Source organism: Dysgonomonas sp. ZJ279, assembly GCF_011039205.1.
In the GTDB taxonomy this organism is placed as follows: Bacteria; Bacteroidota; Bacteroidia; order Bacteroidales; family Dysgonomonadaceae; genus Dysgonomonas.
In genome coordinates this window covers 173,015-230,685 of record NZ_JAAKEL010000006.1, presented here as the reverse complement: position 1 = coordinate 230,685, position 57,671 = coordinate 173,015, and the positions used below count along the sequence as shown (strand labels likewise).

Annotated in this window: 39 protein-coding genes, 1 tRNA gene and 1 pseudogene; 6 read left to right on the top strand and 35 right to left on the bottom strand. The window is 37.6% G+C overall.

Features of this window, described 5'->3' with window-relative positions; genetic code table 11:
• Window positions 1-118: 118 nt before the first annotated feature.
• The 11 genes from nikR to G7Y57_RS09975 all read right to left on the bottom strand — a co-directional run bounded on the left by nikR (window position 119) and on the right by G7Y57_RS09975 (window position 11,748).
• Window positions 119-520 (bottom strand): nickel-responsive transcriptional regulator NikR, encoded by a 402-nt coding sequence (gene nikR, locus G7Y57_RS10025; protein ID WP_165023234.1) that lies wholly within the window; start codon window positions 518-520, stop codon window positions 119-121.
• An 86-nt stretch (window positions 521-606) separates the two neighbouring features.
• On the bottom strand, window positions 607-1,380 hold the full coding sequence (locus G7Y57_RS10020) for an ABC transporter ATP-binding protein (RefSeq protein WP_221412124.1): 774 nt from the start codon (window positions 1,378-1,380) through the stop codon (window positions 607-609).
• Window positions 1,377-2,390: a FecCD family ABC transporter permease gene (locus G7Y57_RS10015; RefSeq protein WP_221412123.1), complete on the bottom strand. Its 1,014-nt coding sequence runs from the start codon at window positions 2,388-2,390 to the stop codon at window positions 1,377-1,379. The genes G7Y57_RS10020 and G7Y57_RS10015 overlap by 4 nt, the downstream gene beginning before the upstream one ends.
• A 28-nt stretch (window positions 2,391-2,418) precedes the next feature.
• A complete protein-coding gene (locus tag G7Y57_RS10010) occupies window positions 2,419-3,111 on the bottom strand; it encodes a class I SAM-dependent methyltransferase (RefSeq protein ID WP_165023231.1) in 693 nt (230 codons plus the stop codon).
• On the bottom strand, window positions 3,111-4,130 hold the full coding sequence (locus G7Y57_RS10005) for an ABC transporter substrate-binding protein (protein ID WP_165023228.1): 1,020 nt from the start codon (window positions 4,128-4,130) through the stop codon (window positions 3,111-3,113). Before G7Y57_RS10005 ends, G7Y57_RS10010 begins: the two co-directional genes overlap by 1 nt.
• A 10-nt stretch (window positions 4,131-4,140) precedes the next feature.
• Window positions 4,141-6,321, bottom strand: a complete 2,181-nt coding sequence (locus G7Y57_RS10000) for a TonB-dependent siderophore receptor (protein WP_165023225.1) — start codon at window positions 6,319-6,321, stop codon at window positions 4,141-4,143.
• A 482-nt stretch (window positions 6,322-6,803) separates the two neighbouring features.
• Complete coding sequence (locus G7Y57_RS09995) at window positions 6,804-7,769, bottom strand: ketopantoate reductase family protein (protein ID WP_165023222.1); 966 nt, start codon at window positions 7,767-7,769, stop codon at window positions 6,804-6,806.
• Window positions 7,770-7,788: 19 nt separating this feature from the next.
• Complete coding sequence (locus tag G7Y57_RS09990) at window positions 7,789-8,613, bottom strand: helix-turn-helix domain-containing protein (RefSeq protein WP_165023219.1); 825 nt, start codon at window positions 8,611-8,613, stop codon at window positions 7,789-7,791.
• Between the two features lie 102 nt (window positions 8,614-8,715).
• The gene (locus G7Y57_RS09985; RefSeq protein ID WP_165023217.1) at window positions 8,716-9,753 is read right to left on the bottom strand and encodes an EFR1 family ferrodoxin; all 1,038 of its coding nucleotides are present in this window, start codon (window positions 9,751-9,753) and stop codon (window positions 8,716-8,718) included.
• Between the two features lie 125 nt (window positions 9,754-9,878).
• Window positions 9,879-11,144: a cation:proton antiporter gene (locus tag G7Y57_RS09980; protein ID WP_165023214.1), complete on the bottom strand. Its 1,266-nt coding sequence runs from the start codon at window positions 11,142-11,144 to the stop codon at window positions 9,879-9,881.
• Window positions 11,145-11,262: 118 nt separating this feature from the next.
• Complete coding sequence (locus G7Y57_RS09975) at window positions 11,263-11,748, bottom strand: GNAT family N-acetyltransferase (protein ID WP_165023211.1); 486 nt, start codon at window positions 11,746-11,748, stop codon at window positions 11,263-11,265.
• Between the two features lie 874 nt (window positions 11,749-12,622).
• Here G7Y57_RS09975 and G7Y57_RS09970 point away from each other — a divergent pair.
• The 3 genes from G7Y57_RS09970 (at window position 12,623) to G7Y57_RS09960 (ending at window position 20,115) form a co-directional block, all read left to right on the top strand.
• Window positions 12,623-15,772 (top strand): SusC/RagA family TonB-linked outer membrane protein, encoded by a 3,150-nt coding sequence (locus G7Y57_RS09970; RefSeq protein WP_255491400.1) that lies wholly within the window; start codon window positions 12,623-12,625, stop codon window positions 15,770-15,772.
• A gap of 12 nt (window positions 15,773-15,784) precedes the next feature.
• Window positions 15,785-17,350, top strand: coding sequence for a SusD/RagB family nutrient-binding outer membrane lipoprotein (locus G7Y57_RS09965; RefSeq protein ID WP_165023207.1), 1,566 nt, complete (start codon window positions 15,785-15,787; stop codon window positions 17,348-17,350).
• A gap of 98 nt (window positions 17,351-17,448) precedes the next feature.
• Window positions 17,449-20,115, top strand: coding sequence for a glycoside hydrolase family 3 C-terminal domain-containing protein (locus G7Y57_RS09960; RefSeq protein ID WP_165023204.1), 2,667 nt, complete (start codon window positions 17,449-17,451; stop codon window positions 20,113-20,115).
• Window positions 20,116-20,708: 593 nt separating this feature from the next.
• Here the strand turns inward: G7Y57_RS09960 and G7Y57_RS09955 are convergent.
• The 3 genes and pseudogenes from G7Y57_RS09955 to G7Y57_RS09950 all read right to left on the bottom strand — a co-directional run bounded on the left by G7Y57_RS09955 (window position 20,709) and on the right by G7Y57_RS09950 (window position 23,668).
• Window positions 20,709-23,063: a glycoside hydrolase family 3 N-terminal domain-containing protein gene (locus G7Y57_RS09955; protein ID WP_165023201.1), complete on the bottom strand. Its 2,355-nt coding sequence runs from the start codon at window positions 23,061-23,063 to the stop codon at window positions 20,709-20,711.
• Window positions 23,064-23,247: 184 nt separating this feature from the next.
• Window positions 23,248-23,337: pseudogene (locus tag G7Y57_RS18190) on the bottom strand (Arm DNA-binding domain-containing protein); the annotation flags it as partial.
• Window positions 23,338-23,595: 258 nt separating this feature from the next.
• Window positions 23,596-23,668, bottom strand: a tRNA-Lys gene (locus G7Y57_RS09950).
• Window positions 23,669-23,953: 285 nt separating this feature from the next.
• Between G7Y57_RS09950 and G7Y57_RS09945 the strand changes: the two genes are divergently transcribed.
• On the top strand, window positions 23,954-25,846 hold the full coding sequence (locus G7Y57_RS09945) for an amidophosphoribosyltransferase (RefSeq protein WP_165023198.1): 1,893 nt from the start codon (window positions 23,954-23,956) through the stop codon (window positions 25,844-25,846).
• A 55-nt stretch (window positions 25,847-25,901) separates the two neighbouring features.
• Here the strand turns inward: G7Y57_RS09945 and G7Y57_RS09940 are convergent, their stop codons facing one another.
• The 13 genes from G7Y57_RS09940 to fbp form a co-directional block, all read right to left on the bottom strand.
• The gene (locus G7Y57_RS09940; protein ID WP_165023195.1) at window positions 25,902-27,107 is read right to left on the bottom strand and encodes an ABC transporter permease; all 1,206 of its coding nucleotides are present in this window, start codon (window positions 27,105-27,107) and stop codon (window positions 25,902-25,904) included.
• A gap of 18 nt (window positions 27,108-27,125) precedes the next feature.
• Window positions 27,126-28,295, bottom strand: coding sequence for an ABC transporter permease (locus tag G7Y57_RS09935; RefSeq protein WP_165023192.1), 1,170 nt, complete (start codon window positions 28,293-28,295; stop codon window positions 27,126-27,128).
• A gap of 9 nt (window positions 28,296-28,304) precedes the next feature.
• A complete protein-coding gene (locus G7Y57_RS09930) occupies window positions 28,305-29,294 on the bottom strand; it encodes an HlyD family secretion protein (RefSeq protein WP_165023189.1) in 990 nt (329 codons plus the stop codon).
• A 23-nt stretch (window positions 29,295-29,317) separates the two neighbouring features.
• Complete coding sequence (locus tag G7Y57_RS09925) at window positions 29,318-30,721, bottom strand: TolC family protein (RefSeq protein WP_165023186.1); 1,404 nt, start codon at window positions 30,719-30,721, stop codon at window positions 29,318-29,320.
• 163 nt (window positions 30,722-30,884) lie between these two features.
• On the bottom strand, window positions 30,885-33,359 hold the full coding sequence (locus tag G7Y57_RS09920) for a bifunctional UDP-N-acetylmuramoyl-tripeptide:D-alanyl-D-alanine ligase/alanine racemase (RefSeq protein ID WP_165023183.1): 2,475 nt from the start codon (window positions 33,357-33,359) through the stop codon (window positions 30,885-30,887).
• 20 nt (window positions 33,360-33,379) lie between these two features.
• Complete coding sequence (locus tag G7Y57_RS09915; protein WP_165023180.1) at window positions 33,380-34,360, bottom strand: GSCFA domain-containing protein; 981 nt, start codon at window positions 34,358-34,360, stop codon at window positions 33,380-33,382.
• 111 nt (window positions 34,361-34,471) lie between these two features.
• On the bottom strand, window positions 34,472-35,245 hold the full coding sequence (locus tag G7Y57_RS09910; RefSeq protein WP_255491399.1) for a LytR/AlgR family response regulator transcription factor: 774 nt from the start codon (window positions 35,243-35,245) through the stop codon (window positions 34,472-34,474).
• Window positions 35,246-35,258: 13 nt separating this feature from the next.
• On the bottom strand, window positions 35,259-38,018 hold the full coding sequence (locus G7Y57_RS09905; protein ID WP_165023178.1) for a sensor histidine kinase: 2,760 nt from the start codon (window positions 38,016-38,018) through the stop codon (window positions 35,259-35,261).
• Window positions 38,019-38,516: 498 nt separating this feature from the next.
• Complete coding sequence (locus G7Y57_RS09900) at window positions 38,517-39,716, bottom strand: acetate kinase (RefSeq protein WP_165023176.1); 1,200 nt, start codon at window positions 39,714-39,716, stop codon at window positions 38,517-38,519.
• 4 nt (window positions 39,717-39,720) lie between these two features.
• Window positions 39,721-40,686 (bottom strand): 3-hydroxyacyl-CoA dehydrogenase family protein, encoded by a 966-nt coding sequence (locus G7Y57_RS09895; protein WP_165023173.1) that lies wholly within the window; start codon window positions 40,684-40,686, stop codon window positions 39,721-39,723.
• Between the two features lie 21 nt (window positions 40,687-40,707).
• Window positions 40,708-41,718 carry a phosphate acetyltransferase gene (pta, locus tag G7Y57_RS09890; protein ID WP_165023170.1) on the bottom strand — a complete coding sequence of 337 codons (1,011 nt, stop codon included), beginning with the start codon at window positions 41,716-41,718 and terminating at the stop codon, window positions 40,708-40,710.
• Window positions 41,719-41,873: 155 nt separating this feature from the next.
• The gene (locus G7Y57_RS09885) at window positions 41,874-42,419 is read right to left on the bottom strand and encodes a YcxB family protein (protein ID WP_165023167.1); all 546 of its coding nucleotides are present in this window, start codon (window positions 42,417-42,419) and stop codon (window positions 41,874-41,876) included.
• Window positions 42,420-42,484: 65 nt separating this feature from the next.
• Entirely contained in the window at window positions 42,485-43,510 is a 1,026-nt protein-coding gene (fbp, locus tag G7Y57_RS09880; RefSeq protein WP_165023164.1) for a class 1 fructose-bisphosphatase, read from the bottom strand.
• Window positions 43,511-43,677: 167 nt separating this feature from the next.
• Between fbp and G7Y57_RS09875 the strand changes: the two genes are divergently transcribed.
• The gene (locus G7Y57_RS09875; protein WP_165023161.1) at window positions 43,678-44,235 is read left to right on the top strand and encodes a phosphatase PAP2 family protein; all 558 of its coding nucleotides are present in this window, start codon (window positions 43,678-43,680) and stop codon (window positions 44,233-44,235) included.
• Here G7Y57_RS09875 and G7Y57_RS09870 read toward each other — a convergent pair.
• The 7 genes from G7Y57_RS09870 to G7Y57_RS09840 form a co-directional block, all read right to left on the bottom strand.
• Entirely contained in the window at window positions 44,230-44,994 is a 765-nt protein-coding gene (locus G7Y57_RS09870; protein WP_165023158.1) for an SDR family NAD(P)-dependent oxidoreductase, read from the bottom strand. The two genes, G7Y57_RS09875 and G7Y57_RS09870, sit on opposite strands and share 6 nt — an antisense overlap.
• Window positions 44,994-45,746 carry a DUF3667 domain-containing protein gene (locus G7Y57_RS09865; protein WP_165023156.1) on the bottom strand — a complete coding sequence of 251 codons (753 nt, stop codon included), beginning with the start codon at window positions 45,744-45,746 and terminating at the stop codon, window positions 44,994-44,996. Before G7Y57_RS09865 ends, G7Y57_RS09870 begins: the two co-directional genes overlap by 1 nt.
• Window positions 45,747-45,753: 7 nt before the next feature.
• Entirely contained in the window at window positions 45,754-46,617 is an 864-nt protein-coding gene (locus G7Y57_RS09860; RefSeq protein WP_165023153.1) for a YitT family protein, read from the bottom strand.
• 8 nt (window positions 46,618-46,625) lie between these two features.
• Window positions 46,626-49,427, bottom strand: a complete 2,802-nt coding sequence (gene leuS, locus G7Y57_RS09855; protein WP_165023150.1) for a leucine--tRNA ligase — start codon at window positions 49,425-49,427, stop codon at window positions 46,626-46,628.
• Window positions 49,428-49,556: 129 nt separating this feature from the next.
• Entirely contained in the window at window positions 49,557-50,378 is an 822-nt protein-coding gene (locus G7Y57_RS09850) for a hypothetical protein (protein WP_165023147.1), read from the bottom strand.
• Between the two features lie 26 nt (window positions 50,379-50,404).
• The gene (locus G7Y57_RS09845) at window positions 50,405-52,414 is read right to left on the bottom strand and encodes an SUMF1/EgtB/PvdO family nonheme iron enzyme (RefSeq protein ID WP_165023144.1); all 2,010 of its coding nucleotides are present in this window, start codon (window positions 52,412-52,414) and stop codon (window positions 50,405-50,407) included.
• Between the two features lie 86 nt (window positions 52,415-52,500).
• On the bottom strand, window positions 52,501-54,765 hold the full coding sequence (locus G7Y57_RS09840) for a GH92 family glycosyl hydrolase (RefSeq protein WP_165023128.1): 2,265 nt from the start codon (window positions 54,763-54,765) through the stop codon (window positions 52,501-52,503).
• Window positions 54,766-55,138: 373 nt separating this feature from the next.
• Between G7Y57_RS09840 and G7Y57_RS09835 the strand changes: the two genes are divergently transcribed.
• Window positions 55,139-55,708, top strand: coding sequence for an outer membrane beta-barrel protein (locus tag G7Y57_RS09835; protein WP_165023125.1), 570 nt, complete (start codon window positions 55,139-55,141; stop codon window positions 55,706-55,708).
• A gap of 97 nt (window positions 55,709-55,805) precedes the next feature.
• Here the strand turns inward: G7Y57_RS09835 and G7Y57_RS09830 are convergent, their stop codons facing one another.
• Complete coding sequence (locus G7Y57_RS09830; protein WP_165023122.1) at window positions 55,806-57,380, bottom strand: ribonuclease E/G; 1,575 nt, start codon at window positions 57,378-57,380, stop codon at window positions 55,806-55,808.
• Between the last annotated feature and the right edge of the window lie 291 nt (window positions 57,381-57,671).

Sequence of the window (57,671 nt, the reverse complement as noted above, 5' to 3'; positions counted from 1 at the left end):
AAGAAAATTTTAATTGCAGATTAACACTATAACGAATGGATCGAATGATTGTAAAAATGTTGCATGATCGGAAATAGTTGGTATCTCCAACATATCAGAGAAGAATGAGACAGATTTCTTATGACACCATCGTTATAGATAAGTCTCCATGTATAATACCTTTCACGGCAGTTAGTTGGTTGGCTAGCTCTCGCAATACAGAAGCTTGCCCTTTTAGTGCAATGATTTCCATGCAAACATCGTGATCAAGATGAATATGCTGAGAACATAGAATTACGTGATAAAATTGGTGTTGTATCTCTGTTATTTTATCCAATAATTCCCTTTTGTGGTGATCGAACGACAGGGTTATAGAACCACCTACAACTCCGTCGGAATTCCATTGGTTTTCTACTTCGGTCTTTTTTATCAAATATCGGATAGCCTGTGAACGGTTGGGGAATTTATTATCTTTCATGTAGTTATCTAATAAATCCAAAACTTCTTTTTCTACAGATACTCCAAATCGAACTACATTCATATTTTTTAATTTTAATAGTGAATTGATTTCTTTTAAGTCCAAATTTTATCTCTAAAATTTCTGTTTGCAATAATGATTAAATGAGTTTACACAATTTCACCAAAAGGTAGCATAAACTTTTTGCCATCTCGGGCAAATTCGACGAAACTCATGCTATATACTTTTTCAAGTAGTTCTACATTAGGTTCTGCAGGGTTACTTGGTGTATAGATGCTTCCATGATGCAGATAACAAAAATGATCTGCATACTGAAAAGCGAGAGTAGGATTATGCATAATGGCAATTACCGTAAAATCATTTTCTGAATACTCCTTTAATTTTTCCATCAGATAATGTTGGTAATAGACATCCAAATGGTTTGTAGGTTCATCCAAAAGTAGGATTTTCGGTCTTTGCATCAATAAGCGTCCGATCATTACAATTTGCTGTTCGCCGCCCGAAAGCTGTGTAAACGATTTATCTTTCAAACGAGTAATGGACAAATCTTTCAATATTTTATCGACTAATAGCCTGTCTTCTTTTTTTGGGTAAAAACCCGAAAAAGCCGTGCGACCGGTCAAAAGGATCTCTTCAACTGTAAATGAAAATACAGATTGGGTAAATTGTGGGAGAAAACCTATGAGTGACGCCCTGTCTTTGAATCGCAACTTACTCATTTCCTTACCACAGATGTTGATACCACCCTGATAATCTTTCAATAATCCGGCAATGATTTTGAATAATGTGGATTTTCCTCCCCCGTTGATACCAAGTAATACCGAGAACTTATTTTCCGGAAAAACAGCATTTACTTCTCTGAGTACAGATTTGTCTCCGTACGCATAGTGTAAGCTATCAATATGTATGGCATCGGTTGTCAATTCCAGTTCAATTTATTTTTTCGCATTAAGAAAACAAAAAACGCACCACCTAAAATGGTGGTGAAAATACCAATGGGTACTTCAAAAACAAATAAAGCACGAGATAAGTTGTCTATCAACAAAAGAAAACTTCCTCCCAGGAATATATTTCCGGGAATCGACTTGCTATTATCCGAGCCAAGCAGCATTCTGACAATATGTGGCAAAAACAAACCGTAAAAACTAATAATCCCGGCAACAGCAACTGTTGTCGTAGTCATCAGGGTGGCACAGGTTATTAAAATTAATTTATCGAAAGTAGGATTCACACCAACTGATTTGGCTGCTTCATCCCCAAGGGCCAGCAGATTTATTCGCCAGCGATAAAGATATACGATAGTTATAGTGATAATTATTGGAAGAAAAGCTTGTTTCAGTTCTACCCATGATGTGGCATGTAGATTGCCCATTGCCCATTGCACTATTGCCTGCAATTTATACGGATTGCTTATGTACTGAACTGCTGTGAGTAAAGCCATAAATACGCCCGAAATAATCATTCCCGAAAGAATAATCGATACAGTAGATGTTTGTTTATTAGAACCTGCAATTGAATAAGTAAGGATTACGGCCAAAGACCCCACTACAAAAGCGTAAGCATTTACAAAGCTCAACGAATAGAGAATTGCTAATGAAGCACCGAAAGCAGCGCCTGACGAAATCCCCAATATATACGAATCTACCAGTGGATTGCGAAATATGCCTTGTAATACAGCACCCGATGTGGATAAGGCCGCACCAACCAAAAAGGTGAGCAGGATTCGGGGCATCCGTACATTCAGAAGAATATTTGAAATCATTTGATAATGGGCTATCTCGTCTGTATTCAGATTGCCATCCATTATTTTTTTATACAGGAGTGTTATGTAATCAATAGCACTGACATGCCCCGATGAACCAATGAACAAGGAAATAATCAACATGGGCAGAGGCAGACCGAAGCATATAATATTTGCAATTTTTTTATTCAATGCATATAATGTTAAAGGATCGTTGACACTAAGAAATGGGCTTGATGGCTGTTAATTGGAAAAGGGATGAATTGTCATCCGACTCTTTTAGTATCCTATTTTGAGCCTTTTCATCGACCATAATTCCTTCAAATCCAACTTTGGTTAATAACTCGACATCCCTTTGAGGGCGGCTGTGCTTGCTGATATCCAACTTGCTTTTAATTACGTTGGCTTGCTCCATTATACCTGCGGGATACCTTTCGTGTCCTTCTTGTGAAAAGCATAGGTTTCCGAAGTCTCCGTCGAAGTTTAAAAACATTCCTCCTGCCCGCAGAACCTTGAAACTTTCAGCATAAAATTTCTCAACATCAGGTGTTGTCCATGTCATTAGTCTGGTGAATACTAAGTCAAATTGATTACTGGTGAATTGTAAATCTTGTGCATCCATCACGTGATAATCAATTGGAGAACCTAATTCGTTCGAAACGTTCTTAGCTTCTTCAATCATATTGTTTGACAGATCGACTGCTGTAACTTCATATCCGGCAAGATGTAAGATGTTGGCAAAGTATCCGGAGGCGGTACCTACTTCTAAAACCCGATTACCGGGTAAATTAGGTCGAAGAGTTTTAAAGTATTCCAACCAGTACGTGGTTTCGGGCAGAGTCCATGCTTCTTGTTTTTCTTCTCTCCAGATGGTACTTTGTTTATCCCAGTATTTTGCTATTTCTGTTATCATTATAAATATTTTATAAGTTTATCACTCGCTTCTTTTCCGTAAAGTACCGAAAGTATTTCTTTAATTTCTTCTGTATTATCCTTTTCATCGTTATCGTAAGCCCATTGATTAATTGCTACCGCTGCGCAAAGCGATTTGAAGGTGTGAGGATTGTAGTAAAACATCGGCATCAGATTGTGTATCTTCCTTTCCTTGATTGCTGTTATTCCGCCTAATTCTTTTTTGTTGTAAAACAAATCGGGGCTGTCGTTCCACATTACAATCATATCGGGATTCCATTCTATCAAAGTTTCGGGGTTGATATTCGGTTTGTCTATATCGAAAGGACAGGCATTTTCGACACCTGCCAGATCGAGGCAATCATTCATCATACTATTACGGCCGGCAGTCGAAAATACTTTGCCGTTAGCCCATGTGAAATAGACCGATTTGTGTTTCGATCCTTCTTGTGTGGCTGTGCGTTTCTGCAAATCCTTTATTTTATTTTCCGCATAAGAGATAAGCTGTTCACCTCTATCCTTCTTACCTGTAAGCAATGAGATGTCTTTCATCTCTTTCATCAAATCTTCATACCTAGCAGCAGCGGCGATGTAAACAGGTATGTTCATTCCTTGCAGAGTTTTGACAATACTTTCGGGAAGTTGCTGTGCAATTACCAAATCCGGATTTAATTGGATGATGCTTTCTAAATTTGCTAATTCGTTACTACCGGGTGTTGCCAGTTCTTTTTTTAAGATACGTGTGTCGATATGCTTGTAATAATCGTAGAGTTCACTGTCGAAATAGGTTTCGGCTGGTATTCCTATCAGTTTATCTTGTGCTTGGAGCATATAGATTACATCTACAGACGGATCGAACAGGCATACTATTCTTTCGGCTGCTTTAGATAAATGGATTTCATTGCCCTGAATGTCTGTAACGGATATTGTCGAAAGATTATCCTGCTTCTTGTCAAGCGTATTACTATTGCCACAGCCTACAAGAAATGCTAAACTGAAAAATATTATAAATATACGCATGGTGTTGAGATTAAAGGGTTACGGTGAATGAGCAGCGGTAGTTGACTGGAGGCAATTGTACCCAGTAATACATATCATTCTTTTTCCAGGCAGTTGAATATTGTTTACTATCCAGAATATTGTTTACTATCAGGTTGATACTAAACCTCTTTTTCGTGAAAGAAATACCTCCATCCATTCTGAAATAATCCTTTAATTCCTGAGGATCCATAGATGTAAATCGTTCTGCCCTTCCAGCCATATATTGATAGCCAAGAGAGAGGCTAAAATCTTTTAATGCTTTAAATGGTAATTCGTAATTTAACCAGCTATTTTGAATGTGTCTGATACGGTTGGGGGTAGCCATTCCTACCATTCCCGGATTTTTGTCATCTTTAGTGATTTTCGAATCGGTGTATGCGTAATTGATAATCACATCCAGCCCTTTCACTATTCTACCTCTAAGATCAAATTCTATCCCTTGTGATTCATTCTCTCCCGATTGGTAAAAATCATTGCTCACAGGGTCTTTTACTATATTCTGACTTCGGGTGATGTGATAAAACGATAGGGTTGTGCTCAAGGCTTTGTTGTTCCAATCCTTTTTCAATCCTGCTTCGAAGCTCACCCCTCTAATTGGTTTCAGAGGCGTTTTGTCGTATGCTATACCGGCTTGTGGAATAAATGAATTGTCGTATAAACCGTAAACACTGAATGAATTGGTAAGAAGATAGTTTGCGCCCAATCTCGGGGTAAGTACCCAGTCGCTAGCCTCTGTCTCTTCTCCATATTGGTTAAAATCAGCATCGGATTGAGTTAATCGTAAGCCTGCACTTATTTTTAGCTTATTATCTATCAACCCGATTTCGTCCATTACATAGGCAGAGGTATAGTACAATCTGCTGTCTGTAAGGTTCTCCACGGAGTTAATTCCATTTTCCGAATCGAAATCTCCTCCGATTCCATTATTGTTGATAACATTTGAATATATAGGATTCGAAATACTAAGAGGATAAATAGCGGTTGCTGTTCCCCAAGTGTCTTGTGTTTTATTTCTTTTATGATTGAAGTCGATCCCCGCAAGGAAAGAGTGTCTGATGTTTCCGGTCGAAAAGTTTCCTTGGGTAAAAGCCTGTGTAGAGAAAATATTATATTTCATCCCGTCATAAACATAATAACGATCTAGAATATCGGGATCTGTTTCGTTCTTGCCATAAACCCAGAATATGGTTCCGGCAGACTGGCTGTTAATATTAGAAACTTGTGTAGTGAAAGACCAGTTCTGATTAAATTTCTTCTGAAAATTGACAAAAGCACTGTGGTCGTTCGCCCGGTAAGGTCTCAGATTAGGATCGCTTATCGTGAAATCGGTGGGCAATGATCCGAAGCCGTAAGGCGAAATTTGCGCTTCACTCAAAAGCATATAATTTAAACGTTGATAGATATATTCAACAGTAAGTGAAGTGCTTTCATCAAATTTATACTTTAGCGAAGGGGCTATAAGGATACGTTCATTGTTGTCAAACTGGAGAAATCCTTTTTTATTCATTCCCATTATATTGAAACGATATAATAGCTTTCCATCTTCATCGAATTTTCCATCCAAATCGGCTTCAGCTCTTAATAACCCAAAGCTCCCTTGCATAACTTGAAAGGATTTTCTATTCGTTCCGGTTGGCTTTTTAGTAATGATATTGTAAGAACCTGCCGGATCTCCAAGTGAATTCAAAAAACCGGATGGACCTTTTACAAATTCGATATTTTCGATTATAGCGACATCATCTCCAATAGGTCCTTTTAGTAAAGGACGCAGATCCACACCATTGCGTTGAGCACTAATATATCCACCACGTAAATAAATGTCGGGAGAAACCCCATTGTGTAACTCTTCTCTGAATGCTCCACTAACGTTGCGCGTAACGCTTTCCGTTACGTTTAGAGACAACTGATCCCTTAATACTGAAGAATTGATTATTTGTATGTTTTGAGGGATTTCGAGCATCTGCCCCTGAATCCTTAAGCTGTTGGAAATATTTCCTAAGTTGTATTTTTTGTAGATCTTACTCTCTATGACTATATCGCCAAGAGTTACTGATTTTAGACTATCAAATTCATATTCCAGACTATCGGATTCAATAGGAGCTTTTTGAGCGAAAATATGAGATACTGATAATATAGATACTATAAGTAAAGTGATGGATATTTTTCTCATAAATGTTATTATATTAAAGTAAAACTTATTCGCCTAGACGGTAGCTATTCGGTTTTTCATGGTAACACGATTGTTGTATTCTTGCTATTATTAATTGAGAAACAAACCGACAATGATTTTGTTTACATGCGTTTTCTCTGTTTTATGTTTTTCTTTGGTATTTATGATTTGCATTGGTATTTGTGGTACAATTCTTATAATTAGTTGCATTTGAAACAATGTGCTGAATTCCAAGTATTAATATGTAATATTTTGATGTGAATAGTTCTGGTCTGTGCGGACTGAAAAGGCCAAAAAGAGCAAAAGTTAAATATTTGAGAGGGAATGTTAAAATAGCGAACTTATGTAAAAGAGTATCTTTTCGACCAAAGGTTTATGACCTTGTTTGAGCGAAAAAATACTCTTGTAGATAGTAAATAAATATAGATGTGGTTAAATCGTAAAGAGAATGCTTTTTGGTATAAATAGATAGTAGAATAGCTTCATTTTGTAGAGCCCATAACACTTTTCTGTAAACGCTTTAAGTATGGCATTTCGATATTATACATTTTACCATCTTCAAGTATATCTTCGAGCATTTTTTTGATTTCATTATTCGAATGTTTTAAATATCCGTCAAACATTAAACACATGGCTTCGTTACCGAATATCTTTTTAACTACTGGAACACTGATCCATAGTGGTAAGTAATATAGCTTGTTAACCTTTTCCATCTTAGGGTTTATTCCACTTTTTGAGCACACCAGAAATCCTTCCCTGACAGATCGTATTGCTTCTTTAATAATTTCTGAATTAGCCGTAAATGCTTTCATAGTACCTCCGGCCTTTATGACCCCAGCCGAAAATCCGGCAATGAATGCAAAATGAGGGATAAGCCATGTTATTATCTGATTTGAAATAAATGGTTTCAGACCAGCGCTTTCCATAGCTTTAGCTATTTTCTGTATGCGAGGTGTTGTCTCGCCATTGGCTTCGCCGAGCATTGTTTTAGAGTACTTAGAATCTGAAATAATAGCATTGAGACCCTTTTCATCCCTTCCTCCGCCTACCATAAAAGGAAATCCGAAGAAATACTGATCGGAAGAAAGATATTTTGCTATTTCATCGAAATCGTTCCACATATTTTGGAAAAAGAGTATATGGGCTTTTCCTGCCGACTCTGAAAGTATTGGTAAAACTGACTTCAGGTTGTCACAGCCTACTGATACAATGATGTATTCATAATTATTTTCCGATGATAGCACTTCAATTACTTTAGGGCGAAACACTATATTCTCGATTCTTTTCTGTCCTCCCCTGTAATCGGCACAATGGATATTTATTCCATTCTCTTCTATTGATTGTTTTTTGCCTTCTCGTACTAAAATACTTACATCATGTCCTGCTTCGGCCAGCTGCCAGCCATAAGTGCATCCGATTGTTCCTGCGCCGTAAATCAGTATATTCATAATAAATCAAGTTTAATTATTATTTTGTATTTATAAAAAAAGATTGAAATAATGACATGTAATCGGAGTAAGGATCGCAATTAGCAAGAAACTCGGTAGGGGTATAGCCGGAGAATGTTTTGAAATCCTTTATTAGATGAGATTTATCATAATAACTACATTGGTAGGCTAAGTCATTTACGCTTATAGAAGGTTGGGTTTGCAGTATATGCAATGCTTTTGCGAAACGATTGATCTGCAAAAACTCTTTTGGGTTCAACCCGGCGTACTCTACAAAAATCCGTTTGAATTGCTTGTAGCTGAGGCAGGCTGTTTGTGCGAGTCTGGATATCTCGGTTTCGCCATAATTAATAGAATTGATAACAGCTGATAATCGTTTGTAATTATACTCTTCGAACTCGTAGATACGTTTTAGTAAAAACTGTTCGATCCGGTAAATACAGGTTTGATAATCAGTCGTATTCATTAAACGGTCTTCGAGTTCTATAATTGAGGAATCACTTAACGAATCAATCGAAATTATTTGTCCGTTTAATTCGTTTATGGGCGTATCGAAAACTGTTCTTGCCCCAATGGGTTGAAATACAATTATAATCAGATCAAGACTTCCGAAGCAGGTATCTGTATATGTAGTAGATTGACCGGATATATACGATCTGGGTAGCATTTCGTTTTTTGCAGATAAATTATAAACCCTATCCCCACGGTTAAAGACGAGTCCTATGCTTCCGGCCGGAATAGCTCGTTGCGATACTTGTGCAACATTATCCACCGACAAAAACCAATATTGCTTAATGTAAGGATTAAGCAGTATCGAGGGCTGTATGGCTCGAAAGTTTTCCATATTATCAATAAGACAAAAATAGAAGTTATTCTTTTATGGTAAGGTGTAAAAAATGGACATTATGATATTCTAAGAGCTATGAAAAATGTTATTTGTGAGGTATTATTTCCATTTATCATCACGAACAGATTTGTATCGTCCCCAAAACTTATAGTGAGTCAATGAGGTATAAGAAATCAATTTGCCAATTAATTTATATTTAAGTAAGAAGTGTTGAATCTTATAAGCGATTCCGATTAAGATAATATAAATGAAACTGAATAATGCAATTTTAAATAATGCAGAATCAATGTTTACCAGCGCCACTTTGTATAATAATGCAGAAACGATTGTTGAACAGAGAATCCCTGCAACTAGCCATAATCCGTGTGTCGTTTCAATAGCCTTTTTGGGGCAAATACTCATACATTTCATGCAACTTTCGCACTTAAATGTCCAGAACGGTCTGTTACCTGTGTCTTCGATTGCTTTCACCGGACACTGTTTGATACATAAACCACAATTGTTACAATCATTACTTGCATAATATGATTTTGCAAAAAAGAATCTACCTGCAAAATAGTAGGCTAGTGATATGGGTGAAATTAAAATATCTTGGATGATATTACGATAAGCCGCAAAATCCTTTTTTCCTGATAGTATCTTATCCGAATGCTTCTTTACACGCTCATAATTTTTCTTGTGCAAAAACAGAACTGTTTTCTCATTCAATGCCGGATGGATCGAAATCCAGTTAGATGGCATATCGAAAGGAATTTGTCCGATGATTTTATAACCTTTTTGTACTAATATGAATGATGACAGCATAAACGCAATACCTGTTAAGCCTTGCGTTACATGATTCCCTATCTTCATTCCCCCCCTTGTATTCATCAGTATAATTCTATTCTTACCTTTAGGGAAGTTACGAATGAAATCCAATGTTATTTTGGGAAAACTAAAACCATGAACGGGTGAGATGATTCCGATTAAAGTATTGGAGTCTATAATATCAAATACAGAATCGTCTATTTTAGAAATATCTATTAGCTGACATTGAATATCTTTTTTTACGGCAAATTCGCAGAACCAAGATGCAACCCCTTTGGAATTGCCTGTTCCTGAGAAATAAAATATCGTTATCCTACGAATCTCTGCCATGGCTTATAATGTGTCTGCTGCGAGTATTACCGCAAATTATTTCATCAAAATCCAAATTTAAAGATAGTACATTTATCGGTAAAATTGTTTTTTATTTTGCCATGTTAAGGCACTAAACTTATCTCCTAAGCCTTGTTACCTGCATTTGAGGTTGTATTTATATTATCTGTCTTGTCGAGTTTTTCGACCAGAAAAATAAGTAAACTGAAAATAATTATGCTGAACATTACACTAGCATAGCCAATATTCTGAATTACCTCTCCGGTGCGTATCTGCTCATCTGTGACAGCAAGTTGTAAGGGCATGGAAGCAAGTACTGCCGACACTAATCCCTTTGGATTGAGAATGCTCATTATCCGTCTGTCTCTCGACGAATAACCTTTTCTGCAAAATAGTGCAATGGAGGGAATGCGCACAAGAAACATAAGGGAGATAAACAATATCCCCATAATTATATGGCTCCATTCGGTTAATCGGATGCTCATACCTATGTACACAAAAAAGAAGGTTTTGAAGATGAAAGCTATTTCAGAATAGAAATTCTTTTCATCCTGCATAAGCAATACAGGATTTTTGCGCTTGATAAAGTTCTTTTCAGGATTTTGTTTTTCCAGCAGATTGGATAATTCGTCTATATTACCTAGTATAAATCCGAACGATAGTACTGCCATGCCTCCATTGATGCCTAAAAGTTCGCAGAATCCATAAATAATAAATGCCAATGCAAACGAGGTAAACATACTGTTTTTGAGCTTAGTTATGATATAGCGTCGTACCCCTGTCCATAGATAACCGACTCCAAGACCGATAGATGTTGCAAAGAGTAATGATATTGCCATATGTTTTACAGTAGCAGCTACACTGAACGAGCCGCTATCCATCGCATCAAGTAAAGCCAGTGCACCTATCAGGCATACGATATCGCTTAAAGCACATTCGAGAAAAACTACACTTTCTGCTTTTTTGCTTAGTTTCAATTGCTTTAGCATAGGCAATATAATTGGTGTAGATATACTTCCAACACATGCACCCATAAATGCACTTGGCAACAAATCCAATCCTAGCCCGAAATGACCGACAGCCATACCAACACCTACAGGAACAACAAAATTGAAAACGGTAAGTAGACTTGCCGGTCCGATAGCTTTTCCTAAACCATCGAAATTAAGCCGCGTACCACTTTCGTAGAGAATGACAATAAGGGTTATGGTGGTGAATATCTTACCTAGTTTACCTAAATCTTCGGGACTGGCAAGATTAAAAACAGGGCCTATTAGTAAACCTATAAAAAGCAAGAATAATACATTCGGTATCCTTGTCCTTTCGAATAGGGCATTGAATATCAGTGAGAAAAAAATAAGTGCACCGATAAATATCAAGGTTGTTTCCATAAGAGGATTATTAGTTCAATGAATAAACATTGCTTTGTTGCAGAATGTTCATGTAAATTGATATAGAAATAACTCTTATGTCGAATTCAGATCGAATAAAAAAGATTAGAGAATTGCATTACAAATCTTTTAACATAAAAATGGTACATGCATAATGCCCTGAATTGCCAAGCGAATGATCTATGTGGTTGAATCCGAGGCGCTCGTACATTGAAACGGCTTTTCCGAATTCAGGAAATGACTCAAGATATAGTTGTGTGTAATTTAATTCTCTGGCACTTCCGATTGCTTTATGGAGCAATTGTTGCCCGATTCCTTTTCCTCTCGAATCAGGTGATAAATAAAATTTTACTAGTTCAGCACATCCAAAGGGTAGTCCATCGGTTGGGTATATGCCACAGCTGCCTAGTATAATACCATCGCTTTCTGCTATCCAACATAGAGCCTTTTCTTTTCTGAAATATTCAAAAAGATTGTCAGTTGTGGGGTCGCTATATACAGTTCCCTGCTTTTCTGAACCAAACTCCTCAAAAACACTACGGATTAAATCTGCTAATGCTTTATTATCTTTTTCTTGAATGGAACGTATTGAGATTTTTTCCATAAAACCTATAAGTATTATTCGTTATTGTAAAGGTATAAAAAGATAACTAAGTTGACGATTCGTTTTTGGTTGGTCTTTTATGCTATTGTTCTCGAACCTTTTTTGGTGACTTGAACCCATATCAATTGATTTTAATGTACTCCAATGTTATAAACTATCTATGTACTTATTGTATTCCGAATAGGTTAATTATATGAAAATTTAATTAAATTAACCTATTGTCTGTTAAAGCATTAGATAGCCTTCTTGAGCTTATTGTTTGTTAGGGCTTATTGTTTTATTGTGAATATAACTATCTGATAAATAGATTATTGGTGTAAATATTTATGTTAATATATTTTTTTATTTTATATAGTTTTCATAATTTAGCCTCCATCTATTGTAGCTAACTTATGTATAATAGCTTCAATATTTAACTAATGTTAGTATTTTAGTTCTGAACTGATCAATTTTATTTTAAATAAATCTTCGGATCGTTTATCCGATTGATAATTAGAAATTACTTGCAAAAAATCTGGCAATATGTATTGCCATTATTCCCTTGACCTTTATGCAATATCTAATACCCTATATTTTGCTTTTTATTCCCATTTTTCTGGCTGAAAATTTGGTTGGCAGCGCTATTTTATTAGAGAGAGAGAGAGAGAGAGAGAGAGAGAGAGAGAGAGAGAGAGAGAGAGAGCACATAACAAAAAAAATAGTTTTTTCAAAAGAAAGGTTTGGCAAAAAGGCCAATCTTCACCTCTTTTATATAAGAAATTTACAGGATTCGATATTTCAAATAGTTATTGCACTATTTGAAATATCGAATCCTCTTTTTTATTACAAAAAGGGATCTATCAAAATTAGTTTTAAACCATAAAAGACGTAAAGTATGAAACAAGAGGGACGGCTTCTAAGTCGGAAATCTATCGGATCAAATGCCGGCAGATTTGTTTTGCGTATGAATCTTCTATTCATGGCGCTATTTGTTTGTACACTGGTGAGTGCACAAACTGCAAAAAGTTCAGTGTCGGGTATAGTTACAGATGCTTCAGGGGTAACACTTCCGGGGGTAACTGTAGCTGTGAAAGGCACATCTGTTGGTACAATTTCGGATTATGATGGTAATTATAGTCTTGATTTGTCTAAGGCTACAACTCCAAATCCTGTTTTAGTTTTTAGCTATATCGGCTACTTGGCACAAGAAGTAACAGTAAATGGGAAAACAGAAATTAATGTTGTGCTTGCTGAGGATGCTCAAAAACTCGACGAAGTTGTTATCACAGCGTTAGGAATTAAACGACAAAGAAGGTCGTTGGGATATTCTACCGCCAATGTGTCGGGAGATCAATTTACCGAATCTCGTGATGCGAATTTAGGTAATGCATTGAGTGGTAAAATAGCAGGGGTAAGTGTTGCAAACAATTCGACAGGATTGGGTGGAAGTAGCCGTGTTATAATAAGAGGTAATGCATCATTGACCGGTAACAATCAACCATTGTATGTGGTTGATGGAGTTCCTTTTGATAACTCCAATCAAGGTAATGCCGGACAGTGGGGTGGAATGGATATGGGAGACGGTTTGTCTAATATCAATGCCGATGATATTGAAGATATTCAGGTTTTGAAAGGAGCTGCTGCTTCCGCCTTGTACGGATATCGTGGTGGAAATGGTGTTATCTTGATTACCACTAAATCTGGGAAATCAGATCAGGGTTTGGGAATCGAATTTAATAACAATCTCACTTTTAATAATATCTACGATTATCGCGATTTCCAAAACGTTTATGGACAAGGTACTCAAGGAGGAAAACCCCAAACGCAACAAGCAGCATACGAAACATACAGTTCGAGCTGGGGATCGAAAATGGATGGTAGTACTGCTGTAAACCGATTAGGTGATAATTATGCATATTCCGGTGTTGATAACTGGAAGAATTTTTATCGCACAGGAATAAGCAACCAAACTTCGGTTGCAGTAAGTGGAAGTGATAAAAAAGTAAATTATCGTTTCGGTTTATCAAATACTTTTGATCAATCTATATTGCCGAATGCAAGCGCAAATCAGCAGGGAATAAATATGAATACCACTTATAAAATTACACCAAAACTACAATTAATGGCTAATGCCAATTATGTGTTTGAGCATGTTAGTGGTAGATCAAATCTTTCGGATGGTAATGGTAACGTAAATGCAACACTTCTGTATCTTGCAAATTCTTACGATGTCAGATGGCTGAAAGCTGGCATTGATGGAGATGGAAATGAACTGCAACCGGGAAATAATGTTTATTTTAATAATCCTTATTTCTTGCAGTATCATAAATCTAACGAAAGTGATAAAAACAGACTTACAGGAGGGCTTACACTACGCTACGACGTTACAGATTGGTTGTATGCACAGGGGCAAGTAACTCGTGATGGTTATATATTGACTTTCAAGCAAGTGCAGCCAAATGGCGCTGCTGCTGATCCTAATGGCTATATCAACGAATACGAAAAAAACTATTCTGAAATAAACCTTAATTACCTTATCGGTTTTAATAAAAAAATAAGCGATTTCTCTCTTGCTGCAACAGTCGGAGGAAACAGGCAACGAAATATAGCTAAAACTTATGGAACAGATGGCGGTATAAGACCTTTCCTTATTGGTGGATTTTATTCTACAAGTAATGTCGCTGCTGCAACACGTACATTTAGAAAAATATATAGTGAATATCAGGTAAATTCGGTATACGGAACAGCCGATTTTTCTTATAAAGACTGGTTATATCTGAATCTTACAGGGCGTAACGACTGGTTCTCGACATTGAATCCTGACAGTAACAGCTATTTCTATCCATCTGTAAGTGTAAGTTATATGTTTAGCGATTGTTTTACAATGCCGAGCTGGCTTTCGTCGGGTAAATTGAGGGCATCTTATGCTTCGGCATCAAATGGAACCATTCCATATCAAACAGCACTGGCTTATACTACCGCAAACTTTGCAGTTCAAGAGCAATCGATGGGTACAGTAAAGAATAGTGTTGTTCCTAATGCATATCTGAAACCTGTTCGTATCGCCGAATGGGAGGCCGGTACAAACATACAGCTTTTCAATAACCGTTTGGGTTTTGACTTTGCCGTGTATAAGAAAACTACAACTGACGATATAGCGCAGGTAACGACCAGTAGCGCATCGGGTTATACGTCCGCAATACAAAATGTGGGAGAAATTCGTAATACAGGTATTGAACTTTTGCTTTATGGTGTTCCTGTTAAGACTAAAGACTTTATCTGGAATACGTCGTTAAATCTGGCAAATAACAGAAGTAAAGTTATTTTTCTTGGAGGGGCTGAATATTTAAGTATCGATGGTGCAACATCTAATGGTGGTGGTGCTACTATACGCAATATTGTCGGCAAATCATACGGACAGATTGTCGGTTATAAATATAAAGTAGATGGTCAAGGTAATCGGGTATTCAACTCTGAAGGATTACCTATCAGAACCGATCAACTCGAAGATCTTGGAAATGGAGTATTCAAATTAACAGGAGGTTTTAGAAATGATTTTACGTATAAAAACATCATGTTAGCATTTTTAATAGACTTCAAATTCGGTGCTAAGCTATACTCAGGAACTAACTATAATTTATATAGTACAGGACTTCATAAAAATACACTGGAAGGTCGTGATGGCGGTATTATAGGAAAGGGCGTAAATGAAAGTGGCGCTGCTAATACGGTAAGTGTTGATGCACAAACATACTGGAGGCATATAACTAACCAATCGATTACAGAAGAGTTTGTATATGATGCGAGTTTTGTTAAATTGAGAGAATTCTCTTTAGGATATCAGTTCCCTTCTTCATTCTTAGCTAAAACTCCAATAAGATCGCTTGGAATATCATTGGTAGGTCGTAATCTGTGGACAATAATTAAGCATACTCCTAATATTGATCCTGAATCTGCTTATAATAATACGAACGGACAAGGTCTGGAATTAAACGGTTATCCTGCAACACGCAATATCGGTTTCAATTTAAATGTCAAATTCTAATAAAGAAAAAATATGAAGAAGAAATTATTATATATAATGGCAGCTCTCGGATTGATGACATCCGTTTCGGGTTGCAGCGATTTCGGAGATACGAATATAGATCCCGAAGCTATTAGTTCCAAAGTAATGGATTACAAGCTGGTATTTACCAATGTTCAGCAATATTGTTACGGAACAGAATACGAGGCATGGCGTAACGGACTGATTTATACCAGTACTATGATACAGCATACAGCTTCTACTCAAAGTTATTGGAATGGCGATAAATACACTTATAGTGCAGGATATAATTCGGCATATTGGGACAGAATGTACCCTAATGCTATAAGGGATCTTGTGGATCTGATGCAAAACTGGAAAGGCAACGAGAAATATTATGCAGAATATCAGATGGCACGTATCCTGAGAGTATTATTATTTCATCGTATGACCGATTTGTATGGCGACTGCCCTTATACAGAGGCTGGTCTTGGCTATTATGAAACAAACGGTTATCCGAAATATGATACCCAGCAATATATCTACACTGATATGCTTAAGGAACTACAAGAAGCTGCTACAAATCTGCAAGGAGCTACGTCTAGTATCGGAGCAGCCGATATAATTTATGGTGGAGATATTGCCAAATGGGAAAAGTTTTCGTACTCGTTAATGTTACGTCTGGCTATGCGTCTGTCGAAAGTTGATCCTGAGACAGCTAAGACATGGGTCAATACTGCTGTGGCAGGTGGACTATTTCAGAGTAATGACGATAATGCTTTGATAAAACATCCGGGTGCTTCTACGTCTAATAATAGTTGTGAGCCTTTTGGTAAAATATATTGCCACGAAGATCCGGGTGCTTACCGTATGAGTGAGTCTTTTGTAAATTTGCTGAAAAACACAAAAGATCCTAGACTAACATATCTTTGTACAGTGGTTCCCGACCCATCTAAAAAAATAGGTAGTGGTGACTGGCAAATGGGCGATACTACCGCTGTTAGTCAAATAGGGATGCCTAACGGCTATGATGAAACTACCACAGGGGCAACTTTTATAGAGAATTACCCTCTTTATCCGGGTGATATGAACAAGTACTCTGTTGTTAACCGATATACTTATGCCAGAATAGATGCTCCTACTTTTTTAGTAACGTATGCCGAAAATCAACTTTTGTTGGCAGAAGCTGCTTATAGACAATGGATCAGCGGGTCTGCTCAAAGCTATTATCAAAATGGTGTGATAGCTGCTATGGAACAATTCAAACAATTCGATATTCAGGGTATTAAGGACAGTGATGTACAAGCATATCTGGCTAATAATGCTTATGACCCAAGTAAAGCGTTAGAGCAAATTAATACTCAGTATTATATTAATACATTCTCTGACGAATATGAGTCTTTTGCAAACTGGAGGAGGTCTGGTTATCCTGTATTGAAACCTGTGGTATATATAGGAAACGCTACTAATGGAACAATACCTCGTCGTTTTACTTATCCGGAAGGCGAAGCTTCCGCCAATTCAGCGCACTATTTAGAAGCCGTGAGAAATCTATCTGATGGAGACAAAATGGTATCGAGAGTCTGGTGGGATAAATAAGAACTAATCTATATACAAAACCGGCTCTGCAAAATAATATTTGTTAGCCGGTTTTTTCTTTAATACCATTTATAATACCTTGTGAAAAACCTTTAGATATGAAACATTTTTTGTTAGTAATGGGGATGGTAATGCTGGCTATGTCCTCACTCATGAGTCAGAATAAATCGGCTCTTCCATATAAAAACCCAAAATTGTCTATCAACGAAAGGGTTGAGGATTTATTAAGCAGAATGACTGTCGAAGAGAAGTTCTGGCAACTCTATATGATGCCGGGAGATTTGAGTATGGGAAAGGATAAACTCAAATACGGTGTTTTCGGGCTTCAGGTATATACATATAGCAATAGCGACGAGCAAACACAACAAATACTTAAATATGGGCCGGGATTAACTGCTAAAGCAACAGCGGAACATATAAATGAAATACAGAAATTTTTCATAGAAGAAACCCGTTTAGGGATTCCTATGATTCCTTTCGACGAGGCGTTGCACGGATTGGTAAGGCAAGGTGCAACTATTTTCCCTCAGTCTATCGGGTTATCTGCTACTTTTGATACTACATTGGTGAGACAGGTTGCTACTGCTATTGCAAATGAATGTAAATCGCGTGGAATCAGACAAATTTTATCTCCGGTAGTCAATCTTGCTACCGACCCACGCTGGGGAAGGGTAGAGGAGACTTATGGCGAAGATCCCTTTTTGTCTGCCCGTATGGGAGTAACATTTGTGAGTAGTTTCGAACAGATGGGAGTAATTACTTCTCCCAAGCATTTTGTCGCAAATCATGGTGATGGCGGACGTGATAGTTACCCTGTTCACTATTCTGACCGATATATGGAAGAAACATATTATGTACCTTTCAAAGCTTGTTTTCTTGAAGGTAAATCGAAGTCTGTAATGACGGCTTATAATACATTCGATGGTTCCCCATGTTCAGCAAATTCGACATTATTAAAGGATAAATTACAGAAAGAGTGGGGATTCGATGGGTTCTCTATTTCTGATGCTAATGCTGTCGATATCATGTATTACTTACATCATACTGTGCCCGATTTAGTTCAGGCAGGAGCTGCGGCATTCAATAATGGGCTGAATGTTATATTTCAGGTAAAGTACGAAACGCATGAGCCTTATCTTGAGGCTTGCAAAAAAGGATATGTGAATCAAGAGGATTTGGACGATTCGGTGAGAAGAGTTCTTCGGGAGAAGTTCCGTTTGGGATTATTCGAAAATCCGTATGTTGATCCCGAAGATGCTGCAAAATGGAATGGGTCGCAACAGCATCGCGATTTGAATTTGCTTGCAGCACAAAAATCGATCGTTTTACTAAAGAATGAAGAGAATGCATTACCATTATCTAAAAAATATAAACGTATTGCTGTTATAGGACAAGATGCCGATCAGGCACGCTTGGGTGGATATAGTGGTCCCGGCATTGATAAGGTAAGCATACTAAAAGCTTTAAAAGATAAAGTTGGTAACAATATAGAAATACTCTATGCAGAAGGATGTAAGAGAATGAGTCCTTCGCTTGTAACTATTCCGGGGAAGTACTTGTTGTCGGGGCAATCTTCAGGGCTTAAAGGCGAATATTTCGATAATATAACTTGGATGGGAGAACCTAAAATGACACGTTATGATAGTAGAGTGCAATTTGGATGGACGCTTTTTTCTCCTGATCCCGACCTGTTTGCATTCGACTGGTACTCGGCGCAATGGACGGGTAAATTGATTTCGCCTGTATCCGGCACTTATCAGATAGGAGTTGAGGGCAATGATGGTTACTCGCTGTCGATTAATGGTGAGAAAGTAATAGATCGTCCGTTGAAAACCTCTTATACTACATCAACTGTACCATTTGTTTTTGAGAAAGGAAAATCTTATGATATTGAGCTTAAGTTTTATGAGAACACGCGTAATGGGCGCGTTCGTCTCGTGTGGAATGCAGAGGTGGAAAATGAGGATAGCAAAATATTAGATGCTGTAAACACAGCCAAAAAAAGTGATGCCGCAATTGTTGTAGTGGGTATAGAAGAGGCCGAGTTCAGAGATCGTGCTTCGCTTAAGCTTCCCGGCAGGCAAGAAGAACTTATTAATCGGATTGCTGCAACAGGTGTTCCTGTAACTGTAGTTATTGTTGGAGGAAATGCAGTCACAATGGATGCCTGGATTAACAACGTTTCATCGATTGTCGATGTTTGGTATCCGGGTGATGTGGGCGGTGTGGCAGTTGCTGATGTGTTATTCGGAGATTATAATCCGGGAGGGAAGTTACCTATAACCTTTCCTTTATCGGAAGGTCAGCTTACTTTAAACTATAACCATAAACCTACCGGACGCGGAGATGATTATCTCGACTTGAGCGGTGAGCCATTATTCCCTTTTGGGCATGGATTGAGTTATACGACGTTTGGTTATTCCGATCTGCAATTTTCATCATCTATAATAAAAGCCGATGAAAATATAATAGTCTCATGTAAGATAAAAAATACGGGTAAGGTGCAGGGGGAAGAAGTTGTGCAACTTTACTTGCATGATCTGCTTGCTGATGTAAGCCGCCCTGTTAATGAGCTAAAAGGATTTCAGCGTATATCTCTTGTGCCGGGTGAAGAGAAATCTGTAAAATTTACGCTTACTCCTGATGTTTTGTCTCATCTGAATGTGAATATGGAAAGAATAGTAGAGCCGGGTGATTTCAGAATTATGGTAGGAAGTTCTTCTAAAGATATTAGACTAAAAGGTATATTTACAGTCAAAAAGTGACTGATATGAAAAAGATAAGTTTATTTTTATCTATATCATAAGTTTATACAATTTGGCTTATACTTTGCAAACAGGGCATTAATTGATCCTTTAGTCATTACCCGATTGTAGAATAAAAAGAGGCAAATAGAAAATCTATTTGCCTGTTTTATATACTGCAGATTGCTCCTCGTATGATAAGGAGGTTGATGTTTTTACTATTATAGTCAATACGTTTTAAATTATACGCCCTCTTGCCATGTTTGCATCCAATTTAGATACTCTTCTTTGTGCTGATTTTCATTTAATTGAGAGATGCAGAGATAAAATAAAAGCTGACTTCCATTTCTGAAAGTCAGTCTTATCTTGTGATCCCACTTGGAATACTATTTTATCTCGTAATAGGTATGATAATCTGTCTTTTGATTTTTTAAAAGCTGGTCCGTAACGAATTTGTAACGATTAAAAGGATACCTTTTTGTCTTGTCAGACCACTATCTACCTAACTTTTATGTCCGGATGTAGTGAAAATTTCTGGTATATTGTCAAAATACATGAGTTTATTTGTATTCTTCTTTAACATTACTTCCAAGAGGTCATATATTATGTCTTTATTACTGGTTCTTTAAATCCGAAAAATCAAGATGATCAGTAAAAGCTGGTCTAACTTTTTCTACAATTAGCGTATTTTCGATCGTAAATTCAGATTTTAAAACGATATCTTGACTAGATTTTCCAATCAAAACTTTATATGTGCCTGCATCTGCTATCCACTGACTTTTTTCGGTGTGAAATGAAGCAATTTCTTTAGCCCCTATTGATAATTGCACGATCTCTGATTCACCTGGCTGTAATAGCTTCGTTTTGCCGAAATCAACTAGCACTTTAACTGGTTTATCTATAGTTCCTTTGGGAGCTTCTACGTATAATTGAACTACTTCTTTTCCTGGGAGTTTTCCTGTATTAGTAATCTTCACGCTAACCTTTATTTCATCTTTAAACTCTTGCTTGTTTAATTTCAAGTCACTGTAATCAAAAGAAGTATAGGATAGCCCAAATCCAAATGGATAGGAAGTTTCAATATTAAAGCTATCATAATAGCGGTATCCTACATAGATTCCTTCTGTATATCGTATATCCCGATAATCTGAATCTGCACTTGCAAAGAAACTTTTTGCAGAAGGTACATCGGCATAAGACTTAGGAAAAGTAGCTGTAGTTTTTGCCGAAGGGTTTACTTTACCACTTACAATGTCTGCCAGAGCATTGCCTCCTTCAGCCCCTGGAAACCAAGTTACTAAAATAGCATCTGCCTTATCGGCCCATGATGTATTCATAACACTCCCAACATTTAAGACAACAATAACTTTTTTATTTTGTTTCTTATACGCCCTTGAAATACGATTTAATAATAATTCCTCTTCTAGGGTTAAGTTATATTCGCTATCAATATTTAAGTCTTGCTCTTCTGCCGAATTACGTCCAAAAGTTAGGATTGCCACATCTGTATTAGCAACAGCATCAGTTAATTCTTCATCTGTAATGTCTAATTGTGATATTACACCCAAAGGAGCCAATGCATTAAGCTTAGCTCTGCGTTCTATATCTTTTTTCTCTTCATCTTGTACGTATGGAACATATTTTTCAAGCAGAGGTTTGTATAGGCTAAAGTTAGCATTTTGTAAGCCTTCATATATTGGTACTTTATAAGCTGTTGCAACTTCGCTACTTCCTGTACCTCCTACAACCAAATGATAAGATCCTACACCAAATGTAGCAATACGTGTGTTTGAAGCTAAGGGAAGAGTCATTGAGTTTTTAAGCATCACTGTACCCTCTGCTGCAATTTGGCGAGATAAATCTGCATGAGCTTCCAAATTGGGAGAATCACTATAATTATATTTTAGAGGAGTTGGAGATTTAGAAACCAAACGCAATACGTTTCGCACTGCAAAGTCTAAGTCTTTTTTTGACAGTCTCCCTGATTTTAAATCTTCTAATGCAGCCTCTAATTGAATCTTAGAGCCTGGCATGATTAAGTCATTTCCTGATCGAATTTGAGCGGACACATCGTTAGATTGATTGCCAGCACGAATAACCTCTACACTAGGAAAGCCTGAATACCAGTCTGTCATAACAAGTCCTTTGAAACCCCATTCTTCACGGAGAATTTGATAATTTAAATCTCGTCTTTCACTTGTATATGTGTTATTCAGTTTGTTATAGGAAGTCATAATAGTCCATGGCTGAGATCCTTTAACAGCTATCTCAAAAGGTCTTAAATAGAGCTCTCGCAATGTGCGTTCACTAACTAACGAATTGCTAAATAAACGATTATGCTCGGCATTATTGGCCGCATAATGTTTTAGAGATGTGCCAAGACCAAGTTCTTGAACTGCGTTGATCAAGTTCATTGCCATAACACCTGATAATACAGGGTCTTCGGAAAAATATTCGAAATTTCGTCCGCCTAGAGGATTACGTTGGATATTTACACCAGGAGCTAATAATACGTCTATTCCATATTCTTTAGCCTCTGTTCCTAAAGCTTTACCTATTTTTTGAGCAAGCTCTTTACTCCATGTCGATCCTAAAACCGTTTCTGATGGAAAAGCAGTAGCATAAAAAGTCTTCGTAGTTCCTTCGCGTGTAGGATTGATGCGAATGCCAGAAGGACCATCACAAACAATAATGTCTGGAATTCCTAAACGTTGTACATCATGGGTTTGCCCTCCCGCTCCAGGCACTCTTCCATCAATTACTCCCAGATTTCCAACATTGTCCATCCCTCTGCCAATAACTAAAGAAATCTTTTCCTGATCGGTTAACTTCTTTAGTAGCTGATCTATCTCAGCATCAGTATATAAAGGAGCTTGTTTAGAAGATTGAGTCTGTTCTTTTTTCTGTGCGATAGACTCCTGTGCACAGCATAATAGCAAGAATATAAATAAATAGCTTAAATTTTTCATGTCTTTAAATATCTTTTTTTAATCAATATGTAATTAGCAACAGCCACTTAGTATTGAAACAAAATAAATAACTAATAGTTTAGAGCTTGTTTTTTATCAGCTGTAAAAATAATCCAAACGCTTACTTTTTTACCTTCTTTTACAACCTTGTTTTTAATTACTTCTAGAATCTAGGTTAGCACAATACAGTAATGCGAACCATAATCGGTACAAGCCCGTTGCTGTTTGGTCGGTTCTCCCTTAAATAAAAAAGAGTTCTGAATGTTGATTTCATACTGATTCATTTACGTTTACAAAAATAATTCTTAATTTTTGTATCTGCGTAGACAAAACTGAACAAGTCAGGGACTTATATTAGAATTCGTTACCATTTTTGTCCTAACAAAACAGGTAACGAATAGGTAACGATTTTTCGGTTTAATTTGGCTTTTGGATCTCCTTAAGGTGTCCGCTAGTAAATGAAAAAACCTCCCTAAACTGCTGTTTAGAGAGGTTTTGCTTAACTTGTCCGAGAAATATCTTTCTCTTTTTGTGATCCCGCTGGGATTCGAACCCAGGACCCCATCATTAAAAGTGATGTGCTCTACCAGCTGAGCTACGGAATCTCCCTGTTGCTTTGTCAAAGCGAGTGCAAAGATAGAATGAAAAATTTAAAATCCAAACATTCTCACTAAAAAATTTATATTTTTATTTGCGTTCTCTCTTATAGCTACTGGTGTTTTATGTGGTTTTTGTGGATTAGTTATCTATTAAACAGGTATTTATATTAATGTTTTTTATTGGTGTTAATTATGCATTAAACTGATATTATTTTTTAGGATAAGCAGATTTTTACACTTATCTTTGTGTCCTTTCAAAGAATAAACGTTCTTAAATCAAGGAAAATTTCTATGACAGAGCCTTTAAAGCATGAATGTGGTATCGTAATGATACGTCTGCTTAAACCATTAGAGTATTATCAAAAAAAGTACGGAAGTTGGCAGTATGGGTTGAACAAACTATACCTGCTAATGGAGAAACAGCATAATCGCGGACAGGAAGGAGCAGGATTGGCTGTAGTTAAATTAGATTCACCTCCCGGGAGTGAGTTTATATTCAGAGAGCGAGCTACGGGCTCGAGTGCTATCTCCGAGATATTTGCAAATGTGTATCAAAACTTCGAAAAGGTACCGGCGGACAAACTTAATGATCCTGAATATGCAAGTTTAAATCTTCCTTTTGCCGGAGAATTGTTTTTGGGGCATCTCCGCTATAGTACTACAGGTAAAAGCGGATTGTCGTATGTGCATCCCTTCTTACGACGCAATAACTGGCGCTCACGTAATATTACACTAGCTGGGAACTTTAATATGACGAATGTAGATGAACTATTTCAAGATTTGCTTGAGGAAGGCCAGCATCCACGTAATTTTGCAGATACTTTTGTTTTGTTAGAATCGCTGGGTCATGGACTAGATAGAGAGGTTCAATTTCAATACGATAAGCTTAGTAAAGAAAAAGGATTGAAGGGTAATGCTCTGAATGATGCTATTGCTGAGAATCTGGATGTTCATTTTATGCTGAGCAAAGCAAGTGCACACTGGGATGGTGGATTCACAATTGGTGGATTGATTGGCTGTGGCGATGGGTTTGTATATCGTGACCCTTGGGGGATACGCCCTGCATTCTACTACCACGATGACGAAATTGTAGTTGTGGCTTCCGAGCGTCCTGTAATACAAACAGCTCTCAATAGAGATGTTGAAGATATTAAGGAACTGCAACCCGGACAGGCGATTATTATTAAAAAGAATGGAGCAATCCAATTTTCTCAAATACAAGAACCAAAGAAAAATATTGCACCATGTTCTTTCGAACGTATTTACTTCTCTCGAGGGTCAGATGCTGATATTTATAAAGAGCGTAAAGAACTGGGAAAACTTCTTTTACCTCAGATATTGAAAGCGATTGATTCGGATATTCGCAATACTGTATTCTCGTTTATTCCAAATACGGCAGAAGTGGCTTTCTTTGGTATGACAGAAGCATTCAATAAACACATGAATGATGTGAAGCTTCGTAAAATCACACAAAAAGGATCATCGATCAACGAAGAAGAGTTAGAGAGGATCCTATCTATGCGTGTTCGCACTGAGAAAGTGGTTATTAAAGATATAAAGCTAAGAACATTTATAGCTCAGGACAGTGGCCGTGATGACTTGGCGGCTCACGTTTATGATATTACTTACGATTCGGTAAAACCTTACGAAGATAATCTCGTTGTAATTGACGATAGTATTGTTCGTGGAACAACCTTGAAGCAGAGTATTATTAAGATGCTTGACAGGGCACACCCTAAAAAAATAATTGTTGTTTCTTCTTCTCCTCAGATCCGCTATCCCGATTGTTATGGTATAGATATGTCCCGAATGAGTGAATTTGCAGCATTTAGAGCAGCCATAGAGCTATTAAAGGAGCGCGGAATGGAATCGCTCGTTGATGATGTCTATAAGAAGTCTGTGGCGCAAAAGAATAAGCCGAAAGAGGAAATAATAAATTATGTAAAGGAAATATATGCTCCATTTACAGATGAAGATATATCCGTTAAAATGGCCGAAATGCTAACACCTCCGGGAACGAAGGCTGAGGTAGAGCTTGTTTTCCAAAGTATTGAAAACCTGCATAAGGCATGTCCTAAGAATAATGGTGATTGGTATTTCTCCGGAAACTATCCGACCCCTGGTGGTAATAGAATGGTTAATACAGCCTTTATCAATTATGTAGAAGGAATAGAACGACGATAAGTTCTGTTGTTTCCTAAAATAGAAAAGGATTGTCTGAATAGGCAATCCTTTTTTTTTATTTTGAAATAGGTCGGTTTAAACCTTTGTATTCAGGATCATAATTTTGTATCCACCATTTGTACATAAAAGTGGCTGTTGTACAATAAATAGCAGCCTGAATCCATAACGCAATATATTCGGGCCAGACGTCAATTAAGGTTGAGCCCATCGTATTTATTTTAACAAAACCATGTATGCCGGGAGTAGAAGGTATAATGTATGCTATCGCCTTTAAAGGAGCAGGTATGGCTGTCCATGGCCATGATATTCCCGATATGAAAACGAAAATAACACTTGTAAATACAAATAATAACATTGCAAATTCACGCTGAGAAGAAAAATAAGACAATGTCATTGAGAAGAAAGTGGCGGCTAATAAGAACGGCATCAGGAACACTGCTATGGTTATAGGATCGCCTATTTGTGGTAATTTAAATATATAAGGGATTATCCGTAACACCCATACGGCAATAAGCATATACAGCGAGCTATAACAAAATGCTTTTCCTATCGTTAATTTTAATGCGCCTACGTTCTTTCCGGCAGCAGTATGCGATGCTATTGTGAAGCGTTTTTTATCGTTATGCGTGCCTACTATTGTACTTATGCCCAAGATAAGAGTTTGCTGTAAAATAAGTATCAATATGGCCGGTATCAGGAAACTGGCGAATCCGTTTTGTATATTATAAAAAGGGATCCATTCGTTTTCTACGGGTTGCATAATTATATCATCTTCTTTGCGGCTTTCTCCACCGGTTTCGCTGACACGTATATTTGCGCCCATGTCAAGAGAAACCTCTGTTGCGCTTAGTAGCAAAGCCTTGTAAAAGAGCAGGCTGCTCATATCAGCAAATATATCTACCTGTGTTTGTTGCCCTGTATTTATCTTTTGGCTAAAATCGCTGGGAATGTAATAGATCCCGTAAGCCTCTTTTCGCCTCATAGCTTCTTTGGCTTCCTCCATATCAGTTGCATAGCCTATGATTTTAACATCGGCTGTTGCATCCACTTTGCGCTTAAATTCGCGTGAAAGGGCAGAGTTGGAATCATCGACAACTATTGCTTTTACATTATGTACGGTCTCATTGTTATAGATAAAACTATATAAAACAGGGTAGGCGAGAGGTACTATAAAGAATAGTAATATCACAGCAGGGTCTTTGAATACAACTTTTAGTTCATTCACCCATACATAATATATGTCAAGTAATAATTTCTTCATTTTGTCATACTATTTAGCTTAAGATTCATATACATTTTCCTTGAACATTTTTTTGATTACGCCCAAGAAAAAGAATGCAAGAAGCACAAATGCCAATAGTGCTGCATATTGATACATGGAATATCCTATGGGGATCCCATTGAGAGCCTGATCTACATATATGAGGAAAAAATGGCGCAAAGGGAATAAATTGCTCAAGGCGTACAGGCTCGGATTCATTGCTAGTACTGAGAAAGAAAAACCCGTGATAGAAAAAGTAACCATTCCTATCAAACTCGATATGCTGAGAGCCAGCCGATAGTTTCGGAATACACCAAACAGAATAACACCGAGTCCCTGAGCAGCTATAATTAGGCAGAAATAATTTGCAAACATCGGCCAAAAGCCATTGTGTAAAGGGAATTGGTTGTAATAAAACAACATGGACATGAAAAATAAAGCAATAATAGAAAAGATAATTGTGTAAGGCAGTAATTTGCCTGCAATTACTTTCAGTATTGAGTTGTTCCCCATTTTCAATAGTTTGGTGCCTGTTCCGGCTTTGATTTCCGAACCCAATGCCGAAACTGTGAACATCAATATCAGTAGTTGGAGCAATCCCGGTAAAAGCATATTATTAAGATAGACAGAGTAATTAAGCCATGGGTTGCCCAATGGGTGAGATTGTGTAGTTATGGGCTGTACAATAGGCATTATTTGCAGCTCTGTATAGCCTTTTGCTATTCCTGTTTTTAATCCAACGGCTGCAGCTGCAAGAGTAGATACGGTTTTTAGATCCTGAAATAGCAATGATCCTGAAATAAGGAATGCATTGTTAGTATAATAGACCAATTTCGGTTGATTGCCGGATACAGCATCTTTCGAGAAATTCTGAGGAATCGTCAGAACGGCATAAACCTCCATCCGTTCCATTTGCTGGCGTGCTTCTCTGAATGAAAGGCTCTTGAGCTTTATATCTGTTTTTTCGAAGGCATCTAATTGCCTGATAAGAGAACGCGATGTAGAAGTATTATCTAAATCCACAACAGCAATAGGGATGCGCGAAGGTAGTCCGCTGCTCATCATCCATAGTAGAATAACCATAGATAACAGAGGTGTGACAAATATCCCCCAGATACATATCTTGGAAGAAACAATCCGTTGCCACTCTCTTTTGAAGATTGCGAATAAACCTGTATTGCTATCCATTCTGTTATTTTACTCTTTTATTATTAAAGACATACCTGGTAATACATCTTCTATGTCGCCTGTAAATCTGGCTCTTACTTCGAATGTTTTTCTATCGTATTGACCTGTTGTCTTGGTTGCTTTCCATGCTGCGTATGAGCCCAAGTCTTTGATGTAATAGATTTTCATATCTACTTCTTTGTCAAGTGCAGGAACATAAGCTTTGATCGTTTCATTCATCTTGAAATTTTTCAAGCGATCTTCTCGGATATTGAATGATCCCCATTTGTCGTCTAGTCTCATTACATTCATTATAGGAGCACCTGATCCGACCAGTTCTCCTTCATTTGGAAACTTCTCGGATATTTTGCCGTCTATTGGCGATATAAGATAACTTTCGGCAATATATGATTCTACTTCGGCTACAGCTCCTTTTGCTCTGTTTAGCAATGCCAACGCAGCCTCTTTGTCTTCTTTTTCGGCACCATTCACTGCCATGTCATACTGAGATTTAGCGGCCTTTTCTGTTGCAACTGCTGCCTTATATTGAGCTTCTACTTCATCGCGCTTCTGTGCGGTAACAACACCTTTGTCATATAGATTCTGTACGCGGGAGAATGATTTTTGCGCAATCTCTACACCGACTGTCGCCTTTTGCCACATTTCGTACGCTCCTTGTATTTGCTCTACACGAGCGCCTTTTATCGCTTTCATATTTTGGGCGGCAGCACCTACTTCAGCAGCATTTGCCTGAGCAAGTTTTGCATCGATGTCGGGTACACTTAGTATTGCCAGAGTGTCTCCTTTTTTCACATAGCTGCCTTCTTCGACCGTGTATTTATATATACGTCCCGGTACTTTACTCGAAATACGTACTTCGGTAACATCTGCCTCACCTTGTATGATATTATCTTCCTGATTCAAAAAGAAGAAACCATATAGCCCCACGGCTATGATTACTGCCGAAAAAGCGATGATAGGGATAAGCTTTGATCCTGATTTTTTATTTTCTGTCTCCATTATATTTTTGTTTTATTACTTACTTATAATTTGCGTCCCAGTGCTTTGTTCAGATATATTTTGCAAAGCATAAGGTCTATTTGTGCGTCTACCATTTCGGAGTGTGCAGACATCCACGCAGTATGAGCGGCCAAAGCATCGGCAGCGGAAATAACACCTTCTTCGAATCCAACATTGGCATACCTTAAGTTTTCGTCAGCCTTCTCTGTGTTTTTGGTTGTGGCAATCAGTTTTTTGTTCGCTTCAGCCAGTTTATATGCTTCCTGATTCACTTGCAGTTTGATCTTTTCTTTGGCTTCAGCCAGTTCGTATTGTTTGATACGTGTTTCGGCTTTCGCTACATTTAATTTAGCTGTACTGGAAAAAAAGTTAAGTGGAACTTTTACTATTACACCGACGTTCCACATACCTCCGAATTTGTTTTGAAATCCGTCGAATCCATTCGGGTTGGTCCAGATGTAATTTGCCATAAAAGCAATGTTAGGCATAAATTCGGCTTGTGCTATTTTTTCTTTCTTCCCGTATATTTTAGTTGCCAATTCAAGGCTTCTCACTTCGGTTCTGTTTGCTAAAGCTTCGTCGATGTTTGGAATAGCTTCATTCTCATTTGTGGGAAGGCTTTCTATATTCTCATCTTTGAGTATTATTTGATCGCTTATTTCAAGTCCGCATATTTGTGAAAGTAACATCTTTGATAAGCTTAATCCATTCTCTGCTTTGGTCAAAGTCATTTCTGCTTCGTTCAATTTCACATTTACAGATAACTTATCGGCTTTTGTTGCTACACCTTCGTTTTCCATTGCTGCGATATCTGAATCCATTTTTCGCAGCAGATTTACATAAGCTTCGGCCAATTTCTTCTTATTTGCTATGGATACAACCTGCCAGTAGGTCTGATCGACTTCCATTATTACCTCTGTTGTTTTTGTATCTTTCATTGTTCCGGCGAGATCTTCTGCATAAGAGCGTAAATCATTATATGCAATGATTTTTCCGCCCATAAATATAGGTTGGGTAAGATTGAAACCTCCAACCCATACATTTTTGATGTCTAGTTCACCGGCTTTCAGAATTTGATTTCTTACATCACTTATATCCACTGAGCCTCCCGGATAATTTATGGCCGGAGGTATTGCTATAGGTGGGATGTCTATGGATGAAGGGATGGCTGCTGAATTGATTAAATTCAGATTCTTTTGATTTCTGAGATAGGCTCCATTGAAGGATATATCGGGGAAATACTTTGTAAATGCGTCTTTCTTTTCATAATAGGCTACTCGTTCTTGTTCTGTTGCAATTTTGAGAGCTTTGTTGTTTTCTATGGCCAGATTACGGCAATCTTCGAGACTCAGATACTGTTGGGAAAAAACAGTACCTGTCACAGCAAAAAAGAAAAGAAGGGCTGCTCCGAAACTCTTTTTAAGCATATTCGTTAGTTTGATTTATCGACATTAATTGTTTATGCAACTATGTATATGTCACAAAAATAGTAAAAGTTTTAGAGGTTGTAGGTATAATGGCGTTTTATTTTTTACAACTCTGTTACTAATTTTAACAACTTGTCAGTATCAAAAGTTCATAAACGAACAATTATTCTTTATAATAAATATGCTTTACCCGATGTGATATAGAGGTAAGTATTTCGTAAGGAATAGTATTTATTTTATTTGCCAGATCAATCAGGGATAAGTCGGAACCGAAAACGGTGACGGTGTCCCCTTCTTTTACATCAATGCCGGTGACATCGATCATCGATAGATCCATGCAGATGTTGCCCACGATAGGGGCAGTATGTCCATTTATCAATACACTGCCTGTACCATTGCCAAACTGGCGACTGATGCCGTCGGCATATCCGATACGGATGGTTGCGATAGTAGCATCGTGATCGAAATGACCTTTACGTCCGTATCCAACAGTTTCTCCTTTATTGATATGTTTTATTTGTAAGATGGTAGTTTTAAGGGTACAAACATTTCTAAGCCCATCCAGTCCGCTGGCACTTACACCGTACAAGCTAATGCCTAGGCGCACCATGTCCATTTGCTCTTCGGGGAAGCGTTCTATTCCTGCCGAGTTTAGGATGTGTTTTAGTATAGGATATTGGCAGGTGCTTTCTATCTCTCCGGCTATTTCTTTGAATGTTTTTATCTGCTCGGTAGTAAAATCATCGAAACCCCAGCTTTCGCTGGCAGCCAGATGCGAGAAAACAGATTGTATGCGTACACCATTCTGTTTTTGTATGCGATTCTCCAGATCAGAAATATCTTCTTTGGTAAACCCAAGGCGGTGCATTCCTGTGTCTATTTTGATATGAATAGGATAGTTAACGATTCCTTGCATCCGTGCTTCTTTGATAAAAGCATCAAGTATTCTGAAATTATAAACTTCCGGCTCTAATGAATATGTGGCTAGTTCTTCAAATCCTCCTACCTCTGCATTTAATACTATAATGGGTACTGTAATACCTGCTTTGCGCAACGCAACACCTTCTTCTGCAACAGCAACAGCCAAATAATCGCATTTGTGGTATTGAAGTGTTTTAGCTATTTCGGTCGATCCGGCACCATATCCGTCAGCTTTCACCATACAAATCATTTTGGTATTTGGTTTGAGGCGCGATTTGTAAAAATTAAAATTGTGTACGATGGCGTCCAGATCAATATCTAAAACAGTTTCGTGGGTTTTTACTTCCAATAATTTATTAATGGCTTCGAAAGAAAAACTTCTTGCACCTTTTAGTAAAATAAACATATCGTGGAAACTGGTATGCCAGAGGTCGGATAGTATAAAGTCGTTCGTGTTGTCGAAGAAATAGCTTTCGATTGATTTAAACATATCTTTGTGGTTCGATATCTCTTTTCCGATACCGATAAGTACATCTATCTTCTTATTTATAACAAGGTTAGATGCGAGATAGTATAATTCTTTTGTCGATAACCCTGATTGAGGGATGTCGGATAAGATAAGTACTTTTTTCTGGTTGCTGTCGGTTGCCCGCTGGGCCAGAAAATCAAGAGCAATGTTCAGGGAGTTAATATCTGAATTGTAAGAGTCGTTAATCAATGTACAATTATTCTTGCCTTGACGTACATCCAACCGCATGGCTACAGGTTCGAGATTTTCCATGCGACTGTTAATCTCGGTAAGCGGCATGTGTAGATACATGGCAGTTGCCAGAACGTGAATAGCATTTTCTATCGAAGCACTATCAGTAAAAGGGATAGTAACTTGCGAAGAAAAACCAAGCATTGCATAATGAATAGTAGTTGAGGTATTATTCTTTTCTACCTTGCGTACATACAACGGACTTTTGCTCGATCCCTTGCGCGACCATGTCAGTCGTTTCTGCGATAAACATGCTATTTCCATGCATTCGTCGATCAATTCATTTTCCTCTTCGCAGATAATGACATCACAATTGATGAAAAGTTCGAGCTTTTCCAAACACTTCTGCTTTACAGATTTGAAACCCTCCTGATGTGCTTGTCCAATATTCGTCAGAATACCAATGGTGGGGCGGATAATCCCCTCTAGTTTGGCCATTTCTTCGGGCTGGGATACTCCTGCCTCAAAAATACCCAATTGTGTATGATCGTTCATTTGCCATACTGACAGAGGAACTCCGATCTGAGAATTATAACTGCGAGGCGAATGTGTGATATTAAAGCTTTCGTGAAGTATCTGATAGAGCCATTCTTTCACAACTGTTTTACCGTTGCTACCTGTAATGCCGATGATTGGTATATCGAAACGGTTACGATGATGGGCTGTTAAACGCTGTAAGGCGTTTAAAGTATTAGATACGACAATGAAGTTAGCATCTGTATAATCATTCCATTCGGGTAGAATAGTTTTTACAACAAAATTGCGTACTTGCTTATTATAAAGTTCCGATACATATTTATGTCCATCGTTATTTTTTGTAGTAAGTGCGAAAAAAAGAGTTTCTGCGGGAAAAAATAATTGACGACTGTCCGTCAACAGAATGCTAATTGTAGAATCATTTAGATCCGACTTTTTATAATCAAGAATCTTAGCTATTTCGTTTATCGAATATTTCATATTTCGCGTGTCGTTTAATCCTATATACGCGCCTCTAAATTAGAGACTTCTTTGTCGGAACAAATGTATGGATATTTCTTGTTGAATTCATTCAGCCTTAACAAAGTTTGCTTTAAAAAATGTTTATGTTCCGGGCTGTTTTCGTTGAAGGGACGGTGCTGTATCGCAGAATTTATTTTTAACCATTCATTGATTATAGAATGTGTTTCTTTACTAAAGTAAGTCTCACCGAATCTTTCCCAAATATATTTGATGGCAGTGGTGTTGGGATGTATCATATCTTCGTTGTAAAAGCGGTAGTCGCGCAGTTCGTCCAGTACAATCTCGTATGATGGGAAATAATCTGTATTCTTATTTTGTTTACATATTTTATCTACAGTCAGCAGTAAAGTCGATTTGCTTAGCTGATTTTCATGAGCTCCGTCTTTAAAGTGGCGAATAGGGCTTACTGTAAACAGTATCTTAAGCTTGGGATTTATCGTTTGTAATTCGTTTATCAGATTGTTCCAGTCATTTACTATTGTATCCACATCAAGTCTATAGTGGTCAAATTGTGTCGCAGGCAATTTATGGCAGTTACTGACTATCAGATCTAACTCTTTCGATTTATATACATAGGCAGTGCCGAATGTGATGAAAAGGATATCGGCTTTTTTTAGATCATCGGAGCCAAACTTGAGGCTTTGATTAATCTTTGCCAAACATTCATCTTTATCGGTATTCGAGAATCGGCTATGATGGTGGTAACTATGAAATAGTCCTTTGTATTCAAATATATCCTCCTTTGCAAAAGGTTTGCCATCTATCAATATATGTAATGCCTGACTTATGGACTGCGGATTGTATAGTATGCCAAAAGGATTGAGATTGACTGTAAACTTACTATTTTCTAACATTTCGCCAATGCTTTCGATAAAGCAAGAGCCCAGCATTACTAATCTGTTGTGATGAGTAATGTCTAAATCTGATGATTGTATCTCTACTTTTGTTCTGAAATCCATATGTGTATTTATTGTTTTACCTTGATATTCAATTGTTTTTCTTGAAGTAATGATGAGCAAAACTTTTTCCCTGTGCCCATGCTTTAGTGCAGTATTTATCTTGATTATTGTTTATCGAACTTTGAAGTCATTCTTATGTAAAATGCGAAGTACCATTTCTCTTCTTTGTCGGGATATGGTTATACTTGTGCCATCTTTCATTTGAATATATCCCCCATCAGTTTTTACGAAACTTTTTACTTCATCGAGATTTATCAGATGAGATTGATGTACTCTTAGGAAATTTAAAGGGGAAAGTAATTCGTCATACTCCTTTAGTGTTTTGGAAATCAATAGTTTTACTCCGTCTTTAAGATGAAAAAACGTGTAGTTTCCATCCGCTTGGCAATGTATGATATTGGCTATTTCAACAAATTCAATTTTATCCGACAATGGTAAGGCAATCACTTTTTTATTTCCTTCCCTGTTTCTGTTGTCCAGCAGATTGTGCATTCGGGAGTTTTGCTGTTTTTTATGAATTTTTTCTTTTGCTTTGTCAACCGCTTTGAGAAGTTCCATTATATCTATTGGTTTTACGATGTAATCAAGAGCCGAAAACTTGATTGCCTTAATGGCATAACTGGTGAAAGCTGTTACAAATATCACTTCAAAGTCAAATATACAAAGACTTTCGAGCATTGAGAAACCATCGCCTCCCGGCATCTCTATATCGAGAAAAACCAAATCGGGTCTGAGTTCAACGATCTTTTGCCGGCCTTCGAGCGCAGATGTACACAAACCAATTATTTCCATAGAAGAGCAATATTTAGCAAGAAGTTTTTGCAGGTTCTCGCGGTTATTCTGCTCATCTTCTACAATAATTGCGCGTATAGGGATATTAATCATTTATCATCAAATATTAAACAGGTATGGATATTGTCACCATACACCCTGTTGTTTTACCATCTGTCGCAATGTTTTCTATTTTCATCCCTATTTCCAAATTAAGTTCCTTACTCAACAATTTCAAGCGCTCGTGTACTGCCTGTAAACCGAAACCGCTTGGCGAAGTATTTTCAGATTGGAAACATCCCGACCCCGAGTCTGTGACGATAACATACAGTACATGGCCGATAAGGTTGAAATTCAATTTTATTTGTCCGCCGCCTTTGGGTACAATCCCGTGTTTAATTGCATTTTCAACAATTGGTTGAATGAGCATTCCGGGAATCTCCTCATTCTCTATATAAATATTCTTATCCACATTAATAGTATAGAGGAAAGGGACACGCAACTGTTCGAGACGAAGATACAGCTCCAATTGTTCTATTTCTTCCGAAAGAGAAATAAGCCTTTTTTCGGATGTTGACAATACCATACGAAGCAATTTAGCAAAGTTAACTAAATAATCGTTAGCCTCTTTATTCTTTTTCTGATTTATGAGATTCTGTATCGAACCTAATGCGTTGAATGTGAAGTGTGGATTCATTTGAGCGCGGATAGCCTTTAGTTCAAGTTCGGATATATGCCTGCGGATTCGTTCGCGTCGTTTAATAACCAAACGTACGATAAAGAATGTTACGACCATAGAGAAAAGTGAGGACAAAATAACTGGGGTCAACATACCGTTTGAGGCAGTGTGTTGATTTTTTTGCTTTTCAATATCTGTCTTTATAATATTGGTGATGAAATGACCTGAATCATTGTAATTTCCTAAAGTCCTGTCTATAATAGTTCCGTCATCCCTCATTATGATGTAGTCTCCTTTCCTGCTGATAACTTTATCGTAATAGTCGTATAATTTTGTATCGGATACAAAGTGGATGTCCGTTTTATCATTAAAAAATGCTTTTTGGGAATCTGATGTAATAATACATAATTTGATTTTATCCTTTAGGTTCTCCTTATCTATATTCTCATTTGTATTTTTCAGATTTCCCTCAATGGTTTCGTTGAATTCGTCATCTACAAGTAAAACGATGTAGCCGTCTGCTTTGTCTTTTAGTGGAATATCTTGTTGAATGGCAAGATCAAGATTTTTAATATTCGCTCCGGGTTCCACTTTCTCCAATTGTTCACGCATGGCAATTATAGTTTCTCGTATTTCAGGTTGATAACATTTTCTCAAAAAATCTTCATATTCTCTCTGGCTATCACTCAAGTGAAAGCCTGTCATTAAATATTTGAGGGTTTCTCCTGTCAAATAAAATCGCGGATAACCCCAAAATATAGCATCTGCAAAGTAATATTTGGGAATATGTTCCTGAAGGTACCTCATTCCGGTAAGCATATCATCATTAGTCTGCCATGCCTTATAGCTGAAGTAGTTATTCAGAAAATCATCGTAGGTATAAGGCTGATATAAATAATCGGTAATTGGGAATAGATTCGCAAACTTGGGACTATACCACGGAATCGGGTGTTGAGGTATACGATTTATTCCTCTTCCGAGATTTTGCTTCGTCATTTCATTGTCAAGGTATAATCTTTGTGATGCAAACCAATAATCGTATGACAATTCTGCTGATCTTATCCAGTACTTGTTCATACCCTTGGCATGGTTTGCCAATACAACCTTATAGGAAGTTTCTTTGAGTTTAAAAAAATCATCTATCTGTTGCGGTGTAAGTTCTTCTATCCGATTGTTTTCATATAATTCGGACGGTGTACTATAAAGTTTTACTATCGCATTAGTATAAGCACTGTTTGCAGATCCTTTACCTTCGAACGTATAATTGTTTGTTGTAGTATTATATATTATATTCTGCGAATCGTCGGGAGTAACATCTAATAAAATATCATTGATACTTAATCGCTTGGGTGAGGATATGAAAAAGTTAAAAATATATGTGCCATTTGGTTCTTTTTTTATAGGTCTGATTTTTTTACTGCCATTCACAATAAATATCCTATCCTCGGGTATATCCTTTGAAGGCTTGTATGAAAGATGTATATTAGGATAAAGATCGAACGAAGCAGAGACTATTTGTACAAAAATTGGTTTTTGTACAACCGGTGTTATAATATCCATTAAATCAACGAACCATGGCATCGGATTGCCGTCTTTGCTTTTTTTGATCCAACTGCCTATAAATCCTTGGACAGATGCGTTTAGAACTTTCTCAAAATCTAATGAAATACTTGCAAATGGAGCACTATTATCTCTTATTTTTAGTCCTGTTGACATTTGTGGTAAATCGCTATACCAGTTTCTTCTTACATGGCCATACCCTTCCTTTTCCTCTGGTATGGGAATAAAGGTTGTGGAAAAGTCTCCGTTGTTTTTATTTATTGCAACGACGACATTGTTATCTTTAAATAAGTAAAACCCTTTTTCCCCATTCCAAGGACCTAAAAAGTAAGAATCATAATAACTATAGAATTGAAAGAGGCTATATGGATTATATTGATTCTCATCCTGAAAATGCGCAAACCAATTAGTTGGTTTAACACCCAGCCTGATAGAATCTTTATGTACTGACAGTACGTCGAATTGTACTTCTATTTTTTGCACCTGATCAAAATCCCAAATAGAACTATGACCGACTATTCCATCAGCTAAAGTTATTTTAATTCTGAATGTGTCATTTGGTTGTAAATCTTTCAGCGAAAAAAAGTCTCTCGCTTGAGCGAAAATAGAAGTTAGCGCTAATAGTGTAATTAATAGTCTTGTTCTCATAATAGCAAATTTAATTAATAACTTAAATCTTAAGACAAATCTATGATTTAATATTATTCTAAAATTAAGCTATTACTATGTGGAGGCTGATGACTATTAATTAGTCGTTGGTAGTTATTATAATTCAAAACGATATAGTTTCCAGTAAATATCTATTTAAAATGCTGTATGCTATAAAAAAAGAAAAGGTTGTCATCCCGACAACCAATCTTCATTGTTAACCTTAAATCTAATACTATGAAAAACACATTACAAATGTACAGCAAACGAAATGCAACTCCAAACAATTAGGGGGTTAATTAGACGCACTTAAATTTGTTTAACTTTATAGCCCTCAAAACCGCTCCTGTTTAAGGTTTCTTACTTAAACAATGTGAATAAAACAAGCTAAATCGGCTTATTTTATACATATATTGTTAAAATATTTTAATAATAAAATTAGGGCAACAACTGCTGCCCTAATAATTATATAAAATATAGATTGTTCTTTATTTACAGTTAGTTACCTGCTATTTCCATAGTGTCTGAAGCAATCATGAACTCCTCGTCAGTAGGCACGACTATTACTGTCACTTTTGAATTAGGAGTACTGATGACAGCTTCTTCCCCGTGAATTTCATTGTTTTTATCCAGATCAAGTTCTATACCCATGTACTCCATGTTGCCACAAATAATCTCGCGTGATATAGAATGGTTTTCACCAATTCCTCCTGTGAAGATAAGGATATCAACTCCGCCTAGTGCAGCAGCATAAGCCCCAACATATTTTTTGATGCGGTATTCAAACATATCGAAAGCTAGTTTTGCTCTTTCATTTCCAGCTTTCATAGCCGACTGTACTTCGCGCATATCGGACGATACTCCGGATATACCAAGTAGACCACTATGTTTGTTAACAAGAGTAGATATTGCCTGTGTTCCAATATTTTCTTTTTCCATTACGAAAGAGATTATACCGGCATCTACGTCTCCCGAACGCGTTCCCATTAATAATCCTTCCACAGGGGTCATGCCCATGGTGGTATCTATCGACTTGCCGTCTTTGATAGCAGCAAGTGAACCTCCATTGCCTATATGGGCAGAGATGATGCGTTGCTCTTCATAAGGAACATCTAATAATTCACATGCTTTACGTGATACATAGCGGTGGCTTGTTCCGTGGAAACCGTAACGGCGTATGGCATACTTTTCATACAATGAATAAGGTAATCCGTACATATAAGATTTCGGTGGCATTGTTTGATGAAATGCTGTATCAAAAACACCTACTTGAGGGATGTCTCCCATCAATTCTTTCACGGCATATATACCGGCAAGATTCGGTGGGTTGTGTAGAGGAGCTAGTTCGATACACTCTTCTACTTGCAGAATCACGTCATCCGTAAGCAATACACTATTGTTGAATTTCTCTCCGCCATGCACAACACGATGTCCTACGGCTTCTATTTCGTCGAGCGATTTAATACAGCCATATTTCTCACTTGTTAATACACCTAGTATATACTCTATACCTGCTTGATGCTCAAGTATCTCACCTTCGAGAATTACTTTGTCTCCATTGGGAAGAGGGAATTTCATAAAAGACCCTTTTAATCCGATTTTCTCGATTGCTCCCTGAGCCAATACTTCACTGCTTTTCATGTCGAAAAGCTTATATTTGATAGAAGAACTTCCGCAGTTCAATACTAATATCTTCATGCTCTTAAATTAATTTGTTTGGACCAAGTTGTTTACCTGTTTCATCGTATATATAGAAACCTCTTCCAGCCTGTACACCTGTTTGTTTCGACCGGTATAAGCGCCATAGTATTGGCGAGGCTTTGTATTTTTTGTCTCCATACTCATGAAACATGTCTTCCATCAGCATTACAGTTTTTTCTATTCCTATAATATCTGCCATATGGAAGATTCCATAACGTTGACCATAGATAATGGTAAACTCTTTGTCGATATCCTCCATAGAGGCTACGTTTTCCATCCAAATCTGACAAGCTTCGTTCAGCATTGTTATCATGAGGCGAAGACTAACGAGTCCGCTACTTTCGTGTACGGAAATAGGGGTGTATTTTATCATATTGGCAAAGAGGTTTACTTTTTCAAGTACCTCTTTGGACGTGAAGGTTCCGCTGACAACTTCCAGTAAGCGTGCTTCGTTGTGCGCTATGGGGAAATGTAGACTGATACATCTTTCTTTATGTACTAACTCGGCAGCTAGTTCGCTGATAATTACGGTTGTTGCATTTGTAGCAATAATCGATTCGGCAGATAATACCTGTTCGAGATTTCTGAATACTTCTTTACGCAACTCGGTACTTCTCTCTCCATTAGCTTCGTAACGGATACATTCTATTACAAAGTCACAATCGCGGAGGTCACCATAGCTGAGCGAGCCTTTTATGCGCGCCATAGTTCCTCGTTTCTCACTTTGAGTCAGTCCCCAGTTTTCGATCTTGGTATCCAAACCGTGTTCTATATCTTTTAGGGCTTCTTGTATTCTTTCTTGTGAAACTTCAATAAAGATAACTTCCATCCCCGAAAGGGCTGTCAGGCTAACGATACTTCTACCATCGTGTCCGCATCCGACAACTCCTATTTTTGTGAAGAGAGACTTTTTTCTGTCCTTACGGCTCAGTCCGAATTCTTCGATAGGTTCTATAATTTCTGCCATATATAATTTAGTTGATTTTTATTATTTATTCTTTGCTGCGATAGCTTGGTTAGCTGCTATTGCTACCATTTTATAGATATCATCCACCGAGCATCCACGCGAAAGGTCATTCACCGGTGCTGCCATTCCTTGAAGAATAGGACCTACCGCTTCGGCATTTCCTAATCGTTGCACAAGTTTGTAAGCAATGTTACCCACTTCTAGCGAAGGGAATACCAATACGTTTGCATGTCCTGCTACTTTACTCCCCGGTGCTTTGCTTGCACCTACCGAAGGTACAATTGCTGCGTCGGCTTGTAATTCGCCATCAAGACTTAAAGTAGGATCTATTTTTTGTGCCAATTGAGTAGCTTCTATTACTTTATCAACCAGTGGGTGTTTCGCACTGCCTTTCGATGAGAAACTAAGTATAGCCACTTGAGGCTCTTCACCTGTAAGTGCACGAGCTGTATGTCCTGTGGCTACAGCGATTTCTGCTAGTTGCGAAGCAGTTGGATCGGGGGTTACTGCACAATCTGCAAAGAACAGCAATCCATCTTTTCCGTATTCCTTATTTTGTGTAAACATTAAGAATGCTCCTGATACAACACTAATTCCGGGTGCAGTTTTTATAATTTGAAGGGCAGGACGAAGTACATCGCCTGTTGTATTCTGTGCTCCTGCTATTTCGCCATCAGCATCACCGTTTTTAATCATTAAACAGCCAAGATACAATGGGTCTTCTGCCAGTTTGGTTGCTTGCTCGATAGTCATACCTTTCGCTTTTCGTAAATCGAAAAGTAGATTTGCATATGTTTCTTTTTGACTATAATTAAGTGGATCAATAATTGTCGCTTTGTCTATGTTTTTCAGACCAAGTTTTGTCGCTAAACTTTGTATCTCCGACGGATTGCCAATCAGAATAATATCCGCTACACCATCTCTCAGAAGCTGGTCTGCTGCTTTTATTGTTCTTTCTTCTGTGCCTTCGGGAAGGACAATACGTTGTTTATTCGATTTGGCTCGTTCAATGATTTGCTTTATTAAGTCCATAATTTAAATGTATTGTAGATATGATAAATATTTAGTCTCAATAGGTAGCCTTAATTGACCACTATATCTCTACAAATATACTAAAATGTAATCTTGAGTTTGCAATCCTCCGATGAAAAAAGCACTTTTTAAATATAAAATTCGCTAAATAAGATTTATTTAAACTTCCAATTTGGTTCGTTATCGAATGGTATATTATGATCGTCGGCTATTCTACTTAAATAATTCCGTATATTATCTGTATTTTCCAGTTGATTTTTAGGGATTATAATGGCAGTAATTTCATCGGTGTGTATAAAGAAATAATTCTTTATCTCAGTAATTTTCGTTAGATCTCTGATGTCGAATTTGCTATGCCCTTTTTCTTCGATAGACTCTATCGTGGCATGATCTATTTTCAATCTAATTGATTTGGGGCACTCTTCTCTATAATTATTTTTCACGAATTTTTTGAAAGAGTATTTCAGAGCCAAAGCAGAAAGATAAGGATAGACCATCAAGATAATAACTGTGGAAGCCAGAAAATAATAGGCCTCAAATCGTTCATTTGTAGCAAAGAATAAAATTGCCATCAGAAATAAGACTATTGCACCTAGTATGCGTGCTGTCGATCGTTGCTTCTTTATCTGAGGGCTCTTCGATGCAAAATAAAGTTGAAAATTGAGAAAGTCTCTCTCTTCGAGTTGATAATTGAATTCCATGGTACGATGTAATCTAAAGCCCCTATAATATCTCAAAGTTGATCATAGGGGCCTTTTGTGTGAAATTATTTCTTTTCTTTTTCTTCTGCTTTTTGTATAAAATCTTTGATTTTCTCTACCATGTTCGTGCTGCCACAATAAAATGGTGTGCGTTCATGGAGCTCGGTTGGCTCTATTTCCATTATGCGCCTTTTTCCATCGGTTGCGCTTCCGCCCGCTTGTTCGGTAATAAATGCCATGGGATTGCATTCGTAGAGCAGACGCAGCTTACCTTTCGGGGTTTTGAATGTGGATGGATAGAAGTACACCCCTCCTTTAATCAGATTACGGTGACAATCTGATACCAGACTTCCGATATATCGTGATGTATAAGGACGATCTTCTTTTTCCTCCTGACAGTATTTAATATAATCTTTCACTCCCTGTGGAAAATGAACATAGTTGCCTTCATTTACCGAATAGATATTGGCATCTTTAGGGCAGGTCATTTTAGGGTGTGACAGGTAGAAACTTCCGATAGCAGGATTCAATGTAAATCCATTTACTCCACGCCCGGTTGTGTAAACGAACATGGTCGATGTCCCATAGAGGATATACCCCGCTGCTACTTGCTTGTCGCCCGGCTGTAAGAAGTCAGACATAGCGACTGGTGTGCCAACTGGTGACACCCGGCGATAGACCGAGAATATTGTTCCTACAGATACATTCACTTCTATATTCGAAGATCCGTCCAAAGGATCCATCAGTACAACATATTTATTATTATGACCTTCGTCGAAGCCTTGTATTGTTATGAAGTTATCGTTTTCTTCCGAAGCTATACCGCATACGATTTCTCTATTGACAAGTGTTTGGATGAATACATCATTGGCATATAAGTCAAGCTTCTGCTGGTCTTCCCCTTGTATGTTAGTGCTCCCTACACCACCAATAATATCAACCAAACCTGCTTTGTTAATTTTATAGCTAACAACTCTTGCTGCTAATAGGAGAGAGTTAAGGAGTCTTGAGAGTTCTCCGGTAGAATACTGAAAGTCGTCTTGTCTTTCGATAATAAATTCATCAAGAGTTTTTCTGGCACTACTTTTCATGATATGGTTATTTAGTATGTTAATGATTCAAAGGTAAAATAATATTTGATACCTTATGTATGTTGCAACATAGGGTTTTTCGATACGCTATAAAATATGTTTATATCTATCTGATTAAACATAAAACGCTTTACTTTGTTCTCGAATTAAATATTACCGGATTATTTATGCATTTATCAACTATTATAGACTGGGACAAAGAGCTTTTACTTTATCTTAATAGTAAACATTACGATTGGTTGGATCCTATTATGCTTGGTTTAAGTTCTTTTGCTTCGTGGACAATTGTATGTCTGTTAATTATCTTCTTCATGATTTATAAAGGAGGTGTCTGGCGTAAATCTGCACCTATATTCCTCGTCTTTTCGGTTGGTGCTTGCATTGTACTGACCAATATATTGAAGCTATTTGTTGCCCGCGCCCGTCCGATACATATCGATGCTTGGAATGACATTCTCCATGCTATCGAAGAATACGAGAGCAGTTATAGCTTTTTCTCTTCGCATTCATCATCTTCATATTGTATGGCTGTCTTCTCTTTGTTGTTTTTCCGGAATAAGATATATACTTGTGCTATATTGAGCTGGGCTACAGCAGTTGCTTATAGCCGTATATATCTGGCAAAACATTATCCGTTGGATGTTTTGTGTGGAATGGCTTTCGGTATAATGATAGGAATATTGGGATATAAGATATTTGAAAGGTATAAGGCAAGCAGGTTATAACCAATTTCTTACTTTCCTCTTTTCCATTAACGAATATAGCTTCAAAAATACGGGGAATGCTCTTCCTATGGGGTAAAATATACGGAACAGTAACGACGGGTATATTTTTTTCTGCCCTTTCTCTATGCCTTTTACTATTTTACGTGCAACCGTTCTTGCATTTTGGTTAGGCCAAGGCAAGGGAGTATCTACCTCTCCTGTTGCTTTATCGAAGAAATCGGTATGTGTTGCTATTGGATATACAGCTGTTATTTGTAGATTTTTATTTTGCTCATACCTGTATGTTTCTATAAAATGATGTAGTGCTGCCTTTGTAGAACAATAAAGAGAATAGCCGGGCAGCGAAACGAATCCTGCGCCTGATATAATACAAACAAAAGCCTTGTTATCTGCCTTTTCCTCTATTAATTGCTGTAAAGAATAAATCGGTGAAACGGTATTGAGGTTGTATATGTTTTCTATGTGTTTCCAGTTTGGTGCATCGAGTTTTTCGAGATATGCGAATCCTGCATTTGCTATAAACAGATCTATACGTCCGATTGTCTCGCGGGCAAAAGTGAAAATGGAATCGACACCTTCTTGTGTACTGGCATCTGCAACAAAAGGAAAGACAACACCTTCAACACTTTTAATAGTATCGACATGGCGGGCAACGGCTATTATTTTTACATTTTTGTAAGTCGTCAGTATCTTTAAAATCTCGTATCCTATACCTGCGGACGCCCCTGTGAGAATAATGTGTTTTCCATTGATATTCATTATATATAGTACTTTGTTAATAGTATTATAATTACTACAACCATCATTATGATAAGGAACACTATCTGAGTAAGAATAAGGCAGAGTGTTGCTTTAAGAGCTGCTTTAGTCCATGACGATTTCTTAAATAATTGAGTAAGTACCCATACTGCATATATGGTAGAGGTCAACATTGCAATTCCAAAACTCCACGATGCAGGGAAAAAGTAATTTACAGGACACCACAAAAGATATATAATTATTTGCTGACCTGTTATATAGGAGAAAATGATGAGATGCTCAAAGTAATTATACCCATTCTTGCGAAAAAGCAGATAGGAGCAGGCGGCTATAAAGGGGATCGTAAGGAACATACACAACGAATAGTGCGTGTATATCCAATCGAGTATAATCGCAGAGTAATCAACTGATGCATTTGTGTCAGTTGTCGCTATTACCTTCATTTCAGGATAGATATGGAAGTAATGCGTGATGAAGCCATATATAGTGGCAAGTATAGCAACAAAAGCAAGCGGTTTGAAGTGATTTACCCTTTTGCCTGCCAGGTATTCTTTTAATGTGTCTCCTGGTCTTACGAAAAGTTCTCTTATAGTATAGAATATACCTTTATCTACGTGGAATATACCATGTTGTATTTCGTGCCAGAGATAATGGGAACTGATACGCTCTGTTTTGGCAGATTGTCCGCATATATCGCAATAACTATTTTTCGTCGTATTGCCACAGTTTTTACAATGCCCTTCTGCCATCATGATTTTGTTATCTTATTTGATCAAAACCTTCCCCATAAACGCCTCGCACAGTGCTTTGCGAGATAAATGCTTTTTCATCGATACTTTTTATCAATCGGAACATATCGATTGCTTCCGATCTTTTGGCTAAAACTACGATTACCTTAGTCGGTTTTTTTGAGTACCATCCCATCCCGTCGAGCACGGTGCAACCTCTATGCAATTCTTTATTTATGGCATTAGCGATAATCTCGTATTTTTCGGAGAAGATAAGGACCTGTACCGATTGCCTGAAGCCATTTATGACCATGTCGATCGAGTAGGTCATTACGCCCATAACGATGAGTCCGGCTATTATTTTTTGATAGTCCTGAAATACCAGATAAGAGCAGCAGATGATTATAAAATCGCATAATAGCATACCTCGCCCGAAAGCGATATTCTTGTATTTATTGATGAGAGCCACTATAATATCCGTGCCTCCCGTACTTCCATTAGCTGTGAAAACCATTCCTATACCTGATCCGCACATCATAGCGCCGATCACTCCCGAAAGGAGAGGTTCTTCTTCTATGATGGGTCCCGTAATATATGTCTGACACAATGTTAGTAGTCCGGTTAAAACAAAAACTCCATATATTGTTTTTACAAGAAACTTAACACCCAGCACTTTTAATGCTATAATCAGTAATATACAGTTGACACTGAAGTAGGTATATTGTAATGGTATTTTTGCCGAATATTCAACTAACAAGGCAACCCCAGCCAGACCACCGGTTACTATGCCTCCCGGTTTGATAAACCCGATAAGGCCCACAGCATAGAGAATAAGACCTATCGTAATATTCAGATAGTCTTTCCAATAAAAGTCTTTTAAATATCTTTTTGGCATAGGTTCTTTTATAGAACGATATTTACAATTTTCTTAGGTACAATAATTACTTTCTTCGGGGTCTTTCCTTCCAGCCATTTCTCTGCGCTTTGGTGGGCTAAAACCGCTTTTTCTATTTCGTCATTTGCAGTATCTGCTGCAAACTCGATTGTGAATCGTGCTTTACCATTGAAAGAAATCGTATAGTTAACAACGTCTTCTATCAAATAGTTCTCGTTGTATGCTACCCATTGTGCATCGCAAACCGATTCAGTATTGCCTAAAGCATTCCAAAGTTCCTCGGCAACAAATGGTGCAAATGGTGCAAGCGTTATAATCAGATCTTTTAGGATAGTGCGTTTGTTGCATTTTAATGCACTCAACTCATTTACACAAATCATAAAGGCAGCGACTGAAGTATTGAACGAAAATGTTTCAATATCACCCGTTACTTTCTTTATCAATTTATGTAACGCTTTTAACTCGTCTTTGGTCGGTTCTTCGTCTGTTACTACAAATTGATCGTTCTTGTAGAACAAGCTCCACATTTTGCGTAGGAAACGATTAACACCATCGATGCCGTTTGTATCCCATGGTTTCGATTGTTCTAATGGTCCAAGGAACATTTCGTATATACGAAGCGTATCGGCTCCATATTTTTCTACAATATCATCAGGATTTACAACATTGAATAGTGATTTGGACATCTTTTCTACTCCGTGCCCACAGATATATTTATCATCTTCTAATACAAATTCTGCTGTGGCAAATTCTGGTCTCCATGCTTTAAATTTATCTAAATCTAAAACGTCGTTGTCGACTATATTTACATCCACATGCAGTTGCGTAGTCTCGTATTGATCCTTCAGGTTTAGCGAAACAAATTTATTTGTACCATTAATACGATATACAAAACTGCTTCGTCCTTGTATCATTCCTTGATTAATAAGCTTCTTAAAAGGCTCATCTTCACAAGCTACGTTGATGTCGAATAGGAATTTATTCCAGAAACGGCTATAAATCAAATGCCCTGTAGCGTGTTCCGTACCTCCGATATATAGATCGACATTACGCCAATATTCGTTCTTGTCTTTAGCAACTAATGTTTGATCGTTGTTCGGATCCATGTAGCGTAGGTAATAGGCTGACGATCCGGCAAAGCCCGGCATGGTGCAAAGCTCTAAAGGAAATATTGTTTTATTATCTATTTGGGTAGTATCAGCCACTTTATTATTTACCGTATCCCATGCCCATTTAGTAGCACGTCCAAGAGGTGGTTCACCTGTTTCGGTCGGTAAGAATTTGTCTATCTCCGGTAATTCTAAAGGAAGCTTGTCAATAGGAAGTATGTAAGGCATGTCATCCTTGTAATAAACAGGGAATGGCTCACCCCAATAACGTTGACGTGAGAAGATTGCATCGCGTAAGCGAAAATTCGTTTTCAGGCGGCCAAGACCTTTCTCTTCTATATGTTCTTTTGTTCTTTCTATTGCTTCTTTTACTGTCAATCCGTTTAAGAATCCAGAGTTCACCATGATGCCTTCTTTTGCATCGAAGCTTTCTTCCGATACATCACAACCTTCTATCAAAGGAAGGATTTCCAAACCGAAATGTTTAGCAAATGTATAGTCACGACTATCGTGTGCAGGTACAGCCATAATAGCGCCTGTTCCATATCCGGCAAGTACATAATCCGAAATCCATATAGGGATTTCTTTGCCGTTCAACGGGTTGATGGCATAAGCCCCCGAGAATACACCCGATACCTTTTTGTCTGCGATGCGTTCACGCTCTGTACGGCGTTTTGTGGCTTCTACATACTTATCTACATCTGCTTTTTGAGCATCGGTAGTTATCATAGATACATAATCGCTTTCGGGAGCCAGTACCATGAATGTAACCCCGAATATAGTATCGGCACGTGTAGTAAAGATTTCGAATTCGATATCCGAATCTTTCACTTTGAATTTCATTTCCGCACCTACACTTTTACCGATCCAGTTCTTTTGCGTTTCTTTTATGGAGTCGCTCCAGTCTATTTTCTCCAGCCCATCTAACAGGCGTTGAGCATAGGCAGATACGCGCAGACTCCATTGGCGCATGATACGTTGCTCAACAGGATAGCCTCCGCGTTCGGATAATCCGTTGATCACTTCGTCGTTTGCCAATACGGTTCCTAATTCCTGACACCAGTTAACTCTGGTGTTTGCCAGATAAGCTATGCGGTAATTAAGTAATATCTCTTGTTTTTCCTTCTCGTTCTTGTTTTTCCATTCGTCAGCAGTGAACGACAATTCTTCAGTGCAAGAAATATTCATGCCTTGCGTGCCTTGCGCCTCAAATACATCGATAAGCTCTTGTATAGGTCGGGCTTGTTGTTCGTCGAAGCAATAGTACGAATTGAACATTTGGATAAATGCCCATTGTGTCCAATGGTAATATTTAGGGTCGCAAGTTTGTATTTCTCTGCTCCAGTCGAAAGAGAATCCAATCTTATCCAATTGCTCACGGTATCTTTTGATATTTTGAGTAGTTGTGATAGCCGGATGTTGTCCGGTTTGTATCGCATATTGCTCTGCGGGAAGTCCGTAGGCATCGTAGCCCATCGGATGGAGAACATTAAAGCCTTGTAGACGTTTGTATCTTGAATAAATATCTGATGCTATATAGCCTAGTGGATGTCCTACATGAAGACCCGCACCCGAAGGGTAGGGGAACATGTCGAGGACGTAATATTTAGGTTTGGCAGTATCTTCCGATACTTTATAAATTTTGTTATCTATCCAATACTTTTGCCAGCGTTTTTCGATCTCTTTAAAATTGTATTCCATGACTGTTTTTTTGCAGTTTTACTTTGCCGCAAAGTTAGTTATTTCTTTGGACAAAAAGAGTATAAGATAATGGAAAGTTAAAGGCTGTACTATCATCCTGATCAGGTAAGGAAGATAGTGTAATTATTATTAATAATTATTTGTATTAACCATCACATCCAGAGCGACTGCACCTACTACAAGGCTAGTCCCTAGAAATATATTTGCGAACGTAGTATTTGCAGGTTTTTCGATATAGAACAAATCTCCTCTTTCTGCCAACTCTTTAGACATAGATTTTGGCGTAAGAGATGTCGATTTTATTATATTTTTCAAATAGAAGCTTTGTTCAAAAACTATGGGTTTGTTATTTTCCGCATATACAGTCAGATAACTTCTAAATTTCAGAGGAGTATTTTCTTCTTCGAAGTTTACTTGTTTAACCTTCACAGTCTGATCATTTTTATCAGTCATTAGCATATTCTTATATTCCTTTTTGGGGATAACTTCGAGGTCTACCCCTGTTAAACGAAGAGGTTTATGACTAATCATCGTGTTTGGCGGAATAAAACTCACGTATTTTGGCAAATTGATATTTCCTCTGAAATCGCCTTGGAATTCACCGACACTATTATAAAGCATAGGCATATCATCTATAAAATAGCCATTTACATTGCCTCCCATTTCCAGCTTTTCACCTCCATAGGTAAATGCTACATCATTAACTATTAGGGCTGACTTTTGCCAATCAACATACAAGGGCTGGCTCGATTTATTAAATACTGTAATCTGGATAGGGGCACTTTCGCCATTGAAGCAATAAGCAATCCAGAGACTGTCTTTTTCTATTAAGAAATCTCCATTTTCTACTTGCTCTACGTCTTCACTATTCGAGCTAAGCGTCGATAGAAAATAGGTAGAAGAACAAGATACCAGCAATGGAAAGAATAGGATATACAAATACTTTTTCATGTTATGATAGATATAATGTTTATATTTTATTTACTATTGCTTTTATTTGTTAGCCACTCCAAATTGAACTGATAGTGAATGCCGCTGCTAATCAAATGTATTATATTGTCCGGTGATTGTGTTGCCGCCAGATAACCTTGGGGTTCGGCTTGAGTTTCATTCATCAGGAAAAATCCGGTCCATGCCTGTCCGTAAAGTAAACGTTCTTTCCCGTCAGTTATTAGTTTCTTTACAGGCCAAGTTTTACCATCGTCCCAAGAAAGAGCTGCATACATTCCCTCTCCCTTGTGTTTTTCGCCTTTCGGATTAATAAATTCCATCCCTCTTTCCCCATTATTTTTTAATCGGTAGGGATGATTGGTGAATGAAATCAACATAATAGGACCTTCGTTAAGCTTCATGAGCACTAAACGTTGCCCACCGTCAATCGGGGGGAATATGGATGCCGAATATGTCCAGCTTTCGCCAAGATCGGAGGATATACTCATAGGCATTCTCCACAGACTATCTTTGTTCTGTATTGCATCTCCTCTGCCTAGTGCCATCAAGTTTCCATTCGAAAGTTCGACAATACCGGCATGGATACCGGCTATGCTTCCGCCTTTATCACCTTCGGTAAAATTATTAGCTTTTCCTTTTCCCGGGTCTTGCCATGTTTGTCCATTATCTTTACTTATGTGCATTGCTGTACCTCCATTACTTTCGGGACTCGCATCTGCCAATTGGATAAGGTATCCGGCTTTAGTCCGAATTGTTCCCGATATAACCTGATGCCTTTTCTTATGTTCGGGTGCTATTAATTGAGGCTTACTCCATGTCGCGCCATTATCGGTGCTTGTTCGCTGCGCTATTGCCAGATTTTGCCAATCGCCTGCGGCTTCTACTCCGTTTGTGTGAATAAGCCTACCTTGTTCATCGTTGAATAGTGCAGAGCCGGTCATGTTACGATCGGGTACTTTAAAAAATAACGAAGCCGGATCCCATGTTGCATTGCCGTTTCGAAGGCGGCTACCTAGTATTACCATTTCGCGGCCATTCTCTTGATTGGCAGAAAACCAGATAGTTAGTAGATCTCCATTGTCGCACCACGTGATGCTTGGACAATGGTTATGATTATAGAAAGGAATATTGCTATTGCAGTCGGGTGGTATGATGTAGTTTACAGGCTCTTTGAATATCGGAGTATTGTCGATTTTCCAATCAAATTTAGCTTGATTTACATCTTGCATAAAAAAAGGAATTGTTTCCGATTTTGAATAATAACCGATTTCTGGGTGCTCTCCTTGCACCACTCTAAAGCCTGTAAGCCAATGTTTATCCTCAGGAATCATCGCCATTCTGTTTGCCGATCGCAAGAATTCTACGGGTGTTCCATGACTGCCACCACGGGTAACTTTATATAATCCGTCTTTTGCCCCCAATGGATCAGTTTGCTCCTGTAATTTATACGGGGCATACCAATCTGAGCACCATTCTTCTACATTGCCATGCATGTCGTAAAGTCCAAGAGTATTTGGTCTGGTTTGACCAACTTGTAAGGATACTGATACAGGATCACGATATAGTTTCTGATTCTTCAGGAAAGAATCGGGTAATGAAATTCCAGTCCAATAGGGAGTATATGTTCCTGCTCGACAAGCATATTCCCATTCTGCCTCGGTCGGTAAACGATAGGTTATTCCTTCTTTTTTTGATAACCATTCGCAAAATGCAATAGCATCGTGGTAGCTGATATATATCGCTGCATCATCGTCATTTTCAGAAAATCCATATTTGCCTCTGTATTCTTTGTGGGAAGGATCAAAAGCCTCATATTGCGCATTTGTTATTTCTGTTGCTCCCATTTTGAATGGTTCTGTAATATATACTTTATGAAGTGGAGCTTCATCAAAATTCTCACCCTTTCCTTCCGATCCCATCCAGAAGTAGCCTTGAGGAATATCGACAAGATTTATGTTGAGGCTATTGCTATTTCCTTGTGAGTACAGAATTGCAGAAAATAAACAACTGTAGATGAGAGTAAGCGTTTTCTTCATAGGTTAATCAATATATAGAACAATAAAAATACAAAAAAATAAAGGCTTACATAATTTGCAAGCCTTTATTTATAAGTTATCTGATATTATTTAGCCATTGGTTTGACTAAATATTTAATTTCTTTTGCTCCTGTCAATTCTTCATGTGTTATGCGGTAATTTTTTAGTTCTTTGCCATCGACTCTTACACTGCTTATATAATCAGGATTTGCAGCATCCATAGGTTTCACTTTTTCAATAACGACTTGTCCCGATTTATAAAATTTAGGATCGAGTTTGATCGTCACTTTGTCGAATGTCGGTGTTACTAAGGTATAGTCGGGGCGTCCCGGACAAACAGGATAGATCCCCATCATATTGAAGACTGCCCATGTAGACAGTGTTCCTGTATCATCATTTCCCGGTAGTCCACCCGGAGTATTTGTAAAGTGTTTGGCTAGAACCTCTTTGATGATTTTTTGAGTACGCCACTCTTCGCCTTTCACATCACTGAACAAGTGAGGATAGATAATATCAGGTTCGTTAGTCGGGTCGAAGTATCCGTTGTCGAAGACCGATTGTAGCTTTTCTGTGAATTTTTTAGGTCCACCCATCAACTTCATTAGTCCGGGAATATCATGCGGTACTGCGAATGTATAGTTCCATGCATTTCCTTCATGAAAACCCGGGTTTGGTTCGAAGTTTGCACCCAATAACGGATCGAATGGAGTCAGGAATGTACCGTCGGGAAGAATTGGGCGGAATGTTCCGTATTCTTTATCATAATAATGCTTGTAGCCTAAAGAGCGGTCGTGAAACAATTTAGCATCTTCTTTTTTGCCCAACGCTTCTGCAAAGCGAGCCAGATTCCAATCGGCAATATAGTATTCCAAAGCATGTGAGACTGAGTTGTCAAATTTACCTCTCAAAGGTACATAACCATATTTCATATAGTCGTCATTGTCGGGACGAAGCATGTTTTCGGCACCTGGAGTTGTTGCCGATTTATAGAATGCTTCGTAGGCTGTTTCTATATCAAAATCGCGTAACCCTTTCATATATGCATCTACAATAACAGGGATCGAAGGATCGCCTTCCATCGTGTACGATTCGCGGCTGTAAAGTTCCCATTTAGGCATCCAACCATGTTCTTTATACATATCTATCATCGAATGCATCATTTGCAATTGACGATCGGGATAGATAAGTGTCATCAACTGATGCACATTGCGATATGTATCCCAAAGTGAAAATACTGTGTAGCGGTTCTCTTTAGTCGTTTTTATTTCAGAACTTTCCATTGCAGGGTATTGTCCGTTTACATCTTGTAGGATATTAGGATGGATAAGGGCATGATACAGTCCCGTGTAGAATACTGTTTTTTGCTCATCAGTTCCTCCTTCTACAAGAATGCGGGATAGGTCGTCGTTCCATTGTTTACGGGCAGCGGCATGTATACCATCAAAATCAGGCTTAGGTTGTTCTTTGTTCAGGTTTTCACGTGCATTTGCGATACTGACAAAAGATACTCCCATTTGAACAGTAATAGCCTCATTTTCTTCTGTGTCGAAAGTGAAATATGCACCAACATCGTCACCTGCAATTTCTTTTTCATACTTTGTGTATAATTTATATTTTCCTGCATCGGCGTTCCAGTCTTTTTCCCACGCTAGTCCTGGGCGTTGTAGTTTCCAATAGCCTGTTGTTTTAGGGGCTTTACTTAAGCGCATTACAAAATAGATAGGAAAAACAGCCTGGTTAGCCGTGTAGCAGAAAGTGCCTAATAGTTTCGTTCCTTCTATCTCTCTATCATTGACTTTACGAAGCATACCTCCCGATTCGTTCGTCAGTCCTTCGCCAAGATTAAGTAGGATATGGCTCTGACCTTTTGGGAAAGTGAAGCGGGATATACCTACACGCGGTGTAGCACTGGCTTCAGCTTTGATATTGTATTTGGTCAGAATGTTTGAGTAATAACCGGGACTTGCTGTTTCTTCTTTATATTCACTTCCATAGTTGTGATAGTCAACATCTAGTTCACCCGTTGTTGCAGTAAGTAATAAACTACTCATATCCGGACAACCAACGCCACTAAGATTTACATGTGCAAAACCTGTAAAATAGCTATTTGCGAAAGAATATGGAGTCGACCACCAACCAGTGTCTTTATCTCGTTTATTAAGATCGGAACCCATAACGTTGAAGGGTGTTACCGACATGAAACTTTGTGGGCAAACTGCCCCTGGATTTGTTGTTCCATAGTTTGTTGTTCCAATAAATGGATTTACATAATCTACAGGTTGTTTCTGTGCATAACTAAATCCGGAGTATGCCAAGAATGAAAAAAGTAAGATAGATGTCAGTTTTCTCATGATTTTCGTTAGGTTATTATTGATTAATACAAAGATATATTTTTAAATTAATATAATATGTCTGTGAAAACGCTTATTAACAATGGATGTCTATTGAATATTTTGCGATTTAATGTTAAAATATAATAAGTGTGTATTTTAAGTGTATTTATTTAATTGCTTATTTTAAGAATGTTTTGTTAGATATACTTCGAATCTATTCTTTGGGCTAATTGTTGCAGGTTTTTACGTTAAGGATAGTATTTGTTTGTTTTAGTAATGTGTGAATATATATTAAGTTTGCCTTCTGTATTAGTTAAATTTAAAACAAATTAATAAAAAGTTTGTTTTATATTCTTTAAATAAGCGTCTTTATTAATTAAATTATTTATTTATGAAAAAGATAATTGTATTCGCTATACTTCTATTAGGAGTAAATGTGGCAAAAGCCCAGATAAGCCAGGGAAACGTTTTAGTAGGAGCTAATGTGGCTGATTTAAATTTGACGTTTGATAGTCAAACGTCTTTCCAATTTACACCTAAGGCTGCTTGGTTTATAAGAGACGGACTAGCAGTCGGAGCTTACGGACAGTTTGGTTTAAACCATGTTAATGGGCAGGATGGAAATGTTTATACTTATGGAGTAGGACCTTTGGCTCGTTATTTTGTTGGTGTCGATAAGGTTCCTGCTTTTAGAAATACTAAATTCTTTGTTGAAGCTAATACTGGCTTTCAGGGGATTAGTAATAGAGTGAATAGTTCGAACACTACTGGTTTAGGTTTTGGATTTGGTCCCGGTATTTCTTATTTTATTACTCCTTCTGTGGGTATTGAAGGTTTGCTGAAATACGATGGTATAGTTGGTTTCGGTTCATCAGCTTACACTCATGGTCTTTCATTTGGGGTTGGATTCCAAATCTATCTGCCTTCTAAAAAACTAGTGAAAGAAATAAAAGACTTTTAAGTATAGAAAAAGTCTTATCTTGACCGAATTAGGTGAGATAAATGAGAATAATAAAAGCCCGATAATTAATTGTCGGGCTTTTATTTATTGTAGATTTCTACTTTATTTCAAAATCTTGTTTCATATCTATTTCATCTTTGTTTTCATCATAGAAATGATATTCGAGATATGCTAGATTCTGGTTTGGAATTATTTTAATTCCTCTGCCATATCTCCATCTCCATTTCATATTCAATGATATAAAACCTTTGTTGATGAATGCTGCTACATATGGGTGTACATGTAAAGTAAATTTCTTCACGTTCAATTGGTTAACCAAATAGCTTATTTTCATGCGCAAGGTGTCTGTAAATAAAATAGACGGTCTTATCTCCCCTTTGCCAAAACAGTTCGGGCATATTTCTGTGGTCGATATTTCCATCTCGGGTCGTACGCGCTGGCGAGTGATTTGCATCAATCCAAACTTGCTCAATGGCAATATGTTGTGTTTGGCACGATCCTTAGACATTAATTCCTGCATTTTAGCTATTAGCTGGCTACGGTGCTCTCCTTCCGTCATATCTATAAAGTCGATTACGATAATTCCCCCCATGTCTCGTAATCGTAATTGTCGGGCTATCTCCTCTGCTGCTGCGGAATTTACTTCCCAAGCATTATTTTCTTGTCCTGCTTCAGGGTTTTTAGATCTGTTTCCGCTGTTGACATCTACAACGTGTAACGCCTCTGTGTGTTCAATGATAAGGTATGCTCCATTTCGGAAAGTAACTGTTTTGCCGAAAAGGGCTTTAATCTGCTTTGTAACATTGAAGTTATCAAATATAGGAAGCTCTCCTGTATAGTCTTTTACTATATTCTTCTTCTCGGGAGCAATAATTGTTATATAATCCTTTATCTGATTAAGAGTTTCTTGATCATTTACATGGATCTCCTGAAAGCTCGGATTGAAAACGTCTCGCAGTAAGGCTACGATACGTCCAGTCTCTTCGTAAACAACGGTTGGTAATTTACTCTTTTGTATTTTCGGTAAATTATCTTCCCATCGTCTAAAGAGAGTTTTTAATTCTGTATCCAATTCTACAACCTTTTTTCCTTCGGCTACAGTTCGTACTATAACTCCGAAGTTCTTAGGTTTGATACTCTGTATCAACTGGCGAAGTCGGGCACGTTCCTCTTTCGATTTTATTTTCTGCGAGACAGAAACTTTATCGTTAAACGGAATAAGCACGAGAAAACGTCCTGCCAGTGAGAGTTCGGCTGTAAGCCGTGGTCCTTTCGTCGAAATTGGTTCCTTTGCAATTTGAACAAGAATTTCTTGTCCTGATTTTAGTATATCGCTGATTGAGCCTTCTTTGTTGATATCCGGCTCTAATTTCATTTTAGAAATATTGGGGAATTTCTTTTTGTCAGCAATAGCCTGTTTGTGAAATTTGTCTACAGACCTGAATTGAGCACCAAGGTCTAAGTAGTGAAGAAAAGCATCTTTTTTGTACCCTATATCTACAAAAGCAGCGTTGAGGCCGGGCATTATTTTCTTTACTTTGCCGGCATAGATGTTACCAACTGCAAACGATGCATCTCTTCCTTCTTTCTGTAACTCGACTAATTTTTTATCTTCGAGTACAGCGATTGAGATTTCGTTCGGTTGAACATCAACTACAAGTTCGCTATTCATATTTTATTTAATTATTAGGGTGTAGAAGATTAAACATAATTCTTTGACTAAATGTTTAAACTAATAAGTGGATTTGTTTATTCCTTGCAGATAAACCTATTTCTCAAAATACACAAAGAACAAACCTAAAATCTATTAATTTATAAGTTTGTTCTTGTATATTTCCATTTCATAGAAAAATGTCAGACCTTATTTTTTCTTTTTGTGTCTGTTTTTTCTTAGTCTCTTTTTGCGCTTGTGCGTAGACATTTTATGTCTTTTTCTTTTTTTTCCGCTTGGCATATTTTTTAT

What these genes read in the sequence shown, in the direction of transcription:
- nikR (WP_165023234.1), bottom strand. Translation starts at nt 520, where the DNA reads ATGAATGTAGTTCGATTTGGAGTATCTGTAGAAAAAGAAGTTTTGGAT.
- G7Y57_RS10010 (WP_165023231.1), bottom strand. Translation starts at nt 3,111, where the DNA reads ATGATAACAGAAATAGCAAAATACTGGGATAAACAAAGTACCATCTGG.
- G7Y57_RS10005 (WP_165023228.1), bottom strand. Translation starts at nt 4,130, where the DNA reads ATGCGTATATTTATAATATTTTTCAGTTTAGCATTTCTTGTAGGCTGT.
- G7Y57_RS10000 (WP_165023225.1), bottom strand. Translation starts at nt 6,321, where the DNA reads ATGAGAAAAATATCCATCACTTTACTTATAGTATCTATATTATCAGTA.
- G7Y57_RS09995 (WP_165023222.1), bottom strand. Translation starts at nt 7,769, where the DNA reads ATGAATATACTGATTTACGGCGCAGGAACAATCGGATGCACTTATGGC.
- G7Y57_RS09990 (WP_165023219.1), bottom strand. Translation starts at nt 8,613, where the DNA reads ATGGAAAACTTTCGAGCCATACAGCCCTCGATACTGCTTAATCCTTAC.
- G7Y57_RS09985 (WP_165023217.1), bottom strand. Translation starts at nt 9,753, where the DNA reads ATGGCAGAGATTCGTAGGATAACGATATTTTATTTCTCAGGAACAGGC.
- G7Y57_RS09980 (WP_165023214.1), bottom strand. Translation starts at nt 11,144, where the DNA reads ATGGAAACAACCTTGATATTTATCGGTGCACTTATTTTTTTCTCACTG.
- G7Y57_RS09975 (WP_165023211.1), bottom strand. Translation starts at nt 11,748, where the DNA reads ATGGAAAAAATCTCAATACGTTCCATTCAAGAAAAAGATAATAAAGCA.
- G7Y57_RS09970 (WP_255491400.1), top strand. Translation starts at nt 12,623, where the DNA reads ATGAAACAAGAGGGACGGCTTCTAAGTCGGAAATCTATCGGATCAAAT.
- G7Y57_RS09965 (WP_165023207.1), top strand. Translation starts at nt 15,785, where the DNA reads ATGAAGAAGAAATTATTATATATAATGGCAGCTCTCGGATTGATGACA.
- G7Y57_RS09960 (WP_165023204.1), top strand. Translation starts at nt 17,449, where the DNA reads ATGAAACATTTTTTGTTAGTAATGGGGATGGTAATGCTGGCTATGTCC.
- G7Y57_RS09955 (WP_165023201.1), bottom strand. Translation starts at nt 23,063, where the DNA reads ATGAAAAATTTAAGCTATTTATTTATATTCTTGCTATTATGCTGTGCA.
- G7Y57_RS09945 (WP_165023198.1), top strand. Translation starts at nt 23,954, where the DNA reads ATGACAGAGCCTTTAAAGCATGAATGTGGTATCGTAATGATACGTCTG.
- G7Y57_RS09940 (WP_165023195.1), bottom strand. Translation starts at nt 27,107, where the DNA reads ATGAAGAAATTATTACTTGACATATATTATGTATGGGTGAATGAACTA.
- G7Y57_RS09935 (WP_165023192.1), bottom strand. Translation starts at nt 28,295, where the DNA reads ATGGATAGCAATACAGGTTTATTCGCAATCTTCAAAAGAGAGTGGCAA.
- G7Y57_RS09930 (WP_165023189.1), bottom strand. Translation starts at nt 29,294, where the DNA reads ATGGAGACAGAAAATAAAAAATCAGGATCAAAGCTTATCCCTATCATC.
- G7Y57_RS09925 (WP_165023186.1), bottom strand. Translation starts at nt 30,721, where the DNA reads ATGCTTAAAAAGAGTTTCGGAGCAGCCCTTCTTTTCTTTTTTGCTGTG.
- G7Y57_RS09920 (WP_165023183.1), bottom strand. Translation starts at nt 33,359, where the DNA reads ATGAAATATTCGATAAACGAAATAGCTAAGATTCTTGATTATAAAAAG.
- G7Y57_RS09915 (WP_165023180.1), bottom strand. Translation starts at nt 34,360, where the DNA reads ATGGATTTCAGAACAAAAGTAGAGATACAATCATCAGATTTAGACATT.
- G7Y57_RS09910 (WP_255491399.1), bottom strand. Translation starts at nt 35,245, where the DNA reads ATGATTAATATCCCTATACGCGCAATTATTGTAGAAGATGAGCAGAAT.
- G7Y57_RS09905 (WP_165023178.1), bottom strand. Translation starts at nt 38,018, where the DNA reads ATGAGAACAAGACTATTAATTACACTATTAGCGCTAACTTCTATTTTC.
- G7Y57_RS09900 (WP_165023176.1), bottom strand. Translation starts at nt 39,716, where the DNA reads ATGAAGATATTAGTATTGAACTGCGGAAGTTCTTCTATCAAATATAAG.
- G7Y57_RS09895 (WP_165023173.1), bottom strand. Translation starts at nt 40,686, where the DNA reads ATGGCAGAAATTATAGAACCTATCGAAGAATTCGGACTGAGCCGTAAG.
- pta (WP_165023170.1), bottom strand. Translation starts at nt 41,718, where the DNA reads ATGGACTTAATAAAGCAAATCATTGAACGAGCCAAATCGAATAAACAA.
- G7Y57_RS09885 (WP_165023167.1), bottom strand. Translation starts at nt 42,419, where the DNA reads ATGGAATTCAATTATCAACTCGAAGAGAGAGACTTTCTCAATTTTCAA.
- fbp (WP_165023164.1), bottom strand. Translation starts at nt 43,510, where the DNA reads ATGAAAAGTAGTGCCAGAAAAACTCTTGATGAATTTATTATCGAAAGA.
- G7Y57_RS09875 (WP_165023161.1), top strand. Translation starts at nt 43,678, where the DNA reads ATGCATTTATCAACTATTATAGACTGGGACAAAGAGCTTTTACTTTAT.
- G7Y57_RS09870 (WP_165023158.1), bottom strand. Translation starts at nt 44,994, where the DNA reads ATGAATATCAATGGAAAACACATTATTCTCACAGGGGCGTCCGCAGGT.
- G7Y57_RS09865 (WP_165023156.1), bottom strand. Translation starts at nt 45,746, where the DNA reads ATGATGGCAGAAGGGCATTGTAAAAACTGTGGCAATACGACGAAAAAT.
- G7Y57_RS09860 (WP_165023153.1), bottom strand. Translation starts at nt 46,617, where the DNA reads ATGCCAAAAAGATATTTAAAAGACTTTTATTGGAAAGACTATCTGAAT.
- leuS (WP_165023150.1), bottom strand. Translation starts at nt 49,427, where the DNA reads ATGGAATACAATTTTAAAGAGATCGAAAAACGCTGGCAAAAGTATTGG.
- G7Y57_RS09850 (WP_165023147.1), bottom strand. Translation starts at nt 50,378, where the DNA reads ATGAAAAAGTATTTGTATATCCTATTCTTTCCATTGCTGGTATCTTGT.
- G7Y57_RS09845 (WP_165023144.1), bottom strand. Translation starts at nt 52,414, where the DNA reads ATGAAGAAAACGCTTACTCTCATCTACAGTTGTTTATTTTCTGCAATT.
- G7Y57_RS09840 (WP_165023128.1), bottom strand. Translation starts at nt 54,765, where the DNA reads ATGAGAAAACTGACATCTATCTTACTTTTTTCATTCTTGGCATACTCC.
- G7Y57_RS09835 (WP_165023125.1), top strand. Translation starts at nt 55,139, where the DNA reads ATGAAAAAGATAATTGTATTCGCTATACTTCTATTAGGAGTAAATGTG.
- G7Y57_RS09830 (WP_165023122.1), bottom strand. Translation starts at nt 57,380, where the DNA reads ATGAATAGCGAACTTGTAGTTGATGTTCAACCGAACGAAATCTCAATC.